Below are 57,671 nucleotides of genomic sequence, written 5' to 3' on the forward strand. Positions count from 1 at the left end.
AGCAACTCGTGCAGCAGCGTCGTGCCCGAACGCCAATGACCCAGAATGAATAACGGCGGGAAATCAATCCGCTTCTTGACCAGCCAGCCCACCACGATCCATTGCCAGCAGCGATAGGCCGAATGGAACAGACTGAAGGCAGTGACCATCGGCAGTGCATACCACTTCTGCCAAGGCAGGTGGCAGCGGTTCTTGGTTATCATCCGCATCCAACCCGGGAAATTCATGCCGTCCCAGAACATGGGCATCCATTCCCGTTCCTTGGACTGTTTCTGCGGCTTGGTAGCGGCAACCGGGTCCACCCGCGAATCCTTTTTCATGAGTTGGGCAAGAGTCGTGGTATTTAGAATGCTGCCAGGCCGCCGTCAGGGAACGCTGGGAGAGTATCCAGATGCCTGCCGACAAGCGCACAGCCGATTGTGGTCAACTAGGCGCCTATCGTACCTCTGCGGGGCGGCCGGCGACAAGCGACATTGGCACGTGGCTTGGTAGTTTAAGCAATTAGCTCATGGACACTTGCGAAAAATATTGGCTGAGCACCATGGAGAGTAGCTGGACGCTTTCGAATTGTTAAACCGCCCTAGACATTGGGGGGGCATTTGATTAATGTCGCCCCCCTTCACTTCACCGTTTTCTGATTCATTTCCAAGCTCTGCGAACGCGGGAGCAATCCGTGTCATCTGGACCTGGTCCAGGCGCCGGCACCGCCAGTGTGCTGATGCGCCTGTCCTCACTGATTTTGCCGGTTGGGCTCGTGGCGAGCCTGCTGGTCGTCTTGGTGCCAATGCCCCCGGCATTGATGGACCTGTTGTTGTCGGCCAACATCGCCGTGGCCGTCATCATGCTGCTTACCACGGTCTACGTGCGGACCCCGCTCGAATTCAGCATTTTTCCCTCGTTGCTGCTGGCCACGACTTTGGGCCGGCTGGTGTTGAATATCGCTACGACACGTTTAATTCTTACGCGCGCGGCCACTCATGGTCTGGATGCGGCCGGCGGCGTCGTCCGCGCCTTCGGAGAGTTCGTCGCCGGAGATCGCGTCGTCGTGGGACTGGTGATCTTCCTGATCATCATCGTGATTCAGTTCGTCGTGATCACCAAGGGCGCCACCCGTATTAGCGAAGTAGCCGCCCGATTTATCCTCGATGGCATGCCCGGCCGGCAGATGGCCATTGACGCCGATTTATCAGCCGGCGTGATCGACGAAAAGCAGGCCCAACGCCGCCGCAGCGACGTCACGCGCCAGGCGGATTTCTTTGGCGCTATGGACGGAGCCAGCAAGTTTGTCCGCGGTGATGCCATAGCGGGTATTGTCATCATTCTCATCAATATCGTCGGCGGCTTGTTTATTGGGGTTGTCGAATCAGGCATGAGTGTGAGGACTGCCGCCGAAGTATTCAGCAAGCTCACGATCGGAGACGGTCTCGTCACCCAGGTGCCAGCATTTCTGATTTCCATTGCCGCGGCACTGCTTGTTACTCGCAGTACCGAAGAGACCGATTTACCGGCTCAATTTATTCGCCAGTTGTTCACAGGCCCCGAAGCGCTGATTGTTACGGCCGTCTTTCTGGGATTCCTGACATTTACAAGATTACCGCTGTTGCCGCTCTTGCTGATTGGTGGCATTTGTGTTGCTGTGGCGGTCTCTTTGCAGCGTGGCCGCCGTCGCGCCCGAGATGTTGCTGCCCAGCAGTCGTCTACCGAAACGAAGCAAGTCGAGCAGCGCGTCGAGCAATACCTGGCCATCGATCCCATGGAAATCGAAATCGGCATCGGCCTGATCCGGCTCGCCGATCCGAAACGCGGCGGCGATCTGTTGGGTCGCGTGCAGCGCGTGCGCCAGGCGATTGCAGCCGAGATCGGCATCGTGATGCCCAAGGTGCGCATACGAGACAATACCCGGCTTGACCAGAACCAATATCAGATCAAAGTGGCCGACGTGCCCGTGGCCGATGGGCATATTCGGCCCGGAATGCTGTTAGCGATTCCCACTGCCGACGTCACGGAGTCAATCGCCGGCGCGGCAACTCACATTACGGCCTTCGAGAAGACAGGAGTTTGGGTCGAACAGGGACAGCGTCGCGATGTCGAGACACAAGGCTATACCGTGTGGGATCCGGCCACCATTGTTACCCACCATTTGACGGTAGTGGTTCGAAAACACGCGGCAGATTTGCTCACGCGCGATGCCACTCGCCACCTAATTGACGAGCTGAAAACCACGGCGCCGGCAGCGGTCGACGAGTTGATTCCCGGTCTCATGAAGCTGGCGGAAGTGCAGCAGGTCTTGCATCTGTTGCTACGCGAAGGGGTATCGATACGCCACTTAGGGTTGATTCTCGAGACATTAGGCGATTGTGCCCCGCGGACCACGGACTCTCTGGCCCTGGCCGAGCTGGTCCGCCAGCGGCTGGCACGGAGCATTTGTGCGCGTTATCGAGACGGCGAGCATCGATTGCGCGTTCTGACGCTCGACCCCGAGCTAGAGGATCGGATTCGCGCCAGCTGTGAACAGACCGATAGCGGAATTACCGTGAGGATGCCGCCGCCGGCACGCGATGCCATTTGTCGGCTCATCCGCGAGGAGGCCGAAAACCTGGTTCGCGAAGATCATCCGGCGGTGGTCTTGGTGAGCCCGCAAATACGTGTTCCTCTCAAGCAAATTACGGCCGCTGGGTTGCCAAACCTGGTCGTACTGAGCTACGCCGAGATTACACAAGATACACATGTCGATTGCCTGGCGATGATCACCGACGCAGTCGGCGTGGCTGCCTGAAAATGTGGTGCCAGCAGACTTCTTTTTGTTGAATACGGGAGATTTCGTGGAAACCCACGGAGTGAATATGGAGATCAAAACCTATCGCGCCAGCACGATGCAAGAGGCATTGCGCCTGGTGCGCGCCGATCTCGGGCCAGGAGCAGCCGTACTCCACACGCGCGAGGCTCCGCTGAGCCGATTCTTGGGATGGGTCCCCGGCATGCGGCGGATCGAGGTGACCGCATCCAACGACGTCGTCGTGCCGGCTCGCTTTCCGCTGAGTGGTCATTCACGCGCGGCCCGAGGACGGTCGCTCGCCGACGACGAGACGGCGACGGCCTCCCCGACGGTGGACGTGGCCAGTCAGCTGGCCGAGCTACAGACCATGGTCGAGGATCTTTGTCGGCGCAGTCGCGGTACAAGCCAGCCGGAGCTGCCAGAATCGCTTTTCGGCCTATATGCCGAGTTCATCGACGGAGAAATGCCCGAAGATCTGGCCCGCGACCTTGTCGAACGGGTCCGGCTTCAAACACCGCCACACGAGTTGGACGATGCCGCGGCCTTGCGCTTGCGTGCGGCAAAGATTGTCGAATCAGATATCACGGTAGCCCCGCCGATCAGCGTAACAAATGGACGTTGCCGCGTCGTGGCTTTAATCGGACCCACCGGTGTCGGCAAGACCACGACGATCGCCAAGTTGGCTGCCAATTTTCGTTTGCGCGACAAATGGAATGTGGGCCTGATCACGGTCGACACTTACCGGATCGCGGCCGTCGAACAGTTGCGCACCTACGCCGATATCATCGATTTGCCGATGCAGGTCGTAAACACGCCGCGCGAAATGCGCGAAGCGGTCGACCGCTTCGCGCAGATGGATCTAGTTCTGGTTGATACGGCCGGCCGTAGCCCACGCGACGAAATCAAGATTCGCGAACTGCGTGCGCTGTTATCCGAGGCGCGCGCCGACGAGGTACACCTGGTGTTATCAAGCGCTGCCAGTGCCGCCAGCTCGACGGTCACCGTCGAACGATTCGCCCCGGCCGGCGCCACGGCACTGATCCTTACCAAATTGGATGAGGCGAGTGGCCTCGGGCACCTGCTGCCGATGGCTCGCAACGCGCGATTGCCGTTAAGTTACCTGACTAACGGGCAGAACGTGCCAGACGATATCGAGTCGGTCGACGCGAACCGCTTGGCGCAAACCGTGTTAGGCGGTGCGTTCCAGCATTGAGCGGTCCTACAGAAGCGATTTCCGATGTCGATTTGCCTGTCTACGGACAAGCACAATGAGCCGTGTAGAGAGATGTCCAATGCGACCGTCCTAAGGCACGGTGTAGGCTACGCAAACGAGCCCTGGTTTTTTGTAAACACAAGAATTTAAGAGGAATTGTTCGCAGTGGTGCCGGATCAGGCTTTTCGCCTTAGAACGCTTATGCACGCAGGCGGTCGTAGGGTTGATGCTGCGCCTGCTGGTGCGCCGCGGCTAGTGGCCGTTGCCGGTGGGAAGGGCGGAGTCGGTACGACGACGGTTGCCCTGAACCTGGCCGCCGCCATGGCACGCGACGGACGGCGCACAATGCTGGTCGACGCCGACCCGCAGCGCGCGGATGTCGCCGCGCTCGCCGGTGTGTGCGATGGACATTGCCTGGCTGACGTACTCTCTGGCACTCGTTCGTTGCACGAGGCCATGCAGCTCGGCCCGGCCGGAATCCAGATCTTGCTGGGCCGCTGGGGAGCGCATGCTGCACTGGATTGGTCGGCACACGCCCAGGAACGATTCATTTACGATTTGCGCACCCTGGGCCCGCATGTAGACATGATTCTGCTCGACCTGGGGAGTGTCGTTGACGCCACGACACGGCACTTCTGGAAGGCCGTCGACGAAGTCGTGCTGGTCACGACGGCTGACAATGTCGCGGTGATGAACTCCTATGCGACAGTAAAGACGCATGCCGACGCATCCCAGCCGCTGCGCATTGCTTCACTGGTGAATCAGTCCACTGATCTATCGGCCGCCCAGGACGCGCACATGCGATTGCAGCGTGCCTGTCGGAGGTTCCTCGGTGTCGAGGTGCGCGCGCTCGGCTCGATACCGCAGGACTCTGCCGTGCTGGCGGCTGCTGCCAACGCACGACCATTTGTCGTCCAGGCCCCCGCCTGCGCCGCGGCGCAAGAGCTGGCGCGGTCGGTCGATAGGCTCGCCGTGGCAAAGACCCACAGACAGGAAAGAAAAGGATTTACTCAACCGCAACGCGGCTAGTGGCCGATAACTGTATCGCTTTGAGCAACTTTGACAAACTGTAGCGGTCACCTCGGATTTAGGGGCGCGAAGCACCGACCAGGTGCCAAGCGACCGATGATGAGTGGGCTCCGACCGAGCCTTTTACGACTCGTGCCGGGAACTAGTTCTGCACATCTAAACGGGTCTGCCGCTCAAGCAAACGCGCTCCGTAGATAAATCGACCGTGTGAGTTGCCTTCGACCGGCGATGGATTGCCGCTCGTGGCATCACAATTTCCGAATACGTCGCTCGCCTGATTCATGGAGGATGGCATGGTAACGACAGTGGCTGCTGAAGAAGTCACCCAGATCTGGGAGTCTTTCAAGGCAGACCCCAATAATCAGGACCTACGCAACCGACTCGTCGAAATGTACTTGCCACTGGTCAAGTACAACGGCGAGCGCATCTGGTCTCGCCTGCCCGAAGGGGTCGAGCTGGATGATTTGGTCTCGGCGGGCGTATTTGGCCTGATGGACGCGATCGACGCCTTCGACCTGACGCGTGGCGTGAAATTCGAGACCTATTGCGTGCCGCGCATTCGCGGTGCCATGCTCGACGAGCTGCGCACGATGGATTGGGTGCCTCGACTGGTGCGCTCCAAGGCCAGCAAGCTGAACGAGGCCATCAAGACGCTCGAAACCAAGATCGGTCGGCAGCCAACTGAATTGGAACTTGCGCAGCACATGACCATCAGCGTGGCCGAACTCGAGAAAATGATCCTCGACGCCAACGCTGTGAACCTGATCAGTCTTAACAAGAAGTGGTACGAGACGGACAGCTACAAGGACGTGCGCGAGATCGACATTCTGGAAGACAAGAAGGGCGAAGACCCGACCCGCCGCATCCAGAAGAACGACTTGATGCGGCTCGTGACGAAAGGGCTCAACCGCAACGAGCGGCTCATCATCATCCTCTACTACTACGAGGAGCTGACGATGAAAGAGATCGGCGCCACTCTCGATCTTTCCGAGAGCCGCGTGAGCCAGATGCACAGCTCGATCGTGCAAAGGCTGCAGAGCCAGCTGGAACGCCGCCGGCCGGAGTTCAGCACGTAATAGAACGACCAGTGCAAAATGGCGAATGATTAATGTCCGTGTCAGGTCGTGCCCCAGCGGTCGACGCTCGGCAAGGTTCATTTATCATTTGTCATTTCACTTAACGATCGTGCCAAAGTAGACCAGGATCACCAGCACGGCGATCGTTAGTCCCATCATGGCCACGATCACCCGGTCATTCAGATATTCGACCACCGTCTTCGTCGCCAACTCTTTGCCCGAGCCGAAATCGTGGCCGCACCATTCGCAGCGACGGTAATACGTCGGCTCGAACGGTTCGTCGCAGGTGTGGCACAGTAGCAGGCGTCCGGCCCGTTCGCCGCTGGCGGCCGGAGGCTCGTCGGCCGTGCTGAAATCCGCACTGGCCGTTTCGCAGTAGGGGCAGACGGTCATCCGCCCGTGGCCACACTGCGGGCACGAGGGCCGTACCTGATCCTCGCAGTCGTGATGGTTGATACTCATGCCCTGCCGTGAGTCGGCCACGATCGTGGGGCACTTGCCGATCTCGGCGTTGCTTGGTTCGCTGCTCGGCTCGTTCTCTTCGATCTTGAACTCAGCCACGATGTGGCGAGCGGCCTCGGCATCGTCCGCTGAGACAAATACCCGTGGCGGAATCACTGCGGGCAATAGCTCATTGGCCCCATAGCGGAGGGCTTCGTTGTCGATGTACGACTTGATGCCGGCCTCGGTCAGCCGATTGCGCACCATATACGCCAAACCCGGCCGGGCGTCAGCAAAAACCGCCACCTGATCGTCGTTGATAGACATGCAAGGATTCTACGACTCCCGCAGTTGGAAGAGTAGTGTCATATCTTTTCGAGTAATACTCGCTTGACCGCGTATCCGCTATTGATCAGTCGCCGCGGCTTGCGATGCGATAAGCTGCCCCCGTTACTCCTTGACCATGCGCATCACCCACGCGGGCGGATGCTGAGGATGCTCAGGGCATTATCTACGCCGCCGGCTTCAGCATCAGCGTATGCACCACCGCGCCCGGCATGAACGGCTCTGGCTTCCCTTCGGCCCAGTCTTCGTGCTCGTCGCGATAGTGGGGCGACAAGGGGTGGCCGCTTTGACCACACGGCATGTGCATGTACCCATCTTGCTCATGGCCGGGTGAGACGGCCATTCGTTGCGAGGCACCCATGGCCGGCGCCTGAATTCGCGGCATGTTTTCCGAATCTCCCGGCAACGCCTGGGCCGGCATGTCGAGCCAGATTGCCAAGGACGGCACCGCCAGGCTCAGCGGGTGTTGGATGCGGGTCGTATTGTGGTTGCCCCATGTGTAATCGGCCAGCGTCGCGCCGGGCTGTGGGGTGGCGCGAGACTTGATCGTGTAACCGTCCAAGGCCGATTTGCCTCCCTGGGCCTCGGCGATCACCGCGTCGGCTGCGGCCAGTAGTAGGTCGTCCCAGCTTTTGAAACGCGGATCGATCAGATGTTCTGGTCGCTCGGAAACTAGTCGCCACACTGGGCCCTCGGTGCGGTCGAGGTGCGCGATCGCGAAGTTCTTGTCCGCCAATTTGCACGGCGTCACCAGCACGTCTGACAGTTGCGCCACCAGCCGGTGCCGGAATGTCCGTACGGCGCGAAACCCGACCGAATCCACTGCCGCATGCCCACCCCAGTTTTCAACCTGCTTGCGCAAGTCGCCGCGCTGAGGGTTATCGGCAATCACTTCCGGCGATAATAGGTCTAACAGCAACGTGCGCCAGCGCTCGAGAAACACAGCCCGATCGTCCAATTGGATCCTCAACATGTCTGCCTCGGTTGCCGTATCGACAGCACGCAAGTCATCGCGAATCTGTTGGGCGCGGGCACCCAAGTCGTAACCGCCGTCCCCCACAGTGGCCAGCATGTCGCCGCTGACGACCCGTGCATTGGCAGTCCACAGGCGTCCGTCCTCGGGATCGATCACGCGTGGATATTCTTCCGGTGCCAGCCAACCGTCCCAGCGATGCTGGCCGTCGGCCCAGGACGACGGAAGCCGGCCGTCGAAACCAACACGGCGCGGAATACGCCCCAGAATTGTCCAGGCAATCCGTCCCTGATCATCGGCCACGACAAGATTCTGCGCCGGCGAGCCGCTGAGGTTGGCCAGCCGCAGAGCTTCCTCCAGCGTTTTCGCCGATTCGATCTTCAGCAGTCCCATGTTCACCCCTGCTGGATCGTGCGCCACCCACCGTTGAGCCCGTGGGCGGCCTTCCTGGTCTTCGTCCATGAGCGGTCCCCAAATGGTCGTTACCACTTCGAGCGTTTCATCGGGGGAACCAGCCACGTGAATCACTTCCGTGTGATGCTCAAACTTGCGCGGGCCGTCGGGCGTGAGGTAAGAGTCCTTGTCGTTCGGATCGGGTTCGACGATTACCACGTCGACCCAATCACCTTCGCTATTGGTGAATCCCCAGGCTACGTGGCCGTTGCTTCCCACAACGATGGCCGGAGTACCAGGCAGCGAAACGCCCGTCATATGTTGCTCGTCGCCCGTGCCGTCGTTGCCACGCCAAACCAACGAGGTGCGATACCACACGTGGGGAACGCGAATTCCCAGGTGCATGTCATCTGCCACCATTGCGCGTCCATCTGCAGTTCGTTTACCTGACACTGCCCAGTTGTTGCTCCCAAGATGCACGGGCGTCTCGGGCAAGGGGGCACCGAGCGGAAGCAATTGCGCGCGCGCCACGGCATCAAGCTTGCGGGTGTCGAATACTTCTGGACCCGGAATGCCCGGCGTGGCAAACGCCTCACCATCTATCGGCGCATCCCATTCGGTGCCGCGCGGCGCGAGAAAATCGAACACCTCTTCGGGCAGTATGTCGTGCATCAGGCCCAGCGTGGCCTCATCGCGGTAATCCTCCCCCTGCAGGTCGAGGTACATCGAGAACATGACCAGCGCCGAGTCCTCGGGCTTCCACGGCGCCGGCTCGATGCCCAAAAGGAGATACTCAAATGGCTTCGCCTTCAACTTGGCCAGCCCGGCATTGACTCCGGCGGCGTAGGCATTGAGCAGCGCCAACTCGTCCGTTTCCGACGCAGAGAGCAGCCGCTGTGCCACATCGCGGAAGCGGTGAACCCGGACGCGCCGATCGGCCTCGAGCACTGCTGGCCCAACCAATTCTGCCAATTCACCCGCCGAGTTGCGCCGCAATAAATCCATCTGAAAAAATCGATCCTGGGCGTGTACAAAGCCCAAAGCAAATGCCACGTCCGTGCGCTTGTCGGCACGAATCGTGGCGATGCCGCGGCCATCGCGCTCGATCGTGGCGGGACCGGAGACGCCCGTTACCTGGACTTCGCCGTCGAGCAGCGGCAGGCTGGCTGCGACCTTTTGCTGGGCCCACCATCCGACTCCGACCATGACTACGATGAGCAGCACCACGATCGCGGCCACGACTTGCAATATGCGCTTGCGCATCGGCAATAACACCCTCTGACTCGAGTGATCCAAGATAGAGAAAGAGCTGGAAACGCGCGAGGAGCCCCCGGCGTCATTCTCAGTCAGTCTCTGGGCTGCTGCAAGGGTCGACCTCGACTTCTGAAACGCCAAGAGGCCCGGCCCGCTGGATTGAGCGCGCCGCTTGATTTACAGTGGGGCATGAGACGAGGCCCACCTGCGACTCTCCACCCCTGCCTGCCCCGGGAGTTGATCATGCTCGCGACGATCCCTTCGTGCCGCGCTGTTATTCTGTCTGCGGCGTGTTGCTACGCCCTAATAGTCTCACCAGTGCAAGTGTGGGCTGATCCGACTCCTGGCGCCCCGAGTGTGTTGCCCGTGGACAAGGTCCCCAACGACGCCCGGTTAGCCCCGCTCAAGGATCTTAATGGCGAGTTTCCCTTTCACGTTCCCGACAGCGAGGCCCATTGGCAGGAACGTGCCAAGGATGTCAGACGGCAAATTCTGGTTTCGCAGGGGCTCTGGCCCATGCCGGAACATACGCCTGCGAACGCCGTCATACACGGCAAGGTCGATCGCCCCGAGTACACGGTCGAGCGCGTTTATCTGGAAAGCTATCCTGGCCATTTTGTCACCGGCAGCTTGTACCGACCGAAGGGGCTGAGCGGCAAATTGCCCGGTGTCCTCTTTCCGCACGGTCATTGGCAAGACGGTCGTTTTCACGACGCCGGCGAGAAAGTCGTCCGCAAGCAACTCGTCGAAGGAGCGGAACGTTTTGAATTAGGCGCGCGCAGCCCTCTGCAGTCGCTATGCGTTCAGCTCGCCCGCATGGGCTGCGTGGTGTTTAGTTACGACATGGTGGGCTACGCGGACAGCAAGCAGATTTCGTTCGACGTCGCCCACCGCTACATGAAGCGACGTCCGCAAATGGAAACCGCCGAGAACTGGGGCTTCTTCAGCCCGCAAGCAGAGCTTCACTTGCAATCGATCATGGGACTGCAAACCTACAACTCGCAGCGGGCGCTGGACTGGTTTTGCACGTTGCCTGACGTTGATCTTGAACGGATCGGCGTCACCGGCGCGAGCGGTGGCGGCACCCAAACTTTCGTCCTGTGCGGTATCGACCCGCGCCCTGCCGTGGCATTTCCTGCTGTGATGGTTTCCACCGGCATGCAAGGGGGCTGCACGTGTGAAAACGCTCCGTTGTTGCGTGTGGATACCGGTAACGTTGAGTTTGCGGGATTGTTCGCTCCGAAACCTTTGGGCATGACCGGCGCCGACGACTGGACCAAAGAGATCAGCACCAAGGGGCTGCCCGAATTACAAAAGCTGTACGGCCTGTTCAAGAAGCAGAATCTCGTGATGGCCAAGTCGCTCAACCATTTTGGCCACAACTACAACTATGTCAGCCGGGCGGTGATGTATAGCTGGTTCAACGGGCACTTCAAGCTCGACCTTGACGAGCCTGTTGTCGAAGAAGATTACCAACCTCTCACGATCGCCGAAATGACGGTGTGGGATGATGCTCATCCGCAACCTCCCTCGGGCGATGACTATGAACGTACATTGCTACGTTACATGACCGACGAGGCCGACAAGCAATTGCTGGCTCTCACGCCCAAGGATGCAACGAGCCTTGCCGAATACCGCCGCGTCGTCGGTGGGGCCGTCGACGTGCTGATTGGGCATCGTTTGCCCGCGGCGGCCGAGATCGAGTACGAAAACGTTGCCGAGAACAGTCGCGGAACTTACGTCGAGTATTTGGGGCTATTGCGCAACAAGGAACACGGCTCGGAGCTGCCCGTTCTGTTCTTCCTTCCCAATCAATGGAACAAGCAGGTCGTGATCTGGGCAGACGAAGCGGGCAAGGCCGGCCTGTTTGGCAGCGACGGCAGCCCCCAGCCTGCCGTGCGGGCCCTACTCGATGCCGGATGCGCGGTAGCCGGCGTCGATCTGCTGTATCAGGGGGAATTCAATGCCGATGGCGTCCCTCCGGCGAAAGCCCGCCGCGTAAAAAATGACCGCGCATGCTCGGCCTTTACCACGGGCTATAACCACACGGTGTTTGCCGAGCGCGTGCAGGATCTTCTTACACTCGTGGCCTTTGTGAAAAACCACGACCAGAAGCCCGAGCGCGTACACCTGGTGGGCCTCGACGGTGCAGGGGCTTGGGCCGCGGCTGCGCTGGCGCAGGCGGGCGATGCCGTCGACCGTGCCGCGATCGACACCGCCGGATTTCGATTTGCTAAGTTGACCGAGATCGACGACATCAATTTCTTGCCCGGCGCTGTCAAGTACGGCGATGTGCTAGCCTTCCTGGCACTTGGCGCACCTCATCCGCTGTGGTTGGCCGGCGAAAAAAACGAACTGCCGGAAATCGTCCGCGCCACCTACCAAGCGGCAGGGCAGGGGAGTGCTGTTACCGCGTATTCCGACGGTGAAGACAAAGAGGCGCCGGCCGCGGTCCAGTTCCTCTTAAAGAAATGAGCCGGGCCGTGGCTCCGCGGATTAGATTACGCGGCTGATTCTGACCGGCAAACTCAATTCAGTTCCGACGCTTCTTCCCAGTGCGGATAGAGCGCTTCTAGTGCCGCGCGCTCCGCGACAATGTCTGTCTGTAGTTGCCGCACGCGTTGTCCGTCGCGCAAGGCTTCGGGCGTGGCCAGTTCCGCGTGCAGCTGCTCCAGACGCTGCTCGCGTTGGAATATCTCGGTCTCGATGTCCGCTACTTTTCGATACGGAAACTTGCGCTTCGGCTTTGCCGCCTTATCGGCGCGTGCCGCTCGCTTGGGCGTCGATGTCTTCTTGTCCGACGTTTCGCTAGTGATCGTCGCGTCACCGGCGAGACCTTGCTCGACCAGGTGAAGATACGCGTCGTAGTTCCCGTCGATCACGCGGAAACGGCCCGGCTCGACCACCAGCAGATGATCGACAACGCGATTGAGAAAATAACGGTCATGACTGACCAGCAGCGCCGTGCCCTCGAACGCCGCCAATGACCGCTCCAGCGCATCGCAGGCCCACAGGTCGAGATGGTTCGTCGGTTCATCAAGAACCAGCACGTTGGCATTATCGGCAGCGAGCTGCGCGAGCGCCGCGCGGCTGCGCTCGCCCCCGCTGAGGCTGTCGACCCGTTGAAACACCGCGTCTCCTGTTAGTCCAAAGCGCGCGAGCAGCCCGCGACGCTGCGGCTCGTTGAATTGCTTGCCTGCCGGCCGAATGGCATCCACGACCGGCTGGTCGGCGTCCAGGCTGCGCAGCATTTGGTCGTGATAACCGACGCGCACGCGCGCTCCGGTGATGACTTGCCCCTTGTCCGGCTTTTCCTCACCAACCAGGCAGCGCAGCAGTGTCGTCTTGCCAGAGCCGTTGGGGCCGAGAATGCCCCACCGCTCGCCGCGCAAAATATCAAAGGACAGATCGTCAAATAGCAGCCGGTCGTAGGACTTGGTCACATGCTCGGCGCGCAGCACAATGTCGCCCGTACGGTCGGCCTGTGTAAAGCCCATCGGTGGGGCAGCAATCGTGCGTGGCGGGGCGACACGTTCAAGCCGTGCCAGCTTTTTACGCCGATCCTCTGCTTGCGCATGATTTTGCCCGTAGTGATTGCGCCGGATAAAGTCTTCGGTCTTGGCGATAAACTCCTGCTGCTTTTCGTAGGTACGTGCCTGCACTTCCAGGCGCTGCGCCTTTTGCCGCCAATAGGCCGAGAAGTTGCCCGTGTAGTCATCAACCGTCCCGCTAAACAGCTCGAGCGTACGGTTCGTCACTTTGTCGAGAAAGTAACGGTCGTGGCTTACCACGATCATGGCCTGTTCGCTAGCGGCCAGTAAACGTTCGAGCCACTGCGTCGCTTCCACATCTAGATGGTTTGAGGGTTCGTCGAGCAGCATGATGTCCGGCTCGCTCAATAACAGCCGGGCCAGCAGCAGTCGGTTATGTTGGCCGCCGCTGAGTTGCTCGACGGGCTGCCGAAAGTTTTCACGTGAAAAGCCCAAGCCTTCCAGCACCCGCTCGATTCGATGATCGATGTTATAGGCGTCCTGATGGTTTAACTCATGCTGCAGGCGGTCGTAGCGGGCGGCCAGCCGTCTGTGTTCCGTTGGATCGACGGCAACGCTCAATTGCTGCGCCGTCTGTTCGGCATCGCGCGCGAGCGCCGTAAGGCTCTCTAGCGCCGAGGCTGCCTCGTCCCATAGCGTCCTGCCCGGCACAATCGTGGGCTGCTGTTCCAGGTACTCCAATCGCGCCGAGGAGTGCAGCTCGACGCTGCCCGCATCGGCACTCTGACGGCCGGCGAGAATCGATAACAGCGTGGTCTTACCGGCGCCGTTCGGTCCGACCAGCCCGATTTTGTCGTTAGGCCGCACCTCGAACGCGACACCATCCAGAACTGGGTCTGGACCAAAGTGCTTGATGATGTTGACGACGTTGAGCAGGATCATGGGCGCGGAATCGAACGGCTGGCAAGACGTGACGAATTCGCAAGTCGGAACTATACGTCGTCACACCGCGTTCCGGGAAGGGCGGTGGTTGATCGGCAGTCGACCGATCGCATGGCGGTAACTATAGCAAATCTGGCACGTTGAATGTGTCAGGAAGTACCTTGTTTACCCCTCGCATCGCGCCCTGACCATTATGAGACCGTTATGGGCCGCCCTTTGTGCCAAGCGGCACCCAGGACTAAACTGCAAGTGTGGGCAATAGTGTAGGTCGTTGTGCGAGCCGGATATGAAGAAACGAACCTCGGGCGGTGGCTGGCAGGCCATTCGCTATACCTTCTACAAAGCCCGCCAGGCCGGCGGCCTCTGGAAGCTGTGGAAGGCCATGCGCTCGCGCAATGCTTGCAAGACCTGCGCTTTGGGAATGGGGGGGCAGGCTGGCGGCATGGTCAATGAAGCGGGACGCTTTCCCGAGGTCTGCAAAAAGTCGTTGCAGGCCATGGTCTCGGACATGCAGGGAGGTATCGGCCCCGATTTCTTTTCAACTTACTCGATGGCGCAGCTGCAAAGATTCTCGCCACGCGAACTCGAGAATTGTGGTCGGCTCACCCAGCCGGTGCGCCACGCTCGCGGCGAGAACTATTATCAAACGATCTCCTGGGACGAATCGCTGGCGAGGATCGCCGAAAAATTACGGGCAATCCGTCCGGACGAATCCTTCTGGTACACGAGCGGCCGCAGTTCGAATGAAGCCGGTTTCCTGGTGCAGCTCTTTGCCCGACTTTACGGCACCAATAACGTCAACAATTGCAGTTTCTATTGTCACCAGGCAAGCGGCGTCGGGCTGAACAATACCCTTGGCACCGGTACGGCGACGTTGGCGCTCGAGGACCTTGACCATGCCGACCTGGTATTCGTCATTGGGGGTAATCCGCCCAGTAACCATCCGCGATTGATGACCTCGCTGATGCACTTGCGCCGTCGCGGGGGTGAGGTGATCGTGATCAATCCGGTGCGCGAGATCGGGCTGGTGAACTTTCGCGTGCCCAGCAGCCCGCGCAGCATGCTGTTCGGCACCCCCATCGCCACCTTGTATGTGCAGCCCGACATTGGCGGCGACCTGGCGTTATTGACGGGCATTGCTAAACGAATTGTCGAGTTGGGAGCGGCCGACGAGACTTTCCTGCGCGATCATTGTCAGGGAGCGCCCGAATTACTTGCCCACTTGCGTCAACTCGACTGGTCCGAGATCGTAAATCGTAGCGGCGTCGCCAAGTCAGACATCGATGCGATCGCCGATCGCTATGCGCAGGCCAAGAATGCAGTCTTTGCCTGGACGATGGGCATCACGCACCATTTGCACGGCGTGCAAAATGTCGAGGCCATTACAAATCTGGCCCTGCTTCGCGGCATGGTCGGTCGGCCCCACGCCGGCTTATTACCCATTCGCGGCCATTCGAACGTACAGGGGATCGGTTCGGTTGGCGTCTCGCCAAAGCTAAAGGACGCGGTCTTCGAGCGGCTGCAATCCCATTTTGGCGTCACTCTGCCGACCACCGCAGGGCTCGACACTTTGGCCTGCATGGAAGCGGCCGAGGCCCGACGCCTGCGATTCGGCTTCTGTCTGGGTGGTAACTTGTTCGGCTCGAATCCCGATGCCACGTTCGCCGCCGGCGCGATCGACAAGCTGGGAATGATCGTGTACCTGAATACGACGCTCAATACCGGTCACGCGCATGGGTTGGCCGAGGAAACCATCATCCTGCCGGTACTCGCACGGGATGAAGAGCCGCAGCCGACGACGCAAGAATCGATGTTCAACTTTGTGCGTCTCAGTGATGGTGGGCCGGCGCGGCACGAAGGACCGCGCAGCGAAGTCGAAACGATCGCCGACCTGGCCGGTCGCGTGCTGGGGCCTGACCATCCTATCGATTGGCGCGGTATGCAAAACACTCACAGGGTTCGCGAGGCCATCGCGCAAATCGTGCCAGGATTCGAACAGATAGCCACGATCGATCAAACAAAGAAAGAGTTTCAGATCCCGGGGCGTACGTTTCACGTGCCGCGTTTTGCCACGCCCGACGGCAAGGCCCGGCTCAAGCTGCACGATCTGCCCGACCTTGCCGGCGGCAATGGCCACTTACGGTTGATGACAGTCCGCAGCGAAGGACAATTCAATACCGTGGTGTACGAAGATTTCGATCTTTATCGTGGGCAGGATCGACGCGACGTGATCTTGATGAATCCGGCCGACATCGAGCGGCTTGGCCTACGCGCCGAACAGCGCGTTACGATCTCCAGCGAAGTCGGGCGATTGCCGAACATCCTGGTCCGTTCCTTCGAGGAGATCAAGTCGGGCAATGTGCTGATGTACTATCCGGAAGCCAACGTGCTGGTGCCACGTCATGCGGACCCGGCTTCCAGGACCCCCGCGTTCAAATCGATTCTGGTGCGCGTCGAAGTTCCGGCGCGCGTGCTGACTGCGGTCTCGGTGTAAGACATTTCGGAATCGCCGCGGAGCCCGGAGCTGTGGTCGGACGGGCCAAGTACTTCTAGTTGAAGTGAATTGCGGCGCGGGGACGATTGGTTTCTCGACACGTTTAGAGGATTCATGGACAGAGAGTCGCAGTTCTTGTTTGTTACCTGCCAGGTGGGCGCCGAAGCGGCAGTGAAGGGCGAATTCGCCCGCCGCTGGCCCGACTTTCGCTTTGCCTACTCGCGTCCCGGCTTTCTGACGTTCAAACTGCCCGGGCAGCCTGCGTTGGCGGATGATTTTGATCCGCAATCGGTGTTCGCCCGCGCAACGGGATTCACGCTTGGCAAAGTCAAGGGCACGAATCAGGAGGAACTGGCCCGCGCGGCATGGCAGCTTGCCGAGGGGCGATCCTTCGCGCGTTTGCACGTCTGGCAGCGCGATCTGCGCGCCGCCGGAGATCATGGCTACGAGCCCGCCGCGAGCGATGCCGCTGCCTCAGCTCGTGCAGCCTTACTAAGCACCGTCCCCGCCCGGGCAGTGGTAATGAGTCGCGCCGACGCGATCGCAAAGCCGGGCGATTTGGTTTTGAATTGCGTACTGGCCAGTTCCGACGAGTGGTGGCTAGGCTTTCATCGGGCACGCCTTGGACCCTCTTGCCGTGCCGGCGGCCTCGATGATCTGGTGTTGCCCGAGAATGCCATTTCGCGTGCCTACTTGAAAATGGCCGAGGCCCTTGATTGGTCGCGGCTGCCGATTGCCGCTGGCCAGCAATTCGTCGAATTGGGCTGTGCCCCGGGAGGCAGTTGCCAGTTGTTGTTGGAGCGCGGCCTTCTTGTCACCGGGATCGATCCGGCCGCCATGCACGCGGACGTGCTCGCTCAGAAAAACTTCACCCATCTGCGCAAGCGGGCTTCGGACGTGCGGCGGCGCGAATTTCGCAAAACCCGCTGGCTCGCCGCCGACATGAACGTGGCGCCGGACTACACGCTCGATGCGGTCGAGGCAATCGTCACACATCCCGAGGTCCACGTCGAGGGCCTGCTGCTCACGCTCAAGCTGCTCGATTGGGAGCTGGCTGCCGGGGTGCCGGATTACCTGGCGCGTATCGAGTCGTGGGGATATCCGCGCGTCGCAGCGCGCCAGTTGCAGCACGGACGACAGGAAATCTGCGTGGCTGCGGTGCGACCGGCGCGACGCCATGGCCGTGGCGGATGGCAAGTCGCCCAGGCCAAACGCCGCGATTCGAACGATTGGTAACGCCAAAGCCTCAGGCGTGAATCAACACACCCGAGTAGAACTTCTCGGCGCCGCGATCGGTGCGCAACAGCAAGGCCCCGTCGTCCGCGATCCCGACGCAGACGCCTTCGATGCGACGGTCCCCTGTTTGCAGTGTCAGCGTGCGATCGTGCTGCAAGCAGGCGCGATCGGCCCACCGTGCGATCTGCGTGGGATCAACGGCTAGCGTAGCCAAGTTGGGCCACAGTCGCGCCAGAATGCCCAGCAGCACGTCGGTGCGAGCGTGCGTGCTCCCCGTTAACGCTCCCAGCGAGACGGCTCTGTCGCGGAGTTCTTCCGGCGCATCCGCCGGCCGGTTATTGACATTCAGGCCAATACCTACGATGTGCTTTCCGTCGGGCAGCACTTCGACCAGGATTCCGGCCAGCTTGCGGTCGGCGGCAAACACGTCGTTGGGCCAGTGCAATCCTATCGGCCCGGGTGGCACGATGGCACCCACAGCGTCGACGATCGCCACGGCTGTTGCCAACGAAATCAGCGGAAAGTGTTGCCTTAGGATTCCGCGGGCAGCGGGATCGAAGAGCAGGGTGCAAGCTATACTCCCCGATCCGGTCCACCAGCGATTCGAACCGCGGCCGCGCCCGGCGGTCTGTACGTCGGCGATCACAAGTGCGGTTTCACCGACGGCCAGGTCCTGCGCGATCGCGCGGGCACGATCATTCGTCGAACCGAGACTGGCGTGGTGTTCGACATGCGCCAGACCGCCGTCGCGCAATAAACGTTCGACGTCAAAGTCCGTGGCCATGGGAGTAGTGAGCGATAGACAGCCGGTGGTTGGTAATTGCGTCCAATGCAACGACGGATGCAATGAAGCTCGATCGACAGAACAGCGAATCCGGGCGAACTGCCATCGCCTCACCCCGGCTGCTTATCCGGATGCAAATAGACGAAGCTTTTTCCAAGACGGCCGCCGTAATTACCGGCAGAGATTTTGACCAGTCCCGGAGTATCGACCGACGCCTCGATAGCGGCATGCGTCGCGCGAACGATCGCGGACAGGTCGCTGCCGTTAATGATAATTTCCATGATCGATTGAACGCCGGCCGGTACCTGCGACTTGTCCGACAACCGATCACGAAGCGTTGGGCAGAATTCGGCGTAGGTGCTGGCGATCGAGAACGAGTATTTGCTGCCGGCCTTGGATCCGCTGGCCGCCACGCCACCGGGAAAGGGCATGATCACGCCAGGCATAGCTGCTACGGCGCGGCTTGCACGCTCGGCTGCGGCGAGAGCTGAGTCGACGCTATTTCCCATAAACCACAGGTTGCCTCCCATCAGACCGTCGCGGTAGCCGAATCGACGATCCAGCGCAAATTCGCCTCCCAAGATGGGGATGACCCATATGCGACGTCCCCACCGAGTGTCGCGAAACTGATGCCCGTCGCCGAAGAAGGCGATCTTTCGTCCTAGTTTGAAATACGGGTCGCTATCGATCAGGTTGAAGCAGGCCGTTGTCGCGCACGTCAGCACGTTTTGGCTGATGCGCACCAACAAAGAGCGCTCGAGCGCCTCGACGCGATCCTTGCGAAACCGTGGGACGTGGAACTGGACTACGGCGCCGGGCCGTCCGTCGGGAGTCGGCTGACTGTTGTCGCCGCCAGGGCCGACGTAGCGGTCCAATCCTGCTTCACAATCGCACAAGATGGTACTGGATGCGTTGCCTGTCGCAGCGGCGACAGCATGATCGAGCCAGGTGCGATCGCGGGCTGTGATGAGCACTTCTGCATAGATGCTGCGAAATGCCTCGGCGTAGGTGTCTTCAACTTCGGCTCGGTGACTCACGCCGATCCCCGCCCTCTGCCGGTGTGGATGGTGGTTTCGGTTACGATCTTGTCCATGAACACATCGTGCGCCTGCGTGGGGATCTCGGGAAACAGCTGGCATTCAAAGGCCAGGGCCACTAGCGGCGCGTCCGGGCGCGCGTGCTCTAGCAGCTTGTCGTAGTAGCCCTTGCCGTGTCCCATCCGGGCGCCGCGACGATCGAAGGCGACGCCTGGCACCATCACCAGGTCTAGCTCGTCGACCGGTACGCGTTTGCCGGGCTGGTCGCGCAATTCGGTCTTGGGCTCCAATATCTTGTACATCCCCAGGGCCAATTCATCCATATTCTCCAGATGAAACAGCTCGAGCTCTCCCTCGACGCAGTAGGGCACGATGATGCGCTTGCCGTGCAGGAGCGCCTCGGGCAGAGATTGCCTTGTCCGGACCTCGGTACGCACATCGACATAGAACATTACGGTACGGGCGGCCGTGTACTCGGGCAGTTCGATGAACGTGCGGCAAATCCGCTCGCTAAGGATCTCTTTGTCCACCTGCGCGCGGCGATTGGCATGTGCCTGCTCGCGAATTTGCGTCTTCTGGTTGCGCAGCTGCTCGGCTTGATCGACGTCCACGGCAGTTCTCGGATTTCTGGGAAGGGTGTGGATGCTGGCCCGCTCCTCGCTGGCGAAGCAACGCTATCGTACCGAGGTTCGCCGGGAAGGCAAACGCCTGAGATGCGGCTCAGGATGGTCCGCAAAGCGACCTACTGCCCGGTCGCCCTTGACCGCCGGTGCGGTCCCTGGTATTGAACGCGGCACTCATCTGCTCATCATGTCAGTGCGTCGCAAATCGCACGCGAGGATTTCCCTCTGAGATACGTGTTTACCTTGCGCGGCCTGTCGGCCGCCCTGATAATGTTTGCTGCCACCGTGGCCTCGGGCCAGCGGGTGCAGTTTCCCTCCACAGTCCCTGAGGGAAGCCCGTACACCCCTCCGCCTGCGACGCCACCTCCGGCGTATGCGCCCCCCGCGCCCGCACCTGGGGCGGCGGCGCCCGCTTGGGATCCCTACGCCTCGGGTCCGCCCCCCGCGGCCGTGGATCCGGCCGCCGGGGCAGCCGCGCCGGGGCAGCCGACCACATTTATCGGCAATGCCACACGATTTTTTCAGCAAGTCGACTTCGACAATACCTACATCGCCGGTAACAACACGGGGAACAACCTGGGTATTACCGATACGGAAGTCAGCGCCACCTTTGCCATTCCGATTTTTCGCAATCCATTCCTGGTGACGCCAGGCTTTGCTGCGCACTTCTGGAATGGCCCTAATTCGAACGGTTTCAACACGGCTCCCGCCCTCGGGCCTGAGATGCCGCCCGAGACTTACGACGCTTATCTCGACACAGCATGGAAGCCTCAGATCACACCGCGGTTCAGCGCCGATCTGGCGGTACGCGTCGGTATGTACACGGACTTCGTTTACGTAACTTCGCGCAGCCTGCGCACTCCGGGACGTGCCCTGGGGCTGTACGCGCTCAATCCTCAATGGACGCTGGTGGCAGGAGCGGTGTATCTCGATCGTCTTTCGGTCAGACTATTGCCGGCAGGCGGTGCCATCTGGACTCCTGACCCCGACAGTCGCTTTGAACTATTTTTTCCTCGCCCCAAGTTGATGCACCGCATAGCCACTGTGCGCAACTCCAACCTGTGGGGATTCATTGAAGGTGAATATGGCGGCAATACCTGGACCATTCACCGTTCGCAATTGGGCGGATTCGGCGACGTCGTCGACTACAACGATTTGCGGTTGAGCATCGGCACCGAATGGATCGGCTTCAACCAGCGGCGGGCTAATATCGAAGTCGGCTATGTATTCAATCGTCGTTTGGAGTATCGCAGCGGCTTCACTCCCACCACGTATCCCCATGGCACGGTGATGGTACGCGGAGGTTTAACGTTCTAGGCGCGCCGCCCCGCAGCCGCCGGCAGCATCCGTCGACGCGACACGCGACGGGTGCCGATGGCGCGGCGACGACGGGGCTAGGCTTGGCAGGCGGTTGAGAAAATGCCGGACAACTTACGTAAGCCTTGGGATGCTGACGATACTCTGGGCGGCCACGCGGTGGCTCGCTGCTCGACTTACGGATTGCAATCGCGGAACCACCTACCATGTCCGGCCTATCGCGATCTGCAGACCGGTCTTGGTGCAGGGGGAGGCGTTGCGCGGCCCTGCTGCTCTGTCTGATGCTGCCGGAATTGGCTGGCGGGCAAAGTGTTCTGCCGCCAATCGGTTCGAGCGATGACGTGCTGGAGCGCATTTCACGTCTTCCTCCGGTCGAGGCAGACTTGCCTGTGCGCCGGTTGCCACAGGTCATACCACCCGAGACTCCGCCTAGCGAGCAGCAGCCCGTGAGCGTGGCGTTGCTGCCCCCCGCGTCCGATGGGACCACCTTTTTTGGCAACCCTCGCGATCCTGGCGTGCCCTACAGTGCGCCTGATGAAGAACTAGCCAAACCGCCGGATCCGGTGCTGCCGCCGGGTTTCAAAAACGGCTTCTGGCAGTTCACGACATTTCGCAAGACATTCTTGTTCGAAGGGGACCGCAATACGGGCCTCGGCATGCAAGATTTTCTGCTGCAGACGACCTTCGCGCTGCCTTTCTTCACACGCGATAAGCCGATCTTCATTACTCCGTATTTTCAGGCGCACATCTTGCAAGGACCGGTGGCTGTAGACCTGCCGCCGCAGTTGTACGATGTATCGCTCGAGTTTCGCATTCTGCGGCAGCTCAATCCTGACTGGGGCATGGACCTGGCCTTCGCACCTTCGATCCTCAGCGACTTTCAGAATATGTCGCGGCAGGCATACCGTTGGACAGGGCGACTGGCATTTTTGTACACGTGGACGCCCACGTTTCAGGTTGCCGGCGGAGTCTCTGTGACAGGCCGGCACGATGTGCCGTTTTTGCCCGTCGGTGGTATGATCTGGACACCCACACCCGACTGGCGCCACGAAATCATTTTCCCCAAGCCGAAGTTGGCCCGACGTTTCGTCGATGGCGACGTGGCCGATTGGTGGGGTTACACGGCGGGCGAATTTGGCGGCAACAGCTACGCAATCGAGCGCGCCTCGGGTGTCAACGATTTGGCCACCTACTTCGATCTGCGCTTGATTCTCGGCCTTGAGCGTAAGGCAAACTCCGGAATGTATCACCGCTTCGAGATCGGGTACGTGTTCGATCGCCTGGTCTCGTACGAAAGTGGCACCCCCTCGTATGCCCCGACTCCGACGTTCATGCTCCGTGGCGAAGCAGTATTTTAGCGATTGCAGCACGTCGACCTCGCGCCGCGCGCATGCTTTCCTCAGGCCGCGAGAGCGAGTAGGCTTTCCTTTAGTTAGTCCATGGCGGCGGCTGCTTCGGGCCGCCGCCTGCTTTCTTTAGAGGCAGGTCGATCTATTTCGTTTCCTGGGCCGATCGAGGTTCTCAAACCGACGATGTTCATTGGCCCCGTCGTTTCATTGGAAATGATCACCAGCGCTCGCCGCGCCCGTTATTTTATCGTACGCGTTCTGTATGCGCTGTTGCTGTTTGTCGTGTTGTGGATCAATTATAGAACTTTGATGTCGCAAAGGATAACTGCGTCCGATGGGACGATGAGTACCCAGGTGCTGGCTGAATTCTCGCACGCGTTTTTCCTGGCGTTCACCGTCGTGCAATTGGGCGCCGTACTGATGCTGACGCCGGCGATGATCGCAGGCGCGATTGCCCAGGAGCGCGAACGTCGCACGATCGAGTACTTGTTCGCGAGCATGCTCAGCGGCAGCGAGATCGTTCTTTCGAAATACCTGGCCAGGACGCTCCACGTTGCTTCGCTGCTCGTGGTGGGCTTGCCTATCCTGGCGATTGCCATGATGCTCGGCGGAATCGATCCCGACCGGCTGATCATTGTTTTCACAATGACTCTGGCGACCCTAGTAGCCACCGCTTCGCTGTCGATTGCCACTAGCGTGTGGGCCAAGCGTAGCCGCGACGCGGTGTTGCGTACTTACGTGCTGCTGTTGGCCTTTTTGATACTGCCGCCGCTGACGTGGATGCTCGCAGCTAGCGTAGGCCCATCAAGCTGGCTGGACTGGCTGACGGAACTCGCGCGCCTGGGCACACTGGCAAATCCCTTTTCCATTTTTTGGTCATTGTTTGGCGCACGGTTGCCAGGAAGGACCTCTCCTTGGCAGACTGTGTGGCCGATACTGGCGGCGTACGCTGCATTCTCTCTGGTGGCGCTGGCGTGGTCGATTGTTTCCGTGCGGCGGGTGTATCGCAAGTCTATGGGCGCCGCGGACAGCGGTCCAAGGAGGCGCAAGGCGCGTTTCCGGTGGCGCCCGGCGCTCCGCAATCGTCCCATGCTGTGGAAGGAGCTCTTTGCGACCTCGGCCGCTTTTCAATTGGGCTGGTTAGGACGAATCGCCACCATACTGTTGATGGCCGGCGCGATCGTACCTGCGTTGCTGCTGTTCTACAGAGTTGTACTTAGCCCTCACACCGTTAATGATCCGTCCCGCGAGGTTGTCGGAGCAGCTACGGGCATGGTCGCGACGATCGGCTGCGGGGCTCTTTTGGTCGTGACGATTCGCGCTGCCAGTTCAATCACGGCGGAAAGGGAAGGGGACAGTTGGCTGACGCTGGTCAGCACGCCGCTCACGCCCGGTGACATTGTGTGGGGGAAGATTGCGGGCAGCATTTTCGCAGCCCGCTGGTTTGCCGTGCCTGTCGGCATATGGTGGGCTGTCGCGACGATCATCGTACCCAACTTTGTACTGGTGTTGCCGATCTTTGTGGCGACGTTTGGCTGCGTGGCCTTGGCAATGGGTGCAATAGGCGTGTGGTTTTCCTCGTGGTGCCGTACTTCAATTCGTGCCATGGCTAGCGCCGTGGCCGTTGGCATTTTCATGGGGGGAGGGTATTTGCTGTGTTGTATCCCACTCTTTTTTCAGGGGGGCGAAAAAAATCTTATTCTGGGATTAACGCCGTGTATTCCCTTTCTACTCGGTGCTCCTGGATGGCTGTGGGGATTATTCGTACACCCGTCAAACGGGGGACTTGATGCTGCCAACGTCATGATGGCATACATCTTTGGTACAGGCTTCTACCTGGTCTTGGGCATGGTGGTCACGGTGTTGACCATCGGCAGCTTCGACCGGACCGTGGGCCGACCGAGCAGGTCTGTCATTCCCGGGGTCGGCGGAGCATTAGCGACATTGCCGCCAGCCTGGGAAGCGTCACCGGGTGCGTGCTCGTCCGACCCCGCAGCGGACACAAAGGCGGCAGACTTGGCGCGTGGGATCGGGCGTGCGAACGATCCCCATGGCGACCGCAGCGGCAAAGGTTAGCTATTCTACCGATCGCGCATGGTCCCTTAGAGCGAGGGACGGCGGAGCATCAAGCAACCGACTGCGGCCGGGCATACGGCTGCCGGCGGCTGCGAGATCGGCACGATCAGCCTTGATCAGCGGGCCTGGCGATTCGCAATCGCCGCGCGACGATTCCCCGCAGATCTTGTTCAAGCTGGTCAAAGTCCGCATCGTCGAGTGAATGCCCGTTCGCGACGGGTGCCAACGCGCAAAGCTCGACGACCGCCGTGCGTCCAGCCCAGCGGGCCGGCGGAAAGAGCGTTAATACGGCGGGATCGACCAGTAGCATAGTTCGCAACGATTTGGACGGCGCGGGAACTGTTTCTCTAGATTTTCCTTCGGCAGTTTTAGTGAGTCACAGTGAATCCCAGTGGCCAAGAAATCATGTGATCGACGTATTTGCTCGCCAATATGCCGTTGAAACCGCAGTCTATGGCCAGTCCGCCGCTGTGCGTTCGACCTGATCAATTGCAACCTATACTTGGCGCGCGAACGTAGATGGCCGTGATTCGTCAGTAACTGATGTCGTATTATGTCCGCCGGTCAATCCTGAACGCATAAGGAGTCCGCCATGCGAACATCTCGAATCTCGGCGGTTCTCCTAGCCGTCCTTGTAATCCATCCCGTGAGCGTCACCGCGTGTACGGGCATCCGAATGCATGCCGAAGATGGCGCGGTGGTTTGCGCGAGGACGCTCGAGTTCGGGATGGATCTCTGTTCCAACGTGATAATTGTGCCGCGCGGCAAGAGCTACGTTGGGACGACCAACGTCGATCGGCCTGGAATGCCCTGGACGGCCAATTACGGTTCCACGGGCGCGAACGCCTTCGATTTGCCGGTGATCGTGGACGGCGTCAACGAGAAGGGATTGGCCGTCGGTATTTTTTACTTCCCAGGTTACGCAAAATACCAGAAAACCACACCGGCCGATGCGGCAACGACGTTAGCCCCGTGGGAGCTGCCTACTTACCTGCTGGGTTCCTGTACGGACGTTGCCGAGGCTTTGGCGGCAGTGAAGAGCGTGCGTGTCGGCGAAGTCGTACAACGCGACTTCGGCTTCGTACCGCCGTGTCATTATGTGGTCCACGACGCCGCCGGAGAATCGGCGGTGCTCGAATATATCGAGGGCGAATTGCGCACGTATGCTAATCCGTTGGGCGTGTTCAGCAACGCCCCCACCTTCGACTGGCACATGACGAACCTTCGCAACTACGTCAATCTCAGCGTGACCAATGTGCCGCCGGTCGAAATGCAAGGGATCAAGATCAGCGGTTTCGGCCAAGGTAACGGTCTGCTCGGATTGCCCGGGGACTTTACGCCTCCTTCCCGATTGGTGCGGGCGGTAGCATTCTCGCAGTCGGCCATTCCGGTGAAAACGGCGCGCGAGGCCGTGCTGCAGGCGTTCCACATTCTTAACCAATTCGACATTCCCCGAGGCGCAGTCCGCGACGTCGAGCATGGTCAGGTCCATGACGAGTACACGTTATGGACCAGCGCCGCGGATATGGCGAATCACCGCTACTATTTTCACACGTTTGCTAATCGACGCATCCGCATGATTGATCTGGCCGAAGTCGACCTCGACGCCGCCGAAATCAAGACGGTCTCGATGGCCGGCGACGAAGTGTTCGAAGATCTGTCAAAAGCCGGGCGTTAGAAGCAGAGCGGCCGAAATTGGACAGTCTCTACCGGTAGTACGCAGATGGAATTAAACGATGCGAATATGACGCGGGGTGCCTAGACGCGTACCAAAACCTCGCCGCGCCCAACCGTGACCAGGTCGCCGTGAAATAGCTCGTAACTTGCATCGACAAAATCCTTGGCAACGTCTAGCCCCAACTCTGCGAGCTTTCGCAGGTAGACCCGCGAAAACGTCGGTTGGCAAGGCCCCGCCGAGCGGAACGTCGGTAATAGCGTGGGACGAGGGCCTAACATCACCAGAGTTCCTCGCTGCATGCCGGCGGCCGGACGAATGCCGCAGGCACCGAACACAAAAAGGCTGCCGGCGATCATGTTGACGGCAGGGAAATCGCCGACGGCTCCACCGATGGCCACTAGCCCGCGCCGCATCGTGTGCGCGACTTCGTCGCCTGCGTCTCCGTGAATAATAATCGCCCCGCCGGTCATACCGCGTGGGCTGCCGCGATACGCCGCCGCGACCTGATGGCCCGATCGACCGCTGACGCGAATCAGGCCGCCGTGCATTTCTGCGCCAAGCCAATCTCCCGCGTCGCCATCGATGGCCAGCTCGCCGTCAGTCATTTCACTGCCCGCATGCCGCCCTGCATTCCCAGCCACACGGATCACCCCGCCTTGGAGGCCGGAGCCGATCGAGTGTACGCCCGCCATGTCGCCCAAAAAAACGATCTGGTTATCGGTCGCGATGCCGGCGACATGAAACAACTCGGCCAGCGGGATCTGCTGATTGCCGTGGAATATCTTCCAACGTTCGATCTCGCCGCGAGACTTTTCGCGCAGGAGATGCGGGAGAATACCCTCTACCTCGATGGGCACGGTCGAGGCCGCTCTTAGTGATAGCTCAAGTGCCATAGTTGTTCATGACCACAGCACGTTCGGCGGAGCGTCGTGAGGGCGAATCGGCCAGGAGCCACTCAAAAGTTAAACCGTATGCCGCGCTGGCGCATGTCGCGCACCAGCGTCGGCGTATCGGTATAAACGACGGCATCGAAGCCAAAATCCCGGGCGGCTGCCACGTGCCCCGGCGTATCGTCCATGAAGAAAATCTCTTCCGGCTGTACGCCGGCCGCTGCGGCGGCCGCGGCATAAATCTTGGCGTCAGGCTTCATGGCGCCAACGCGGAAGCTGAGCGTGTAGAGCTCGAACATCTCCTGAATCATCGAGTACCGGCCGCTGGCGAAATAGTCCCAGTGCATCTCGCAGGTATTCGACAACAATCCCATCCGGTTGCCGGCTCCGCACAATTGCGCCACCACGGGAGTGATCGAATGATTGACTCTGAAAATCGCTCCGGCCGCATAGGCCAATGCGTCGTAATCCGGTCGAGAATTAGTGCGCTGACAAAATTCTTCGTAAAACTGGCGGCTGCTAAGTTGGCCCGCTTCGTACTGCCACTGCACGCCGCTATCAAAGATCGCGGAACGAACCTGTGCTTCTGCCAAACCCGCGACGTCTGCCATCTGACGGCAGGATTGCGCATGGTCAAAGAACAGCAGCACGTTGCCCAGGTCGAAGTAAATGAACTTGGGAGGCATCTAGCGCACGTCCGGCTTCCGCGGCTCGTCTCCCGGCTTTATACCAAACAGGAAATGCATGAGATCGCGCGTACCGAGCGTTCGCGGACTGGCCAGCAACTCGCCGGCGTTGTACCCCGCGGCTTGCCCCTGTTGCAATGCGAAGGCGCGCACCCGATCCATGACGTGGGCCTTGGCCGGCGGAAATTGCGTCTCGTAGCAACGGATGGCTTCGATCTTGATGTCGAGTGTGTCGGTGATGTCGACGACTAAGTGCCCTCCCGCCGGCGGCAGGCCCAAGGCCCCGAAGGCAAGCGTGTAATACAAGTGCGACGAAATCGTGTGGACGGGCAGGCCTTCGAAGTATTGGTCCCATTTTGTCAGACGGGAGTAGAATACGGCGGCATCCGTGATCTGCATCGCCTGCCAATGGTCGGGCGATGCCAGGGGAGTCTTTTCGCCGAAGCCAAGGATCAGTTTCGGCCGGTAACGGCGGAATTCCAATCCCAGCGCCACCCGCGCCTCGAACGAATCGAACAGCCGCCGGTTGGGCATATTCAATTGAATCCGCTTGGCGACTCCCAGAACCTTGGCCGCTCGTTCGGCCTCGGCCAGACGCACCTCGGGGCCAGGAGACAGCGGAGTAGGCTCGCCGTCGGTGAGATCGACGATGCCCACTCGATAGCCCTGCTTCGCCAACAAAGCCAGCGTGCCGCCGCAAGCAATTTCAACGTCGTCCGGATGTGCGCCGACGGCAATGACGTCAAGTTGTGTAACAGCTTCGGCCATCGTTTTTTGTGAAATCAAGAATGATGCGGCGGTTTGACTACAGATAGCAAGAATGTCGGGTGCAGCGCGTCAAAACGCACGCGCTCTAACTGGTACGTTCCGCGCGCGATGTTGACCATCCACACGCGTACTTCGCCGGCGCGGCGGTGAAGCGTGGCGTGCACGTCGGCCAGGTTTTCAATACTGCCGGTATTGGCCACCAGCCGGCCGCCTGGGCGCAATCGATCGTAGGCTAGGTCCACTATTCTACTGATCTCTCGCCCGCTGCCGCCGACAAAAATTGCGTCGGGGTCTGGCAGATTAGCCCAGGCCTCGGGCGCGCGGCCCAGTATCGGCACGAGGTTTCGCACGCCGAAGCGCGCTGCATTGTCCAAAATGAGCGTATGGTCTTCCTGGTCCATCTCGATGGCAAATGTCTTGCCGCCCGCGGCGATTTGCGCTGCTTCAATTGCCACGGAACCGCTGCCGGCGCCAATATCCCAGACCGTGCTCATGGCACGCAGATCGAGCTGTGCGAGCGCGATTGTCCGGACTTCGCTGGTCGTGAGCAATCCCTGCTTCGGTTTGGACTGTAGAAATGCCTCGTCGGGGTTGCCGAACAATCGTCGGCCGATTTCCTCGGAAGGCCGATCCGGCGCGTCTGGTTTGCGCACTAGAATCATCACGTTCAGCGGCGCGAACTCTTGCGACGCCAATTCTTTCAAACTGCCGCGCGTGACGCGTTCGTCGGGCGAGCCTAGATTCTCGCAAACATATCCCCAGAAGTAGTCGATCTTCCGTTCCAGCAGACCGTGGGCAACTCGAGATGGCGGACATTCTTCGGTGGTGAAAAGCCCGACTTTCTCGGCAATGCGAATTTGCTCGAGCACTTGATCGAGCGATCTGTTGGCAAGATTTGTCAGGTACGCCTCTTCCCAGCTTTCCTTGACGCGGGCAAATGCCAATTGCATGCTGCTGACATGTGGCACGACCTCGAAACGATCCTTGCCAAGCTTTTCGCACAGATATCGTGCCAGGCCGTAGAAGAGCGGATCTCCCGACACCAGCACTACCACCCGCCGGCCGGCCGAAGCAATGATGCGCTCGACAATCACGTCTAGGTTGCCCCCCGCGATTAGCCGCTCGGCATGATCGCCCGGCACCAAACGCAACGTGTAGTCGGCACCCACCAGCAAATCGGCCTGCTCGATCAACGCGCGGGCCGTGCTCGTAACACCGTCGAGACCGTCGTCGCCAATGCCGACGATGTGAACTTTGTCCTGAATGGGCATGTAAGGCGGCGTCTGCAAAGCCAATGTTCACCGACGGGGCTCAGCCCGGCGGACGTTCTGTAACGAGTTCGGTATCGTTCGAGATTCTATGCGGCGTGCCGGATTTTGTACAACCGGCCCGACGTTCGCAGCCGTCCCAAGTCGCCTGGTCCAGCGAGGCCGTCGCGTCGCTGCCTGCTAAAAATTGCCTCGTTGGACGGGCGGGCTGCCAACGATTACAAGTAAATAGTGCGGACTTCGTCGAAGTGCTTCGGGAAGGCATTTAACTCGAATCGAACCCGGTGCGATGGCTACAAAGCAAAAACGACGCCCCGAGCGTACCGACCGCCGCGCCGCTGCCAATGCGGCAACTGCGGCCGCGCGCCCTCGCGGGATCGCCAAGGTATTCGCAGGAGTGTTGCTGGTTGCCGTGGCTGGCGCAATCGTTTACGCACTTGTGACGCACGGTAAGCCTTCTCTCGAACGCGCAACGGTCGCGATTGATGAACCTCCGGCGAAGAGTTCCGTTGCAGTGCCGCACATCAACGATACACCGCCTCCCGCAGACGCTCCGCCGGGCATGGTGTGGATTCCAGGCGGCGTGTTTTGGATGGGCACGACCGACCCTACCACCATCGTCTGCGGCGGGCCCGATCCTATGAACGACGCGCGGCCCGTGCACTTGGTCGCGGTCGACGGCTATTGGATGGACGCCACCGAAGTAACGAACGAACAATTCGCAGACTTCGTCAAAGCCACCGGGTACATTACGATCGCCGAGAAAACGCCGCGTGCCGAAGACTATCCGACTGCGCCGATGGATCGACTTGTTGCTGGTTCGATTGTCTTTACACCTCCGGCACACGAGATCCCACTGGACCAACATCTGCGCTGGTGGAGTTACATTCCCGGTGCCAACTGGCGGCATCCGGAAGGTTCGTCGAGCAATTTACAAGGCCGTGAGAAACATCCGGTGGTCCATGTCGCTTGGGACGATGCCGTGGCTTACGCACGCTGGGCCGGCAAACGCTTGCCAACCGAGGCCGAATGGGAATTCGCCGCCCGGGGAGGATTGGATCGCAAGCCGTACACTTGGGGCGATGAGCTCAAACCCGATGGCCGCTTCGTTGCCAACATTTGGGAGGGGCACTTTCCGAATGAGAACACGGCCGAAGACGGCTTCACAGCTGCGGCTCCTGTCGGCTCGTTTCCGGCAAATCACTTTGGACTTTTCGACATGGCTGGCAATGTTTGGGAATGGTGCGCCGACTGGTACAAACCTAACTACTATGCCGCTGTCGCACCGGCCAGCGACGGTGCCGTGCATAATCCACTCGGCCCGGTCGACAGCTACGATCCTCTGGAGCCGGGCATTCCTAAACGCGTGCAGCGCGGCGGCTCGTTTTTATGTAGTGATCAGTACTGCACGCGCTATCTGATGGGATCGCGTGGCAAAGGCGCCGTTGATAGTGGAGAGAACCACTTGGGCTTCCGTTGCGTCAGGTCAGGCAACTAAAAGCTCGACCGTGTGCGTTCCCTCGTGCGCGGTGCGCCGACAGGCAATCGAGATTGCTTCATGGCGCAATCCGAGAAACGGCGCCCCGCGGCCGTAGCCGGTGGATTTTCTGTAGCACGCGATGTGCTTACTCAATAGTGGCTTACGGCGCCGGCAAGCTCGGGTTTGCGGGCTTGCCGATTGCTATTACAATCCGGCCCCCCCAGTGAAGGCGGCGATAGCATCGACGCTGATGAGCGGTCGATCGACGTGAGAGCATTAGACAACGTCAGGCCTGAACGGATTTGTCGATCGCTGGACGAGCCATGCGTCATTAAAAGCCAGCAGCACGGCCGTGCCCCACGTTCTGGGATAGGATGGCTCCTGTAGTTGATCGCTAGCGACTAATGTCGACGAGGTTCCTCTTGTTCTACGCAAGCGCGCCACAACAGGGCAGTCGGCGAACACGATTTTTGTTTTTGTACTGCACTATCCGGCAGTGGTTTTGCGCGCTCGCGGTAATGGCGATCGTCGTATCTCACCAGCTGCCCGTTGCCGCGCAGGATATTGGCGTTGATGATCCTGCCGCAAGCCTGGCAACGGAAACCGATTCAGTCGAAGCGCGGCTGAAGCGCATCGACGATTCTGCCGAGCTCGACAAGGATCTTAAGCCGAAGCTGGTAGACCTTTACAAAGGAGCCCTTGAGCAGCTGCAGGCCGCCGCGGATTGGAAAAAGACTGTTAAGGATTGGAAGGGGCGACGTGACGAGGCCCCCAACGAACTGCAGAAGCTGAAGGAAGATCTGCAAAAGCCGCGTGTCGAGCCGCAGACACCGGAAAATGCCACGCTGGCTCAACTCGACCAGCGGCTTGCGGACGCCGAGACCGCTCTGAAAACCGCGCAGCAGAAAGTAACCGACCGCGAGGCAGAGCCCAAACGCCGCCGCAGTGAGTTGCCAGGCCTCGTCGCCCAGGCTCAAAAGCGGCTCAAGGATGTCGAACAAGAGCTGTCGACCATCTCGCAACCGGGCGATGCCTTGGATCCGTCCGAAGCGCGCCGCGTGATGCTCTCTGCGATGAAACGGGCCGTACAGGCCGAACTCGCCGCCTATGACAGCGAGCGCGTCTGGTATGAGACAAATACCGAGCTATTGGCGACGCGCCAAGACGCAGCTGCCCACGAGGCTGCGCAGGCTGAGGAGAATGCCAAGTTTTATCGCGAATTGGTCAATAATCGGCGTAAAGAAGAAGCCATGAAGCAGGCCGAGGAGGCGCGTCGCGCCGCCGTCGCCGCCATGCCCGAGCTTAAAACCTTGGCCGATCGGAATGCCGAGCTTACCCAGGAGCAGAACGGCCCCGATGGGTTTCCCGCCAAGATCGCCGTTATGTCGCAAGATGTCGACGATCTTAAGCAATTGCTTGCCGCGCTACGGATGAAGTTCGATCGTGTCCGCGAACGGATCGACGCGGCCGGGGTGACCGATGCCGTGGGATTGTTATTGCAAAAGCAGCAGGCAGACCTGCCCGACCTGCGCGCCCATCGACAGCGATTGTGGGATTGCCAGTCCGAGGCGTCGCACGTTCGCGCGAAGCTGCTCGAGCTGGAAGATCAGCGCGCCGAACTTTCTGACGTCGAAGTGCAGGTGCGCAGGGTGATGGGCACGATCGACCCCAATCTGCTCCCCTATCGGAGAGACGAAATCGAGACGGCCCTGCGTGAATTGCTAAAAGCGCGGCAGGGGTACCTGCAGTCGCAAATTGACGACGGCTACAGGTATCTCGATGGCCTCGGAATCAACCTGATTATCACCGAAAAGAACCTGGTCGAGGAGATCGAGAAGTACAAGGAATTCATCAGCGAACGTATTTTGTGGGTCCGCAGTACACCGGCCCTGGGAGAGATCGATTTCCGCCGGGGATGGGATGGGTTACTGAAAATTTCCGACCGGGGCCAGTTTTGGACGGTATTACGCGACCTGGCCGGCGATGCGCGTCAGAATCCCATGGTCTACACCGGCGCCCTGGCACTCTTGATTCCGCTCGTTGGAGCGCAACGGCACTTGCGGCGGCGAATCCATGTTGTCGATCAGCAGACAACGCAAAGCTACGCGGCCGATATTCGTCCCACTTTGCACGTCGTCGCATTGACGCTTTTGATCGCCGCTCTCTGGCCCGTGCTGATTGCCTTTGTCGGTTGGCGGATGACGGCGCCGGCCGCGACGTCCCTGCACGCGCAGAATATCGCGTATGGACTGCGGGTCACCGCGATCCTTTTTCTATCGCTCGAAGTGTTGCGGCAGATTTGTCGCAAGAAAGGCCTTGCCGAAGCGCATTTCGGTTGGCCGGCCGTAGCAGTCGCCCGGGTGGCGCACCATTTGCGATGGTCGATGGTGCTGGGCTTGCCGTTGGCTTTCACCGTGTCGGTCGTCGAATCACCGGAGTTCGATGTTCATCGCTCGCCACTGGGCAGATTGGCGTTCATCCTGGGCTCGCTCGTAATGGCCGCCTTTTCGCATTGTGTGCTGCATCCCAAGCGGGGATTGCTGCCAACCGTGGCCGAACGTCCCGACGTGAGCTGGTTCTGGAAAAAACCGCTTCTCTGGTATTCTTTGGCCGTGACGGGGCCTTTGGCTCTGGCCGTTATCGCCGCGGTGGGCTATTTCTACACGGCGCTCGAGCTCGCCTGGCGGCTACACGCCATGATGTGGCTACTCTTGGGGCTGCTGATCGTTCAGGCATTTGCCCAGCGCTGCCTGTTGGTGGCGCGGCGTAAACTGGCGATCAAGCAAGCGCGCGATCGCCGCGTAGCCGCCCTGGCACATGCGCAGAGCATAGCCCATCCGGGCACAATCGAGCCAGCAAACGCCGCGGCAGAGCAACCTGTGGACCTGATGTCGATCGATCTTCAGACACGTCGACTGTTGCGTAGCTTCGTCAACATCGCCCTGTTTGTGGGGTGTTGGCTCATCTGGATCGATGTGCTGCCCGCGCTGGGAATTCTCGACCGCTTTCAGTTGTGGCCCTACACCACGACAAAGCATCAGGAGATCGGCGGCGGATATAGAATTGAGACCGTTGGTAGCTGGATTACCCTCGGCGATGTTTTGTTTAGTGGCGTGATCGTGCTACTGACGATCGTCGCCAGTCGAAACCTGCCTGGGTTGCTGCAGATCGCCTTTCTGCAGCGTCTGCCGATGGACCCCGGCGGGCGGTACGCCATCACCACCGTCTCGCGGTACGTGATCACACTGGTGGGGCTGGCGGTGGCGTTCTGGATGATCGGAATCGGCTGGTCGAACATTCAATGGCTGGTGGCAGCCATGACCGTCGGTCTCGGCTTCGGCTTGCAGGAGATCTTCGCCAACTTTGTCTCTGGTTTGATCATTCTCTTCGAGCGCCCCATGCGCGTTGGCGATGTCGTTACCATCGGTGGTATCAGCGGCAGCGTAGCCCGAATCCGCATCCGTGCCACCACGATTACGGATGCGGACCGGAAGGAACTGATCGTCCCCAACAAGGAATTCATCACCGGCCAATTGATCAACTGGACCTTGTCCGACACCGTACTGCGGATGGTGATCAAAGTGGGGATCGCCTATGGATCAGACATTGCGGTGGCGCGGCAACTCTTGCTGAAGGCCGCTCAAGAGGACCATCGGGTGCTGCGCGACCCACCGGTGGCGGCGGTTCTCGATCAGTTCGGCGACAGCACGTTGAATTTCGAGCTGCGGCTTTTCGTCGGCGGCCTGGACGTCTTCCCAGACCTGCGCCATGATCTATGTGCCCGCATCGACCAATTGTTCCGCGATGCGGGTATCGAGATGGCGTTCCCGCAACGCGATATACACGTGCGATCGATCGATGCGGCCCTGGGCATGTTGCCGCGAGTCGCCGAACCGCTCAAGCGTGCAGGCTGAGACCGATGGCCAAGTCCCGACAAAGTCGACGCCGCAAAACGCGCTTCTCGCGCCGCTCGAAGCCTGGCGATTTGCCCGGACTAGTCCAGCCTGATCCGGAAGCACCTCCACCGATAGTGCACGTGATCGCTTACGGCCCGGATCAGTTTGTCGAACAGCGTGTCACCGATTGCACGCAGGTTCAAAAGCTGATCAACAAAGCACCCGTCACTTGGGTCAATGTCGAAGGACTGGGAAACGCCCATACGATTCGTTCGATCGGCGAGCTGTTTCATTTGCACCCGCTAGCGCTGGAAGATGTGGCGAACACGCACCAGCGGCCCAAAGCTGAGCCGTATCAAAACTGCTTGTTCATCGTCGCCCGCATGACCCAGCTCAATGAGCGGCTGGAAACGGAACAGATCAGTTTGTTTCTTGGTCCCAACTTCGTGATCACGTTTTTGGAAGATCCGGGCGACGCTTTCGATCCAGTGCGTCTACATTTGCGCAATTCACAGGGCCGTCTGCGTTGCTCCGGCGCCGGCTACCTGGCGTATGCCCTTTTAGACGCCGTGGTGGATGGATACTTTCCCGTGGTCGAGGAATACGGCGAGCGGCTGGACGCCCTGGAGGATGAAGTCGTCTCGGACCCGAGCCGGTCGACGATCGCCTGGGCGCATCAGGTCAAACGCGACCTGCGCACGTTGCGCCGCGCGATCTGGCCGCTGCGCGAAACCCTGAATGCCCTGGCCCGCGACCAGCACGAATTGATCGACAATGAGACTCGTGTCTATCTTCGCGACTGTTACGACCACACGGTGCAGATCATCGACATTGTCGAGACCTATCGCGAGTTAGATGCCGACCTGACGGACCTTTACCTGTCGAGCCTGAGCAACAGGCTGAACGAGGTAATGAAGGTCCTGACGATCATCGCGACAATCTTCATGCCGTTGTCGTTCATCGCCAGCGTCTATGGGATGAACTTCAACACGGCCTCGCCCTACAACATGCCCGAACTGAATTGGCGGTTCGGTTATGTATACGTGTGGCTCCTGATGATCCTTTCGGCGGTGGGCATGTATGTTTTCTTCCGCTGGATGCGATGGGTCGGCCCGGGCAGCCTGGAACGTCAGCAGCGCGAAGCACGACGCTCTTCTCGACTAGAAGACGAGGTGGAAGCCGTGCGAGTGTCGAGCGACAAGGTTGCGCTGCCACCGGCCGCGTCCGAATAAAAAGGGGCTATTAACATGTCGTGGCGACGCAGATCGTGATCCTGTGACAAGCCAACAAATTGACTACACCGGCTGTGACTTGGGGGAGATTGAGTTTTGGCGTAGCCGAACGCCGCGTGGTGGTAAACCAGCGATGGTGATCTGCCTAACCAGTGAATACTGATTCTTTCAGAAGGCTTTGAAAGGCCCCGCAGCGCATCGTTGCGGGGCCTTTTCATTGCTTGGCAATTCAAGGCATCGACAGTCGTCAGCCGGCCGGTGCCTCGTCGAAGGTCGAACCGGCCTTCAGCCCACGCGGACTGAGGTCTCTGAGACCTCGCCGCTACGACTTCCGCCCCCACGTTTCAGGCTGCCGTCACGAGCTTTGCTAGCTGCAAAGTTCCCGAGAAAAAGGCACTAGCACCGAAACGTTTTGGGTTGTTCCCAACGGCGAGGTCAGCGGATGCCGAACAATGAAATGAGGCCTTCGAATTGTTATGCCGACGAGGACGGCGGCAGGATGTCAGAGGCGAGAGGATAAGGGGATGAAGAATACCGAGAACGAACAGAACGATGCCGCGTACACAGAAAGCTCGCCGCTACATGCGGAGCAAAGCGAGCCTAGCCATAGCGGTGAAAAACAGCGGCGCAACGAGTGCGGCATTTGCACGCTTTGTTGCAAGCTGGTCGCAGTTGAGGAGATTGAAAAGCCGGTGGGCAGTTGGTGTCCGCACTGCCTGCTGGGCAAGGGCTGTAAGATCTACGACGCCAGGCCTACTGAATGCCAGACGTGGAACTGCCTTTGGCTCCAAGGGGCATTTGGCGACCAACCAGGCCTCAGGCCGGACAAGTGCAAAGTTGTCGTCGGCTACCAAGCGGGGTTCATCATGGCGATGCAGGATACGGCGCCACGAGAGACGGGACTTCGGCTAATTGAAACACTCAAAGCCTCAGGCAAGCCCATGATGATTAAGAGATTTGGCCAGCCCGGAGTAGAGGTGCTAAATGCCACGATTAAGGAAGCACTTCAGGCTGGTGTAATCGGGCCATCGAGGTAGTCGCATCGACTGTTTTACCGCGGCAGCTCAACCCTGGATGCCCCGCCACCGCTACGACTTCCAGGCCGTGGTTTCAGTGCCGTTTTGAAGAATGACGGACATTACGGGGTCTTGGGTTTAATTCTGTTGGACCGGACCAGCGTCGGTGGTATGGCGGCGCGTTGACCAGAACACGGTCGCTCCAATGCACCCTCGAACAGAAATCGCAGCTTATTTCGCCGACCTTTCAGAAGGGCTTGCGACTACGGGAACCTTGACTTGATTGGTCCTAAGCTCAAATGGAAAATCTCCGCCATCAATGGAAACCGTTACGGTCGCTTCTCCGACAACTACGCCGGTCGGCATTTTGAAGTTCGGCTCGTAAAACTCCCAATAGCAGCACCGATCCTTCAATGGATACGATATCTGTAGGGGAGAATCGCTGCCTGCGACCGGCCATTCGATTCGCAGGTTCGGAATTAAAGCCTTTGGCAGGGCATCGATACTCAGTCGGGCAGTTGCACCCTCTCCGCCATCCCGATTGATGAATGCGACGCTCAAACGGTCAAGGCCCGCGCCAATGACGAACTCCTTGCGGCGGAGCATCCGCGGCTCGAGCGCGCCGCCGAAATGAATTATTGGTACGACTGCTGGGGACTCTGCCCAGAACGTCCCAAACCAGCCGGCGTACATCGGCATTAAGCCGTCTACATTCATTGAGAGGCCGTAGCTGTCCTCTTTGCCGCCATAGTTCCAACGACGCAGACAAAAGTCCGTGTGTCTCGAACCGTTAGACGGCGTGATCTCTTCGAGTAGATAGTCGAAGTCCCACCTGCTGGCTGCCGACTCGAATGCTCCCAAATCCCTGACATGCGTTGGCTCAACGGGCGGCCCGTCGTCCGTTAGGTCGCCGTTGGCGTTCTTGTCGATGTACAAAGACTTGCCGTCCTCAACTATCCACACTTTCGAATTGGCATTCGCACCGAGCGCGATGAGCGCGTATTTCGGCAATGCGGACTTGTACTTAGGTTCCTTGGCAATGCGTCGCTCGATGCGATCCACCAAAGCATCGGCCGCGGACTTGGTTTGGTCAGGCTCGACTGCCACGGAGGGTGTCACCGGCGTTGCCGCAAGTAGCAGCCCCAAGATACCGACCATTGCCGTGAACTTACTGCGTTCGCAATCGGAACGGGCTACAGTAGTCATCGATTCGGCCCCCGGATGTTGGCAGGATCAATTGAGCCGACGCTGATTCTACGGCTACGCTTGGCGAACCGTCAATTACCAGAGAATCCAAGAGGCTTAAACGCCAGAGGTTTGAATGAAATGGCACGGAACAGCGGCGGCGTGTGGCGATCCGCAGCAGATGACCGCTCATCTCAAGGCGACGCGAAAGGGGACGACTTCGGTCTGTGGGTTGGCAGTCGTTTTAATCCCGACAAGGGCACCGCAGGCTGTTGTTGAACTGGTTCAACGCCCATGGGAAGATTTCCACCGGGATCGCTGAACGATTTAACAACAAGGCAAAACTCACCATGAGAAAGTCGTACGGCTTTCGCGAATACGAAACCATCGAACTCGCGCTGTACCACCAACTTGGCAACCTACCTCAGCCAGAACTCACCCACGAATTCTGCTGACGAGGCGAAAAGTAGGGCCAATCCTGCCGGCCCTATTTAAGGTCCACCGACCAGTAGGCATTGTCGAGAAAGCTCTTCCAGCTTTGGTATTTCGGGTTGCCGAGCTTGAGGCTCAGCATAGGGCTACGTTTTGGTTTGCTGGGTTGCCGTATGAGGTGCATGTGCGCTTCCTGTGGCGTGCGACCTCCTTTTCTCACGTTGCACTTCACGCAGCTGCACACGATGTTCTCCCAACTGGCTTCGCCGCCGCGGCTGCGCGGTGTAACGTGATCCAGGCTCAATTCGCTAGTCGGGAACTTACGGCCGCAATACTGACAGCGGTTTCCATCCCGTGCGAAAATGTTGCGGCGATTGAAGCGAATTGCTTGTTTGGGCAGCCTGTCGTAGGACAGCAGTCGAATCACGCGCGGGACTTGGATTTCAAAATTTACGGAGCGGATCCAGTCATCGTGCGGTGCCTTGTAACTGGCCCGCAACTCGCTGATTTCCCGCCAGCTCTCGAAATCGTAGTTGGCGTACTGGCCCTCCTCGACGTGTATCACCTCGGCCAGATCGCGAAACAACAAGCCGAATGCCCGTCGCACGCTAACTACATGCACAGCCATGTACAGCCGATTCAAGACAAGAACGCTAGCGCTCAACGGATTCACCGCGGCATTCGACATTACCAGCCTCGCAGATGTGGGGTCAGCGGATCGTTCGATACCGGGCCACATTTCCCCGGCCGCAAACTGCTCTCCCCTTCGACGGCTGAATTTGAGTTCTGGAAAACTGGAACAGCCCGATGGGGGGTGCAGCTAGTATTTTATTCGCCCCCCGGCCGACCGGCTAGTCAAGTTGCCCGTCAGAAGCCTGCCGTTCGGCACCCTTTTAGATGCAAAGGACGCATGATTCGGGCCCCGAACGCTCTTCTAGCGCCGATGTTTTGGCACTCGCTCGGCACGCTGCGCATGCGATCAGGTGCCAATTGCGTAACGTGCGCGGACAGGCGATGCGATGGCCGAGGATGAGGCGCCATCAAGGTCGGGACATAGTCTGCCCCTGACCTCCTGCGCGATTCACGTAGCGCGTTCCACTCCAGTGGTGCGCCAGAACGGCACATTTCCCCATTCATGTCAAGCCGACCTGAGCCTGAACTCGCGATTAAAAACATCCTCAAAAAAGGCTCCAAAACGACTTGCCTCGCAGAGCGAATTGTCATTAGGATGAACTTAGTTCTTACGCAAACAGTTCAGTGTTTCTCTACGGGCGTCATCGCCCAGGCACGGGGAAATAGCGATGATTCATCACTCGTGCGACCTCTGCAAACGACCATTGGATCCGTCGGACGATCTGCGTTACGTGGTCAAGATGGAGGTCTACGCCGCGTTCGACCCAATCGAACTGGACGAGCCTGAGGCCGACTGCGACCATCTGCAAGATCTTGACGACATCATCGAGCAGTTGGACGATTTGTCGAGCGACGCGATCGGCGACGAGATCTGTCAGCACCTGCGGTTCGACCTTTGTCCGGAATGCCGCAAGAGATTTCTCGCCAATCCACTCGGTCGCAAGGCGACCAAGAAATTCAACTTCAGCCAGAACTGAAGTCCGTTGCGGGGCCTCGTGCTGCAAATGGCGCGATGTAACGTCGAGCAGCAAAATTTAGACTGGTCGCGGACAGTGGCCCCGTTTGCGGCGCTTGGCGCGGGTGTAACGTCTTGGTGCGTCGTGGCCACGCGATGCTGCCAAGTTTGGCGAGATTCGCTTCTGGCATCCCCATTCGCACGACGCGCCCTGGGCGCGGCAGGCCTGCGATGACCCGCCGCTCGCTTCATCGTGCGATTCTCCTGGCCGTGTGTACGCTCGTCGCAGCATTGCAATCCTGGCGGGGTTGCAGCTACGAGCGGTTTCCAGAATCATTCGACGAAGGCAACTATCAAGTCCGTCGCGTCGTCGACGGCGACACCCTGCTAATGCGCGACCGCCGGCGGATTCGCCTCATGGGGGTCGACACGCCCGAGACCGTCAAGGAAAACACGCCGGTCCAACCCTGGGGGCCAGAGGCGACCGCCTTTACCCGCGAGTTCGTCGCCAACAGGGACGTTCGTTTGCAATTCGACCGCGAACGAATCGACCGCTTTGGCCGCTACCTGGCCTTCGTCTGGGTCGGCGATCTGATGCTGAACGAAGAGTTGCTGCGCGCCGGCCTCGCGCGCTGGGAGCCGGGCTACCATTACTCGCAGTCTATGAAGACCCGTTTCCGGAAAGCGCAGCGCGAGGCCCAGCAGGCGCATCGCGGGATTTGGAGCGGGGGCCAGCCGCATCACCAAAACGAGTCCTATCGATGATCGATCGGCAATGGGCCAGAGCGCGCGCCCGACTATGCACGGGAGGGCGCCCAAAGGGACGGCGCGTGGGGCCGTTGTTTGCCGGGTCTGCCGCTGCATTGCCCAAACTTGTTCACCCCCCGCGTGGCTGTTAGAATCGGCGATTCTTTACTATTCGCCCATTCACGACAGAGAAACTGGGGATCGTTGCCTTGGTCAACAATAAGAATCTGAAGATCGCCGTCATTGGCGGCGATGGTACTGGTCCCGAGGTTGCCGCCGAGGGTTTGAAGGTCCTGGCTGCGGTCTCGAAGCTTGAGAACTTCAGGTACGAGCTCGAACACTACGACTTCGGCGGTGACCGCTACCTGCGCACCGGCGAAATCCTGCCCAAGGGAGCCGTCGACGAGTTGCGCAAGTTCGACGCCATCTACCTGGGCGCAGTAGGCCATCCGGATGTCGCACCCGGCATCCTGGAGAAGGGCTTGCTGCTCGAACTCCGGTTTCAATTGGATCAGTACATCAACCTGCGGCCGGTGCAATTGTTCCCGGGCGTGGATACGCCGCTCAAGGATAAGGGGCCGGCGGACGTCGATTTCGTCGTCGTGCGCGAGAACACCGAAGATATGTACTGTGGCGTTGGCGGCTTCTTGAAAAAGAATACGCCCGACGAGGTCGCCACGCAGACCGCGATTTATACCCGCAAAGGGTGCGAGCGCTGCATCCGCTGGGCCTTCGATTTCACGCGCCGACGTAACAATCCCAAGAAGATGCTGACGCTGGTGGCCAAGACGAACGTGTTGACCTACGGGCATGACCTGTGGTGGCGCACATTTCGGGATGTCGCTAAGGAATACCCGGACATCAAAGCCGACTACAACCATGTCGACGCCTGTTGTATGTGGATGGTGAAGAATCCCGAGTACTACGACGTGATCGTCACCACCAACATGTTTGGCGATATCATCACCGACCTGGGCGGAATCCTGCAGGGAGGTATGGGCGTGGCCGCCGGTGGCAACATCAATCCTGATCCGGGTGGCACTAGCATGTACGAGCCGATGGGAGGCAGCGCGCCCAAGTACACTGGCCTGCACGTCATCAATCCAATCGCGGCGATCAACGCCCTGGGCATGTTATTGGAACACACCGGTCAACCGGCCGCTGCCGCCCGCGTGCAAAAGGCCATCCGCGCCGTGACCGGCAGCAAGATGAAGAGTCAGGCCGCCGGCAAGATGGGGCACAGCACACAACAGGTGGGCGATCTAGTGGTCGCGGCTCTGTAAGCGTCTAGCAGTCAAATCTCACCGCGAAATTTCATTCACAATTTCGAGCATCATGACCAACAACGGTGCGTTGGTCGGTTGTTGTCAAGGCACGCGTAACGGCGGCGCCGGCGCTATTGCTGCCGATTACTTGTTGCCGTTGTAGGGGCACGCTACGCTCGATTTTGACGCTAATTGAGCCCGCCTTCGCCGCTTGCGGGCTATCCGGTTCGGGCAGAATGCATGGGGACCGGACATTCTTGGAGTCGTCCACTCAATCACGGGATTAACATTAATGCGTTTGAACATGTTGCGCGCGCTATTAACAGCTTGGGTCTTCGGTTTATTGTCGCAAGCTGTTGTCGCGGTGCCTCTCGAAGTCGATTGGATTACCCAATATGGCAACGAGACACTTCAAACGGCCACACTTTCGCCCGCTCCGCGGATGTTGCGCAATATTTCGAACTCGCTGATGACCGCCGCGCCTAACTATTTGGACGGCTCGATCTATTTGCAACGCCGGACTGACTATGTTGACAACTACCGAGAATTAGCCGGTATAGGCGAGACAGCCCAAGATTGGCTCCGCCCCAATCGGGTGACAATTTCCGAGTCGGCGGTGGTCCTAGTGGCGGTTCGCGATGCGGACTATCCGGGCGCGGGAAGTCTGCTGACCAGCTTGGGCTGGACCTCATTAGGGGACACGATCACGATGGGCTATTATTCCGGCGCTGTACAACTATCGCTTTATGCCGGATTAGTAGATGCAGGGCCCGTGCAAATCTCGGGTGCGGGCGTGAATGACTTGCGTTTCGCCGGCCTCGATACGGAATCGCCGGCAAACTATTTTTTCTTCCAATCCTACAATGCCTTTTCGGCGGAGACGTTGGCCGATCTGCGCAATGTTAGCGTGCCCGAACCTGCGACGCTTAGCCTAGCGAGCCTCGCATTCTTGCTGTTGGTTTGTGAAGCTCGGCGACAACGGCGATCCGTCTAGCTGTTGCCAAGCGTGGTAGGCGCTTGAACCTTACCGTTTGGTTCCTGCCTGCTCTTCACCTGCTATGCTATTAGCGACGGTTCAACCGCTTTTGGCACGAACGAAATCGCAGGCAAGCGCAGATTCCGAGGATTGCATGAAGAACACACTTTTTGACCTCACGGGCCGGGCAGCGCTGGTCACCGGCGGCAGCAAGGGGCTAGGCAAGTCGATGGCCCGCGGCTTTGCCGAAGCTGGCGCCGACGTGGTGATCAGCAGCCGGCACGAGAATGAGCTGCGTGCTGCGCTCGATGAGATCGGCCAGGGGACCTCAGGCCGGCACGAATACATCGTGGCCGACATGACTGACCGTGCCGACGTCAAGCGGCTGGCTGCGGAGGCCACCAAGCGGTTGGGCCGCGTCGACATCGTGGTGAACAATGCCGGCAGCAACAACCCGCAACCGATCGACAAGATCACCGATGCCGACTGGGATCGCATCATCGAGCTGAACTTATCGAGTTGCATGGCCCTAACCAGGGCGCTCGCGTCGCAGATGATCCAGCGCCGCTGGGGTCGGGTCATTCACATCTCGTCGATCATGGCCCTGGCTTCCAAGGAGGGGCGCAATGTCTACTCGGCGACCAAGGCGGCCCTGATCGGCATGGCCCGCGCGAGCGCACTCGATCTTGGTAGCCATAACATCACGGTCAATTGCATCGCCCCGGGACCATTTCTGACCGACTTGCCTGGCACGCTACTGTCGGATGCCGAGAAAAAGGGCTTTGCCGAGCGCACGGCCCTGGGTCGTTGGGGAGATCCACGTGAGCTAGCTGGCCCGGCGTTGTTGTTGGCCAGTGAAGCGGGCAGTTATATCACCGGCGCGGTGCTGGTCGTCGACGGCGGCACACTGTGCAAGACTTTTTAGTGCTCGGTCCTGGCACTTCAAAAAGCGCGCGCCGACCGACCGACGTGAATAGTAGACGCGAGGGGCATTTCTTCGGCTGCGCAGCGACTATTAAACGGAAGCCATGCTGGCGTGGTATGCGTCGGCTACGCTGATGATCGCAAAAACGGCTCTTCCATGATTCTTGAACGGCGCGCGAACATGGCCACGCTCGTAATAATCACTATCCTGCCCCTTGGGGTAATCACGTGCCAGCTGGCCTTTGGTGCAGCGGGGCCCGTCGGTTATTCGATCTACAAGGTGGCCTTCCTCGTTCTACCGCTTTTGTATTGCCGTTGGCACGGAATCAGCGTTTTTCGAGATATTTTGCAATTTGGCAATTGGCGCAGCGGGTTGAAGCTCTCAATCGGCCTGAGCATTGCGGCGGCCGCGATTTTTGCCGGAGCCTACGCCGCCTGGAGCGATTTTCTAATCGACGAGGCCACGATCGTCGACAACATCGATCAACAGTTTGGCGTGGATCGAACAACAGTGCTATTGGTCGCGCCATTTACGATTTTGTTGAACTCGCTGCTTGAAGAGTCATTCTATCGCGGTTTTTCCTTTGGCCTGCTGGTGCGTAAAAACTTGGCAGTCGGCTACCTTTTACCGGCCGTGGCATTCACGGTGCAGCACGTGCTCTTTATCTATCATTGGGTCAGCGTATTGCCACTGGTACTAGCGATTGTTGGTCTGTTCGTACTGGCACTATTGCTCGAAGCAATGTATGGGCGGTTCGACACGATCGTCGCACCCTGGATCGTGCATGCCGGCGGCGATGTCGCCATGATGGGTATCGCCCTGACGATGTTCTATTGAACAGTCGACCGAGCGGTAAGTCAGCCATGCCCGACGGGGCCACTACGGGGACGTCGCATGCAGTGGGTTGCGCAATGCATTTACCTAAGCAAACATCACTCAACTATGCATCCGTGCCAGCGGATCGCCGCGATCAATGATCTCGGCCTCTGCGGTTGCCAACTCATCGAGCCGGGCTTGAATCGCGTCGGGTGTTGCGAAAAGCGTAGCCAGGCGGACGTAAGTCGCGTGGTGCCGTGCTTCGGACTCGAACAGGCCGGCATAGAATTCGGCTAGTTGCTCGTCGCGCAGGCGATCCTTCAACAGCGCGAATCGTTCACAAGAGCGGGCTTCGATCAATCCCGCTACCAAAAACCGGTCCACCGCTCGGCCCGGCTCGAGCTTGCGCACGAGGTCGTTTAGCTGTCGTCCATAGCTCGACGGCGTGAGGCGGCGAAACCGCATTCCACGCGCTTCAAGTAGATCGAGCACTTGGCGAAAATGGTCAAGCTCCTCGTCGACAATGGTCGTTAGCTCGCGCACCAGATCGATTTTGTCGACATAGGCGAAAATCAGGTTCATTGCCGTTCCGGCAGCCTTCTTTTCGCAATGCGCATGGTCGAGCAGTACTTCTTCCAGATTGTCCTCGACTGTGTCGAGCCACCAGGGGGCAGTGCTGCTCTTAAGGTTCAGCATGGCAGAATCGCCTACCTTCCCACACGGCCGGCGGCCAGCTGTTTGGCCCAGTCCTTCGCCAGCAAGTTGCACACGTAGTTGGGAAAGAATCGCTTCAGGCGCCAGAACGTGCGCCCTTTGCTCGGCAGAATGACATAAAGACGCTTATCCTGCATGGCCCGTACCGCCTCGTTGGCGACATCTTCCGCTGTGAAGCCTGCGGTCTTCATCATTTTCGAGGCCATGTCGCGGTCGATTTTCTCCAGGCGGCCGCCGCTCAAAAGATTCGTCTGGAAAAACGAGGGACAGACGACCGTGACTCCTACATTGTGTGATTTCAGCTCGCCATACAGAGTTTCGGAGAGCGACAGCATACCCGCTTTGGTTACGTTGTAGCCGGCCATGCCAGGACGGTTGACCACGGCGGCCAACGAGGAGGTATTGATGATGTGCGCACCGCGCGGGTTCTTCTTCAGCCACGGAATAAAAAAGTGGCAGCCGTAGATTCCGGCATTGAGATTAATCCCCATGATCCATTGCCAGTCTTCGAGCCGGTACTTGCTTACCTCGCCGGAGCCGGCAACACCCGCGTTGTTGACCAGCAAGTCGAGCTGTGGCCACTGCGAGGTTAGCGTTTCGCTTAGCTGCTGCCAGGCTTGCGGATCAGCGACGTCCATATGATGAGTAAAACCTTCGCCGCCGGCGGCTCGCACTTGCCGTAGTGTCTCGTCATTCTCTGCGTCGTTGACGTCGACGAGCGCCATTCGCCAGCCATTGCGGGCCAGCCGCAGGGCAATCGCCCGGCCTAAGCCACTTGCCGCGCCAGTTACTAGCGCATTGCGCTTATCATCTGCCATCGCGGAAATGGTCCCCTGCAAAAAGACTTCAGAATCCTCACGACTTCCGACGAGCCAGCCCGATTACGGAATCGGCCAAAGAAGTGCCGTGCGGGCAAGATAGACGCGCCCCTTGCCAGGGTCAAGCGGCGGAGATGCCGAGCGAAACGTTGGCCGAGCACAGACGTGCCGCTAGATCAATCGACGATTTGCAACTCGGCCCAAAAGAGCGGATGGTCCGAGGCTCCGCTGGCGTCGCAGCCAGCGGTTACGCTCTGCAGACCACGAGCCAGGATCCAATCGATGCGATGCGCTGGCACTTCAGGGGCACTTGCCGCAATGGCGTCAATCACGCCCGGCGCAGCCAGCAATGTTGCCAATTGCAGATCGTCCGGCGGAGTGTTCAGGTCACCCATCAAAATGGCTGGCTCGCGCAACGCCAAAAACAGATCGCCCACCGTGCGCAGCTGCTCCTGGCGGCGAACACTGTCGCGGCTGTCCAAATGGGTCAGGAGGATTTGGACGGTTTGGCCGCTGACTTCGACAGTAGAGAGAACAATGTTTCGATAGGTATGGGCGCCTCCGCGCGGCAGAGGTATGCGCTGCCAAGATCGTACGGGCAACGTGCTCAGCAGGCCGTTGCCGAATGAGCCGTCCCACCAGCGAGACTCTGTGGGCGCATAGAGCCAGGATAGTTTCAGGAGTTCTCCGAGTTGCTGTGCCTGGTCGGTCTGCCACCACAGCTTTGGACCCAAGACTTCATTCAAACCGATGATATCCAACTTGCGCAAGCAATGCGCCGTACGCGCCAGATCGCGATTGTTATCACGACCGCGACCGCCATGAATATTGAAGATCCCCACGCGGAAGATTGGCCATGCGACCTGCCCCTCACGAGCCGCTGTGCTAGCGCTTGCGGTGTTCGCCTCCTCGACCGATCGGTTGAACACTGTACCAGCCGCGGCCCCGGCTGGAATGCGTAGCGAACTGAGCGCTACCGTCGCAACCAGGATCAGCAACAGACCAAGCAGCCACCCGTGTCGTGCGGTGAAAGCAGTCCGTTTTTGCCGATGCAGATGGATCTTAGCCTGTTGGTCGCTGCGGTCAGCCGTTACGACCGGCGCAACGATCGTTGGACCTCGGACCATGTACGACACTCCGTAGGGAAGCAACTCAACACGCCAGGGCATATCCGCTGGCAGCAGACGACGTCAAGATCAGCAGGTTGCTTTTATATCATTGCCGTTAGTTGCGAAGCTCCAGATCGCACGTACTGGCTAATGCTAGCTTGCTTCATGGCTCAGACGTGGTTTCGCCGTTCGATGATCGCCGTCTTGCACGTTATGCGGGGCAAGCCAATCGTGCGCAAATGTCGCAACGTCCGGAGGGCACCGTTCGATAGCAAGCCACATTGACACTGTCGCGCCGTTTCGAGTACAAGCCCTGGACTTTTCACGTCTCGTTTTGCCTGATGCGACGGCGGCAGTCGCTCACCTGCGGCGGCGCGCCGCCTTGCTCGAAACTCGCTTCTTTTTTCCTTGCGCGCCTGGCTGCGTCGCGTGTTGGCTTGTTAGGTCCGCCACGAGATCCGACTATGAACAGCAAATCCCCGAAGTTGCGACTGGCTGATCCGGCGGAAGTAGCAGTCGACTCCGATCTGCAGACCGTACTGAATGCCTGGCACGATGCCACGATTCGTTGGGAACAGACGCACGAGACGCTGCAGGCCGAAGTAAGACGGCTCTCGACACAATTGGCGGCCAAGCAACCCATGCTGATCCGCGGCGATGATCCGACTCATGCCGGACGAATCGCCGCGCAGCTGGCGATCGGCATCCGTGACAAGTTGGTTCCTGCCAGCTTGCACCTTAACCTGCTGCGCCGACGCGTCCTGGACGATGCTGTGGCACTGGATCTTTTGCAAAAGGCCGATCAAAGCTTTGTCGATGCCGATAGCCTGGTTGAAAACCTGATGCAATTCGTCGTCGAGCGTCATCCTCACTTGCAGCCGATTAACTTGCGCGCACTGGTATGCGAAGTCCATGCCGAATTGCTGCCCACGCTCTGTGTTCAAGGCGTGGCGACGACAATTGACGTGCCCGAGCATGTATCGGTCGAGGCCGATTCCGCCATGCTACGTCGCGCCCTAACGAACCTGACACGCAATGCCCTAGATGCCATGCCTGGCGGTGGCGAGCTGGTGGTCACGTCGTATGTCGGGCACCATTGCGTCGAGCTAGAGATTGCTGATAGCGGTGTCGGGCTGGCCGACGAAGCGAAGGAACGGGCCTTTGAGCCCCTGTATACAACCAAAAGTAATCGGGCCGGCCTGGGACTAGCGATCGTGCAGAGTATTGCCGAGGCGCATGGAGGCGATGTCTTCGCCGCCAACTGCCCCGACGGCGGCGCCGCATTTACCATCAGGCTGCCGCGTCGAGCGCTGGCCGCCGCCGCATGATTCAACGAGAACCGACAGCGGCCTAATCTCCGCGCCAGAATATCAGAGTCAATTAAGCGCACAACCAGGAAGGTTGTGACAGAGCATTTCAGGAGCGCGCGGGATGGACCTCGTCAATCGCCTGTATAGCCAACTGACGGACCTCGTCCGTACGATGACGCCTCGGGCTCGCCTCACGGCGGCCTTGCTGATGGCAGTCGTCTTGGCCAGCCTGGGCTTCCTCGGCAGATATGAGTTGGCTGGCGAGACAACCTACCTGCTTGGCGGCCAAGTCTTCTCCGGCGACGAAATCACGGCTATGCAGGGAGCGCTCGGCAAAGCGCAACTGAATGATTTCACGGTCGAGGGGAATCGTCTCCGCATTCCCCGAGAGAAACAGGCTGTCTATCTCGCAGCGCTCGCCGATGGCAATGCCCTGCCGCAAACCCTCACCAACATTTTCTCTGAGGCAACCGACAAGGCGACCTGGTTCGCGTCGCAGAAGCAGTTAGCAGAAAATACGCGGATCGCCAAGAAAAAAGGAGTGGCCCTAATTCTGCGTAGCATGAGTGGGGTGGAAAGTGCCGAGGTCGATTTCGACAAAGAAGAGCCGCGAGGACTTCGGCAAGAATGCATCTCGACGGCTCTCGTGGCTCTCAAGCTACATGCCGGCCAATCGCTCAGCGAAGACCGAGCCGCTTTTTTCCAGCGCACCGTAGCGGCCGCGTTGATGATGTCACCACAAGATGTGACCGTCGTCGACAAGATCAACCATCTGGTCTATGGCGGCCGCGGGTCAGGTGTTGCCGGCGGGGGTGTCGAAGATTATCGCAGCCTAAAACTCAAGTATCAGGCAGACTACGAAGAGTCCGTCCATAAGGCGCTGACTTACGTCTCCGGAATCACGGTCAGTGCGCATGTGGAACTAGAGCGAGAACTGCGACACGAGGAAACGCGCATCGAGTCCGATGCCAATCGCGCCGCCTCGGTCGATCGCTTCGAGCCGCAGCGATCGACCGTCAACGAACCGGGTGGTCTGGCCGGCAGCCCATTGGTCTCGTCGAAAGAGAGCTCGAACTTGCCGGTACTGATCGATTCCGTCTTGCCCTTGGGGCCAAAAGCCTCTCCGGCGCATGGCGGCCCCGCGAATGATCGTCCGGCGCAGAATCAAACGACCACCGAGTTGGCCGGTCTGACTCCCAGACGCGTGACGATCTCGGTAGGCGTGCCGACAAGTTATTTTGTTCGTGTCTGGCGCGAACGACATGCCGCGCAGGCTTACGACGGGCTGACGCCGCCGGTGGCCGAACTCGCGCAGATTCAAACGGAAGAAATTGCCCGCATTCGCGAACACGTAACACCGCTGTTACCTGGCGCCGGCCTGTCGTCCTCGCTGGGCGATTTCGTTACGGTCACTCCCTTTTCGCACGTGATTGAGCCCGACCAGCCCGAGCCCTCGTCGAGCACGATTGCGGTCGATTGGGTGCTGAGCAATTGGAGCACCTGGATTGTAATCGCCGCCATGACTATTGGTCTGATGACACTACGATCGACATTACGTGCGGCGAGGCGTTCGCCACGAGGTAAAGCCACGGACGTCCCTGCCGATGGGCAACCGCGACGAGGCGTTGTTCCGCCATCAAAGCGCCCTTCCGAAACCGCCCGGCCAGTTACCGCGGGCAGGTCGCTGCGCGACGAACTCGCTGACGCAGTGCGCAAAGATCCCTCCGCCGCGGCGAATATTCTGCGATCTTGGATCGGAAACTCGAATTAACAATGACGCTCGCACACGACTCGCTGCGCCGCGTGGCCATCCTGGTTGCCGCCTTGGACACCCACAGTGCTGACGGCATCCTCGAGGGACTTTCCGCAGAGCACTCTGCCCAGGTGCGGCAGATGATCATTTCTCTCGGCGACATTGCCGATGTAGACGAGCAGGCGGTCATCGACGATTTTCTCAGCCGAGGATTCGCAAGCATCGACAGCACGATAGCTCGGCAACCAGAAGACGGAGTCGAGCTCTACATCTCGGCGGAATCCTCGGCCATTGACGCGAATCTGGTACCGGCGCTTTCAACGGCATTCGAACGACCGCTTGCAAACGCGGCACCAGTCTTTGAATTATTGGAACATGCCGAGCCTGCCGCTCTGGTCAAAGTGCTCGTGGGAGAGCGCCCTCTAACCATTGCCGTAGTGCTCTCGCGGTTATCGGAATCGCACGCGTCGATCATATTGGGTGAACTTCCCGATTCTCTGCAGGGTGAGGTACTCCGTTGTTGGATGGCACTAGGCGATGCCGATGCCGCGGTGTTGCATGAAATCGAGCAAGGCCTGCTGACACGGCTCGCGCCGCCGGCCCGCACGCGCGGACGACATGCCACGGATAGGAACCAGCTGACAAGGGTCGTACAGGCCGCGGCGCCTCGCGTGCAGCAACAGATTCTCGACAGGCTGGCCCTATACGATGCGTCCTATGATCAAGAGATGGTCACCGCGCCCCGGCTCGCTTTCGACGACTTGGAATACCTCAATGACGCGGGCTTGGCATCCATGCTGCGCAATGCTGATCCGCAAATGATAGTGCTGGCGTTGGCTGGCGCCGCTGAAAGTTTCGTCGAGCGGGTCGCACGACAACTACCAGGAGAAGAGGCCAAGCATTTACGTCGCGCGATAGAGTCTCTGGGACCAATACGCTTGGCCGACGTCGAGTCGGCGCAACAAGAGCTGGCCAGGCTGACCGAGACTCTTGTGCATCAGAGTAGCGTAACACTGGCCTCGTTGCCGCAAAGTGTTGCCGACTAATCGGCAGCGGCGGATTCGGTGAATCCAAATGACCCAGACACTCCTCCCCGATTTTGATTGACCAAAATCGGCAGCGACACGAGAGCGCCCTATGCCTAAAGTGATTCGAGCCGATCAGCGTGGCCCGGCAGCGCATTTCAATTTCGACGACATAGCGGCGCAGGCTGCAGAGGGGGTAGCCCGTGCGCGACGCGAGGCCGAAGCGATCATCGCCGAGGCCGTGAATGCTGCCACTGCCATTCGCGAGCGGGCAGAAATCGAGGGCCGCCAGGCGGCCGAAAAAGTCGTCGATCGCGTTCTCGAAGAGAAAGTGGCTGCGCAGTTCGCAACCCTGCGACCCGCACTCGACAAAGGATGCCGGGAATTCGCGCTTGTCCGGCAGCAGTGGCTGACCGAGTGGGAAGCACGGGTTATCCGCTTGGCGACCTCGATTGCGCGTCGGCTGATACGTCGCGAACTTGCTGCCGTGCCGGATATCCCCATCGCACTGGTGCGCGAGGCCCTGCAACTGGCCGCGGGCTCGACGCGGTTGCGGCTGCACATGAATCCCAGCGACCTCGACACGCTGGCACCTCAGGTTCAGCGCCTCTTAGACCAGCATGCCTCGGCGGCGACCATCGAGTTGTTTGTCGACACCTCGATCAGCCCTGGCGGCTGCCGCGTAGATACGGAACACGGATCGGTAGATCAGCAGTTCGAGTCGCAACTGGCGCGGGTCGCGGAAGAGTTGACCTAATCTTTGACGAGTAGTGGCGACGATGTTCGACATGATCGATCAACTGGATGGAATCATGCCGTCGGCAATGACGGGCCGTTTGGTGCGCACCGTCGGCACGACGGCCGCGGTGGCTGGGTTTCGCGCGCCGTTAGGCGCCACTGTAGGAATCGAACGCCAGATCGGTTCGGAAGTGTTGGCGGAGGTGATCGGCTTTCACGACGACCTCACTCTACTAGCGCCGTGGGGTGATATGCACGGCGTACGTCACGGCAGTCGCGTACGGCTGGTACGAAGCCGAAATTGGTTACGCGTGGGCCAGGGATTACTCGGCCGCGTCGTCAACGCGCATGGCGCTCCGCTCGACGGTCGTCCCCAGCCCGCGCTATTAGAGCGGGTGCCAATCGACGGTTGTGCCTCGAATCCCGTTTCACGTCCTCGGATTTCAATCCCGCTATCGACCGGCGTCAGGGCGGTTGATGGCATGCTGACTTGTGGCAAGGGACAACGGATGGGAATCTTCGCCGGCGCCGGGGTCGGCAAGAGCGTGCTATTGGGCATGATGGCGCGCAACTCGCGCGCAGACGTCAATGTCATAGCGCTAATCGGCGAGCGCGGCCGTGAAGTCAATGAGTTCCTCGAGCGTGATCTGCAACAATTCGGTCTAGGACGCAGCGTGGTAGTTGTCGCCACCAGTGACGAACCGGCCTTGATGCGCACACGCGCTGCATTAACCGCCACCGCGATTGCCGAATACTTTCGCGAGCAAGGCCAGGATGTGCTGTTGCTAGTTGACTCGCTGACTCGCTATGCGCTGGCGCAGCGCGAGATCGGCCTGGCTGCCGGCGAGCCGCCAACGACACGCGGCTATCCGCCGTCGGTCTTTGCCACGTTGCCGAAACTAGTCGAGCGCGCCGGCTTGACTTCGCGCGGCAGCATTACGGCGTTTTACTCCGTGCTCGTTGAAGCCGACGATCCTAACGAGCCGATCAGCGACACATTGCGATCGCTATTGGACGGGCACACTTGGCTCTCTCGAAAACTTGCCAGCCGAGGTCATTTTCCGGCGATAGATGTGCTGGATAGCCTCAGCCGGTTAATGACCGAGGTGACCACGCCCGCACATCGCGAGGCGGCGACTCTGGTGCGCGAGTTGCTGGCCGCCTATCGCGATCATGAGGACCTGATCTCGATCGGTGCCTATCGCACCGGCGGCAACCGCATGGTCGACGTGGCCCTGCAGATGCTGGAACCGATGCAGCATTTTCTTAGGCAGAGCATCGACGAGGCTGTCACTATTGACGAGGCCCGCGAGGCGCTCTTAAATCTTGCGCGCTTGGCGCAACAGCGAGTGCAATCATCCGCTACCACTGCTGTTAGGTAATCCGAGTCTTGTCGTGCAGCGGAACCCATGTACCACGGCGCAGGACGATGGGCAAATTCAAATTCCGACTCGAGACACTGATCAACCTCCATCAGACAGAGCGGGATCGATTGCGACGGGATCTCGCCGAGGCCTTGAGCCTGTTGGAGAATACGCGAGCCCGCCAGAACCGAGTCACCGCCGAGTTGCAGGTGGCAACACGCGCTCACGCAGCGCGAGCGGGTATCGTCGATATCGCCCGGTTGCAAGCAGCGGGGGTCTACATTGCCGGGTTACGGCAAGACGAGGCACGCTGCACCCAGGAAATGGCCGTGCTAAACGACGAGATTGTGCGGCGGCGCGAGGCGCTGTTGGCCGGCGATCGCGAAGTGCGCACGCTGGAGAAGCTACGCGAGAACCAACACGTGCGATTCCGTGCCGACCAGCAACGGCGCGATCAACGGCAGTTTGACGAACTGGCCAGCCGTGCCAGCGGCCATCAGGCGGACTTCTAATCGCTACGATGCTAGCACGTCGTCCGCGCGTCTCGACAGCTGGAACCCAGCCGCCGGATCGCCGGCAAGGGCAGGGGGTTGATCTTGATCCGGCATCGAAATTCAGCGACAAATACCGCCCCGAATCGCGCCTTCACGATGCTTGCGGCACCCGACGCGCCAGTCGTCGTGGGCCACGCAAGAGTTTTTGCAAAACTGCGATGGCAGGCAGCCGGTCAAAAGGCTGCTATGCCTGACCTGAGGATTGGCTCCCACATGGCAGCGGGCGATCCCAACGCCGACGATCATCCTTCGCACGGGCGCACAGGCGACGCCGCGCGGCTTTCCGAGGGAGTTGAACGGATGTTTGATGCGACCGAGGCCGCGTTAGCCGCGCTGGCCCCCCCGACGCATGCGGCAACGCCACGCTCATTCGAGTTCCGCGATTTTGTGGGGTCGCTGGCGGGGATGCCCAGCGCGTTGTCCGTTGACGAGGGTCCTGTAGAGGCCAGTCTGAGGATCGAGATGGGGCGCGCGGAGGTGAGCCGGGACGAAATGCTTGGTTTGCGCTCTGGGGCGGTCGTTCCGCTCGACAAGCTGGCGAATGATCCTGCGGATGTTTATGTCAACGGTCGATTGGTCGCGCGCGGTAACGTAATGGTGCTCGACGAGAAATTCTGCATTCGCATCACCGACCTGGTGGCGACCGCGGCGAACGTGGCGTGCGATTAGGCGCTCCGCTCGTGGCTGCACGCATGTCTGGCACGATGGCAGTTTTCAGCAAACAATGTTCGATCAGAACAAATCGCAAGCACGCATGATCGATCATCGCCCACATCACCGATCGCTTGTGTACGCCACTGCTTGCGTGGCGGCATTCGTTGGCCAACAACTCTTGGCGCCGCGGCCATTGCAGGCTGCGCCTCCTACCGACAACGGCATCGCGGCGGGGCGCGCCGCCTCCGGTTCCATTCGCCAAACGACTCATACTGCGTCCTCAAATGCGCCGCCGTACATCGACCGCGGAGCGACAGCTTCCCCTCGCAATGGCATGGCGCCGGGCGCGGCGCCGCGCGATGTTGAGCCCGGCGAAGAGAAAATCCGGCTCGGGGCCGCCGAATCACCAGTAAGTAATCAAAGCACGCCGTCGGCGCGCGGCGCCTCACATGGCCTGAAGGCACTGACGAGTCTCGCCGTGGTACTGGGACTGTTTTTGGCCGTCGTCTGGGTTATGCGGCGTAGCACGCCGCAAGCGTCACGACGACTGCCGGCCGAGGTAGTCGAGGTGCTCGGGCATACCACGCTCGGCCATCGCCAGCAGGCCCAACTCGTGCGCTTGGGCAAAAGCCTGTTGTTGATCGGCGTGTCACCGGCTGGCGCCGAAACACTGGCCGAGGTGACAGATGTCGCCGAGGCCGACCGCCTGGCCACACTTTGCCGTGGCTCGAATGTCGGCGGTGCGAATCCTTCGTTTCGCGACGTCCTCCAACATTTCAAAGAGCGATCGTCGACAGCTCGTGCGACGAAGGCTCAGATGGGGCTAGGGCTGCACGCCAGTGTTCGGCCGGAGGAGCACGATGTCTAGCCCTCGTTACAGGTGGTGTTTGCCAGTCCTTGTCGTCGGGGTCGCGCTGGTGCTTGCCTGGGGGCAATCGGTCGCCGCCCAGGAGGGGCTCAACGCGCCCGCAAGTCTCGAATTGCCGGAAGGTCTGCTTGCCGGCCCTGCGGGTTGGACAAGCCCTGAGGGATTAAGCTCGTCGATCCAAGTGATGCTGTTGCTGGCGGTCATGAGCCTGGCACCCGCCGTGCTTTTGATGACAACCTGCTTCGTGCGAATCGTCGTAGTGCTGAGCTTGTTGCGGCAAGCTATAGGTGCGCAGCAGTTGCCGCCGAATCAGGTGATGACATCGATCGCGCTGTTCTTGACCCTATTGGTTATGGCGCCGGTTTGGAAAGACGTCTACGACAACGCCGTCGTTCCCTACAGCAATCGTCAGATCGACTTGGATCAAGCATGGACCGCCGGCTGCAAGCCCGTCAGACGCTTCATGAGTATGCAGATTGAGAAGACGGGGAATAGCGAGGACGTGCGACTGTTTCTCGATTACTTGCCCAACGCCGCCACACAGGAATATCAATACTACGAGGACGTGCCGCTTGCGGCGTTGATTCCCGCATTCATGCTCAGCGAACTTAAGACATCATTTCTCATCGGTTTTCAAATCTATTTGCCGTTTCTGATTCTCGACATGGTGATCGCCAGTGTGCTGGTTTCGATGGGCATGCTGATGCTTCCCCCGGTGCTGATCTCGTTGCCGTTCAAACTGATGTTATTTGTTTTGGTCGATGGCTGGCATTTGATCGTGGGTATGCTCTTGGCAAGTTTCCAAGCCTACTCATGATCGTGGTCGCAGGTTGCGGCGTAGTTCCGAGGTGCTTTACGCACGTCAACCCACATCGATAGCCAGAAGGGTTTATGGAACCGCACGTCGCAATCGACCTGGCACGCGAGGCCGTGATGACGATGTTGATCGTCAGCGCGCCGGTTCTGATTGTCGGTATGGTTGTGGGCTTGATCGTGGGTTTGGTCCAGGCCGTGACGCAGATACAGGAACAGACGATCGCCTTCGTTCCCAAGTTGGTTGCCACGTT

Annotated in this window: 48 protein-coding genes (1 of these 48 running past the window's edge); 32 read left to right on the top strand and 16 right to left on the bottom strand. The window is 59.6% G+C overall.

The annotated features are described in order from the left end of the window. Positions 1-320: hypothetical protein (locus VGG64_10695; GenBank protein HEY1600062.1), on the bottom strand; the 320-nt coding region annotated here is incomplete at its 3' end. A 353-nt stretch (positions 321-673) separates the two neighbouring features. Here VGG64_10695 and VGG64_10700 point away from each other — a divergent pair. The 4 genes from VGG64_10700 to VGG64_10715 all read left to right on the top strand — a co-directional run bounded on the left by VGG64_10700 (position 674) and on the right by VGG64_10715 (position 6,094). Next, on the top strand, positions 674-2,776 hold the full coding sequence (locus VGG64_10700) for a flagellar biosynthesis protein FlhA (protein HEY1600063.1): 2,103 nt from the start codon (positions 674-676) through the stop codon (positions 2,774-2,776). Positions 2,777-2,783: 7 nt separating this feature from the next. After that, the gene (gene flhF, locus VGG64_10705) at positions 2,784-3,989 is read left to right on the top strand and encodes a flagellar biosynthesis protein FlhF (protein HEY1600064.1); all 1,206 of its coding nucleotides are present in this window, start codon (positions 2,784-2,786) and stop codon (positions 3,987-3,989) included. Between the two features lie 201 nt (positions 3,990-4,190). Then, positions 4,191-5,018, top strand: coding sequence for a P-loop NTPase (locus tag VGG64_10710; GenBank protein ID HEY1600065.1), 828 nt, complete (start codon positions 4,191-4,193; stop codon positions 5,016-5,018). Between the two features lie 293 nt (positions 5,019-5,311). Further along, positions 5,312-6,094: a FliA/WhiG family RNA polymerase sigma factor gene (locus tag VGG64_10715; protein ID HEY1600066.1), complete on the top strand. Its 783-nt coding sequence runs from the start codon at positions 5,312-5,314 to the stop codon at positions 6,092-6,094. A 96-nt stretch (positions 6,095-6,190) separates the two neighbouring features. On the opposite strand, the gene VGG64_10720 is transcribed toward VGG64_10715, so the two are convergent. Both VGG64_10720 and VGG64_10725 read right to left on the bottom strand, forming a co-directional pair. After that, a complete protein-coding gene (locus VGG64_10720; GenBank protein HEY1600067.1) occupies positions 6,191-6,862 on the bottom strand; it encodes a DUF2007 domain-containing protein in 672 nt (223 codons plus the stop codon). A 184-nt stretch (positions 6,863-7,046) separates the two neighbouring features. Next, positions 7,047-9,509, bottom strand: coding sequence for a penicillin acylase family protein (locus VGG64_10725; GenBank protein ID HEY1600068.1), 2,463 nt, complete (start codon positions 9,507-9,509; stop codon positions 7,047-7,049). A gap of 357 nt (positions 9,510-9,866) precedes the next feature. On the opposite strand from VGG64_10725, the gene VGG64_10730 reads away from it, so the two are divergent. Continuing rightward, the gene (locus VGG64_10730; protein HEY1600069.1) at positions 9,867-11,975 is read left to right on the top strand and encodes an acetylxylan esterase; all 2,109 of its coding nucleotides are present in this window, start codon (positions 9,867-9,869) and stop codon (positions 11,973-11,975) included. A 53-nt stretch (positions 11,976-12,028) separates the two neighbouring features. Here VGG64_10730 and VGG64_10735 read toward each other — a convergent pair whose 3' ends face one another. Next, positions 12,029-13,933, bottom strand: a complete 1,905-nt coding sequence (locus VGG64_10735) for an ABC-F family ATP-binding cassette domain-containing protein (protein HEY1600070.1) — start codon at positions 13,931-13,933, stop codon at positions 12,029-12,031. Positions 13,934-14,219: 286 nt separating this feature from the next. Between VGG64_10735 and VGG64_10740 the strand changes: the two genes are divergently transcribed. Together VGG64_10740 and VGG64_10745 are read left to right on the top strand one after the other, a co-directional pair. Further along, complete coding sequence (locus VGG64_10740; GenBank protein HEY1600071.1) at positions 14,220-16,427, top strand: FdhF/YdeP family oxidoreductase; 2,208 nt, start codon at positions 14,220-14,222, stop codon at positions 16,425-16,427. A gap of 114 nt (positions 16,428-16,541) precedes the next feature. Continuing rightward, positions 16,542-17,663, top strand: a complete 1,122-nt coding sequence (locus VGG64_10745) for an SAM-dependent methyltransferase (protein HEY1600072.1) — start codon at positions 16,542-16,544, stop codon at positions 17,661-17,663. Positions 17,664-17,673: 10 nt separating this feature from the next. Here VGG64_10745 and VGG64_10750 read toward each other — a convergent pair whose 3' ends face one another. From VGG64_10750 to VGG64_10760, 3 genes are all read right to left on the bottom strand, one after another. After that, entirely contained in the window at positions 17,674-18,447 is a 774-nt protein-coding gene (locus VGG64_10750; protein HEY1600073.1) for a biotin--[acetyl-CoA-carboxylase] ligase, read from the bottom strand. A gap of 110 nt (positions 18,448-18,557) precedes the next feature. Next, positions 18,558-19,484 (bottom strand): formylmethanofuran--tetrahydromethanopterin N-formyltransferase, encoded by a 927-nt coding sequence (gene fhcD / locus VGG64_10755; GenBank protein ID HEY1600074.1) that lies wholly within the window; start codon positions 19,482-19,484, stop codon positions 18,558-18,560. Continuing rightward, positions 19,481-20,095: a 5-formyltetrahydrofolate cyclo-ligase gene (locus VGG64_10760; GenBank protein ID HEY1600075.1), complete on the bottom strand. Its 615-nt coding sequence runs from the start codon at positions 20,093-20,095 to the stop codon at positions 19,481-19,483. Before VGG64_10760 ends, fhcD begins: the two co-directional genes overlap by 4 nt. A 282-nt stretch (positions 20,096-20,377) precedes the next feature. Between VGG64_10760 and VGG64_10765 the strand changes: the two genes are divergently transcribed. The 4 genes from VGG64_10765 to VGG64_10780 all read left to right on the top strand — a co-directional run bounded on the left by VGG64_10765 (position 20,378) and on the right by VGG64_10780 (position 26,527). Continuing rightward, positions 20,378-21,424 carry a hypothetical protein gene (locus VGG64_10765; protein HEY1600076.1) on the top strand — a complete coding sequence of 349 codons (1,047 nt, stop codon included), beginning with the start codon at positions 20,378-20,380 and terminating at the stop codon, positions 21,422-21,424. Between the two features lie 281 nt (positions 21,425-21,705). Further along, entirely contained in the window at positions 21,706-22,782 is a 1,077-nt protein-coding gene (locus tag VGG64_10770; GenBank protein HEY1600077.1) for a DUF6268 family outer membrane beta-barrel protein, read from the top strand. An 81-nt stretch (positions 22,783-22,863) separates the two neighbouring features. Continuing rightward, entirely contained in the window at positions 22,864-24,849 is a 1,986-nt protein-coding gene (locus VGG64_10775; GenBank protein HEY1600078.1) for an ABC transporter permease subunit, read from the top strand. Between the two features lie 592 nt (positions 24,850-25,441). Continuing rightward, positions 25,442-26,527 carry a choloylglycine hydrolase family protein gene (locus tag VGG64_10780; protein HEY1600079.1) on the top strand — a complete coding sequence of 362 codons (1,086 nt, stop codon included), beginning with the start codon at positions 25,442-25,444 and terminating at the stop codon, positions 26,525-26,527. An 80-nt stretch (positions 26,528-26,607) separates the two neighbouring features. On the opposite strand, the gene VGG64_10785 is transcribed toward VGG64_10780, so the two are convergent. From VGG64_10785 to cbiE, 4 genes are all read right to left on the bottom strand, one after another. Continuing rightward, positions 26,608-27,420: a formylmethanofuran dehydrogenase subunit C gene (locus tag VGG64_10785; protein ID HEY1600080.1), complete on the bottom strand. Its 813-nt coding sequence runs from the start codon at positions 27,418-27,420 to the stop codon at positions 26,608-26,610. A 62-nt stretch (positions 27,421-27,482) separates the two neighbouring features. Beyond that, positions 27,483-28,103, bottom strand: a complete 621-nt coding sequence (locus tag VGG64_10790; GenBank protein HEY1600081.1) for an HAD family phosphatase — start codon at positions 28,101-28,103, stop codon at positions 27,483-27,485. Continuing rightward, on the bottom strand, positions 28,104-28,871 hold the full coding sequence (locus VGG64_10795) for a PIG-L family deacetylase (GenBank protein ID HEY1600082.1): 768 nt from the start codon (positions 28,869-28,871) through the stop codon (positions 28,104-28,106). It abuts the gene before it with no gap. A 14-nt stretch (positions 28,872-28,885) separates the two neighbouring features. Next, positions 28,886-30,142 carry a precorrin-6y C5,15-methyltransferase (decarboxylating) subunit CbiE gene (cbiE, locus tag VGG64_10800; GenBank protein ID HEY1600083.1) on the bottom strand — a complete coding sequence of 419 codons (1,257 nt, stop codon included), beginning with the start codon at positions 30,140-30,142 and terminating at the stop codon, positions 28,886-28,888. 286 nt (positions 30,143-30,428) lie between these two features. On the opposite strand from cbiE, the gene VGG64_10805 reads away from it, so the two are divergent. The 4 genes from VGG64_10805 (at position 30,429) to VGG64_10820 (ending at position 37,784) form a co-directional block, all read left to right on the top strand. Then, positions 30,429-31,637, top strand: a complete 1,209-nt coding sequence (locus VGG64_10805; GenBank protein ID HEY1600084.1) for a formylglycine-generating enzyme family protein — start codon at positions 30,429-30,431, stop codon at positions 31,635-31,637. A 500-nt stretch (positions 31,638-32,137) separates the two neighbouring features. Beyond that, the gene (locus VGG64_10810; protein HEY1600085.1) at positions 32,138-35,533 is read left to right on the top strand and encodes a mechanosensitive ion channel domain-containing protein; all 3,396 of its coding nucleotides are present in this window, start codon (positions 32,138-32,140) and stop codon (positions 35,531-35,533) included. Positions 35,534-35,655: 122 nt separating this feature from the next. Then, complete coding sequence (gene corA / locus VGG64_10815; protein ID HEY1600086.1) at positions 35,656-36,747, top strand: magnesium/cobalt transporter CorA; 1,092 nt, start codon at positions 35,656-35,658, stop codon at positions 36,745-36,747. A 524-nt stretch (positions 36,748-37,271) separates the two neighbouring features. Then, positions 37,272-37,784, top strand: coding sequence for a hypothetical protein (locus tag VGG64_10820; protein HEY1600087.1), 513 nt, complete (start codon positions 37,272-37,274; stop codon positions 37,782-37,784). 210 nt (positions 37,785-37,994) lie between these two features. Here VGG64_10820 and VGG64_10825 read toward each other — a convergent pair whose 3' ends face one another. Then, positions 37,995-38,969 carry a hypothetical protein gene (locus tag VGG64_10825; protein HEY1600088.1) on the bottom strand — a complete coding sequence of 325 codons (975 nt, stop codon included), beginning with the start codon at positions 38,967-38,969 and terminating at the stop codon, positions 37,995-37,997. A 251-nt stretch (positions 38,970-39,220) separates the two neighbouring features. On the opposite strand from VGG64_10825, the gene VGG64_10830 reads away from it, so the two are divergent. Beyond that, positions 39,221-39,403 carry a transposase gene (locus tag VGG64_10830; GenBank protein HEY1600089.1) on the top strand — a complete coding sequence of 61 codons (183 nt, stop codon included), beginning with the start codon at positions 39,221-39,223 and terminating at the stop codon, positions 39,401-39,403. Between the two features lie 32 nt (positions 39,404-39,435). Here VGG64_10830 and VGG64_10835 read toward each other — a convergent pair whose 3' ends face one another. After that, on the bottom strand, positions 39,436-40,068 hold the full coding sequence (locus VGG64_10835; GenBank protein ID HEY1600090.1) for an HNH endonuclease: 633 nt from the start codon (positions 40,066-40,068) through the stop codon (positions 39,436-39,438). Positions 40,069-40,681: 613 nt separating this feature from the next. On the opposite strand from VGG64_10835, the gene VGG64_10840 reads away from it, so the two are divergent. The 6 genes from VGG64_10840 (at position 40,682) to VGG64_10865 (ending at position 45,718) form a co-directional block, all read left to right on the top strand. Then, positions 40,682-40,990 carry a hypothetical protein gene (locus VGG64_10840; GenBank protein HEY1600091.1) on the top strand — a complete coding sequence of 103 codons (309 nt, stop codon included), beginning with the start codon at positions 40,682-40,684 and terminating at the stop codon, positions 40,988-40,990. A 209-nt stretch (positions 40,991-41,199) separates the two neighbouring features. After that, positions 41,200-41,733, top strand: a complete 534-nt coding sequence (locus tag VGG64_10845) for a thermonuclease family protein (protein HEY1600092.1) — start codon at positions 41,200-41,202, stop codon at positions 41,731-41,733. A 191-nt stretch (positions 41,734-41,924) separates the two neighbouring features. Next, on the top strand, positions 41,925-42,998 hold the full coding sequence (locus VGG64_10850; protein ID HEY1600093.1) for a 3-isopropylmalate dehydrogenase: 1,074 nt from the start codon (positions 41,925-41,927) through the stop codon (positions 42,996-42,998). Between the two features lie 274 nt (positions 42,999-43,272). Further along, positions 43,273-43,974: a hypothetical protein gene (locus VGG64_10855; protein HEY1600094.1), complete on the top strand. Its 702-nt coding sequence runs from the start codon at positions 43,273-43,275 to the stop codon at positions 43,972-43,974. Positions 43,975-44,110: 136 nt separating this feature from the next. Beyond that, a complete protein-coding gene (locus VGG64_10860; GenBank protein ID HEY1600095.1) occupies positions 44,111-44,881 on the top strand; it encodes an SDR family oxidoreductase in 771 nt (256 codons plus the stop codon). A gap of 180 nt (positions 44,882-45,061) precedes the next feature. After that, entirely contained in the window at positions 45,062-45,718 is a 657-nt protein-coding gene (locus tag VGG64_10865) for a CPBP family intramembrane glutamic endopeptidase (GenBank protein HEY1600096.1), read from the top strand. A gap of 99 nt (positions 45,719-45,817) precedes the next feature. Here VGG64_10865 and VGG64_10870 read toward each other — a convergent pair whose 3' ends face one another. The 3 genes from VGG64_10870 to VGG64_10880 all read right to left on the bottom strand — a co-directional run bounded on the left by VGG64_10870 (position 45,818) and on the right by VGG64_10880 (position 48,356). Next, positions 45,818-46,393: a tRNA-(ms[2]io[6]A)-hydroxylase gene (locus VGG64_10870; GenBank protein ID HEY1600097.1), complete on the bottom strand. Its 576-nt coding sequence runs from the start codon at positions 46,391-46,393 to the stop codon at positions 45,818-45,820. Between the two features lie 11 nt (positions 46,394-46,404). Further along, the gene (locus VGG64_10875; protein HEY1600098.1) at positions 46,405-47,229 is read right to left on the bottom strand and encodes an SDR family NAD(P)-dependent oxidoreductase; all 825 of its coding nucleotides are present in this window, start codon (positions 47,227-47,229) and stop codon (positions 46,405-46,407) included. Positions 47,230-47,405: 176 nt separating this feature from the next. Next, positions 47,406-48,356 (bottom strand): endonuclease/exonuclease/phosphatase family protein, encoded by a 951-nt coding sequence (locus tag VGG64_10880; GenBank protein ID HEY1600099.1) that lies wholly within the window; start codon positions 48,354-48,356, stop codon positions 47,406-47,408. A 446-nt stretch (positions 48,357-48,802) separates the two neighbouring features. Between VGG64_10880 and VGG64_10885 the strand changes: the two genes are divergently transcribed. The 10 genes from VGG64_10885 to fliQ all read left to right on the top strand — a co-directional run. Then, complete coding sequence (locus tag VGG64_10885) at positions 48,803-49,666, top strand: HAMP domain-containing sensor histidine kinase (GenBank protein HEY1600100.1); 864 nt, start codon at positions 48,803-48,805, stop codon at positions 49,664-49,666. 103 nt (positions 49,667-49,769) lie between these two features. Beyond that, positions 49,770-51,419: a hypothetical protein gene (locus tag VGG64_10890; GenBank protein ID HEY1600101.1), complete on the top strand. Its 1,650-nt coding sequence runs from the start codon at positions 49,770-49,772 to the stop codon at positions 51,417-51,419. 2 nt (positions 51,420-51,421) lie between these two features. After that, complete coding sequence (locus VGG64_10895) at positions 51,422-52,447, top strand: FliG C-terminal domain-containing protein (GenBank protein HEY1600102.1); 1,026 nt, start codon at positions 51,422-51,424, stop codon at positions 52,445-52,447. A 91-nt stretch (positions 52,448-52,538) separates the two neighbouring features. Beyond that, on the top strand, positions 52,539-53,183 hold the full coding sequence (locus VGG64_10900) for a FliH/SctL family protein (protein HEY1600103.1): 645 nt from the start codon (positions 52,539-52,541) through the stop codon (positions 53,181-53,183). Between the two features lie 31 nt (positions 53,184-53,214). Beyond that, a complete protein-coding gene (locus tag VGG64_10905) occupies positions 53,215-54,546 on the top strand; it encodes a FliI/YscN family ATPase (protein ID HEY1600104.1) in 1,332 nt (443 codons plus the stop codon). Positions 54,547-54,593: 47 nt separating this feature from the next. Continuing rightward, positions 54,594-55,040, top strand: coding sequence for a flagellar export protein FliJ (gene fliJ, locus VGG64_10910; GenBank protein HEY1600105.1), 447 nt, complete (start codon positions 54,594-54,596; stop codon positions 55,038-55,040). Between the two features lie 255 nt (positions 55,041-55,295). After that, positions 55,296-55,751, top strand: a complete 456-nt coding sequence (locus VGG64_10915) for a FliM/FliN family flagellar motor switch protein (protein ID HEY1600106.1) — start codon at positions 55,296-55,298, stop codon at positions 55,749-55,751. Between the two features lie 85 nt (positions 55,752-55,836). Next, positions 55,837-56,604 carry a flagellar biosynthetic protein FliO gene (locus VGG64_10920; GenBank protein ID HEY1600107.1) on the top strand — a complete coding sequence of 256 codons (768 nt, stop codon included), beginning with the start codon at positions 55,837-55,839 and terminating at the stop codon, positions 56,602-56,604. Then, the gene (gene fliP / locus VGG64_10925) at positions 56,597-57,421 is read left to right on the top strand and encodes a flagellar type III secretion system pore protein FliP (GenBank protein ID HEY1600108.1); all 825 of its coding nucleotides are present in this window, start codon (positions 56,597-56,599) and stop codon (positions 57,419-57,421) included. Before VGG64_10920 ends, fliP begins: the two co-directional genes overlap by 8 nt. Positions 57,422-57,495: 74 nt before the next feature. Beyond that, positions 57,496-57,671: the 5' portion of a flagellar biosynthesis protein FliQ gene (gene fliQ, locus VGG64_10930; protein HEY1600109.1), read on the top strand. It continues 91 nt past the right edge of the window; 176 of the gene's 267 nt are visible here — the first part of the coding sequence; it begins with the start codon at positions 57,496-57,498; its stop codon lies off the right edge, out of view.

The organism is Pirellulales bacterium (assembly GCA_036490175.1).
Lineage (GTDB): Bacteria > Planctomycetota > Planctomycetia > Pirellulales > JACPPG01 > JACPPG01.

Excerpts from the sequence above, each read along its gene's own strand:
- VGG64_10710 (HEY1600065.1), top strand. The coding sequence starts at position 4,191 with ATGCACGCAGGCGGTCGTAGGGTTGATGCTGCGCCTGCTGGTGCGCCG.
- VGG64_10715 (HEY1600066.1), top strand. The coding sequence starts at position 5,312 with ATGGTAACGACAGTGGCTGCTGAAGAAGTCACCCAGATCTGGGAGTCT.
- VGG64_10720 (HEY1600067.1), bottom strand. The coding sequence starts at position 6,862 with ATGTCTATCAACGACGATCAGGTGGCGGTTTTTGCTGACGCCCGGCCG.
- VGG64_10725 (HEY1600068.1), bottom strand. The coding sequence starts at position 9,509 with ATGCGCAAGCGCATATTGCAAGTCGTGGCCGCGATCGTGGTGCTGCTC.
- VGG64_10735 (HEY1600070.1), bottom strand. The coding sequence starts at position 13,933 with ATGATCCTGCTCAACGTCGTCAACATCATCAAGCACTTTGGTCCAGAC.
- VGG64_10740 (HEY1600071.1), top strand. The coding sequence starts at position 14,220 with ATGAAGAAACGAACCTCGGGCGGTGGCTGGCAGGCCATTCGCTATACC.
- VGG64_10745 (HEY1600072.1), top strand. The coding sequence starts at position 16,542 with ATGGACAGAGAGTCGCAGTTCTTGTTTGTTACCTGCCAGGTGGGCGCC.
- VGG64_10750 (HEY1600073.1), bottom strand. The coding sequence starts at position 18,447 with ATGGCCACGGACTTTGACGTCGAACGTTTATTGCGCGACGGCGGTCTG.
- VGG64_10765 (HEY1600076.1), top strand. The coding sequence starts at position 20,378 with ATGTTTGCTGCCACCGTGGCCTCGGGCCAGCGGGTGCAGTTTCCCTCC.
- VGG64_10770 (HEY1600077.1), top strand. The coding sequence starts at position 21,706 with ATGCTGCCGGAATTGGCTGGCGGGCAAAGTGTTCTGCCGCCAATCGGT.
- VGG64_10775 (HEY1600078.1), top strand. The coding sequence starts at position 22,864 with ATGGCGGCGGCTGCTTCGGGCCGCCGCCTGCTTTCTTTAGAGGCAGGT.
- VGG64_10780 (HEY1600079.1), top strand. The coding sequence starts at position 25,442 with ATGCGAACATCTCGAATCTCGGCGGTTCTCCTAGCCGTCCTTGTAATC.
- VGG64_10785 (HEY1600080.1), bottom strand. The coding sequence starts at position 27,420 with ATGGCACTTGAGCTATCACTAAGAGCGGCCTCGACCGTGCCCATCGAG.
- VGG64_10790 (HEY1600081.1), bottom strand. The coding sequence starts at position 28,103 with ATGCCTCCCAAGTTCATTTACTTCGACCTGGGCAACGTGCTGCTGTTC.
- VGG64_10795 (HEY1600082.1), bottom strand. The coding sequence starts at position 28,871 with ATGGCCGAAGCTGTTACACAACTTGACGTCATTGCCGTCGGCGCACAT.
- cbiE (HEY1600083.1), bottom strand. The coding sequence starts at position 30,142 with ATGCCCATTCAGGACAAAGTTCACATCGTCGGCATTGGCGACGACGGT.
- VGG64_10805 (HEY1600084.1), top strand. The coding sequence starts at position 30,429 with ATGGCTACAAAGCAAAAACGACGCCCCGAGCGTACCGACCGCCGCGCC.
- VGG64_10810 (HEY1600085.1), top strand. The coding sequence starts at position 32,138 with ATGGCGATCGTCGTATCTCACCAGCTGCCCGTTGCCGCGCAGGATATT.
- VGG64_10820 (HEY1600087.1), top strand. The coding sequence starts at position 37,272 with ATGAAGAATACCGAGAACGAACAGAACGATGCCGCGTACACAGAAAGC.
- VGG64_10825 (HEY1600088.1), bottom strand. The coding sequence starts at position 38,969 with ATGACTACTGTAGCCCGTTCCGATTGCGAACGCAGTAAGTTCACGGCA.
- VGG64_10835 (HEY1600090.1), bottom strand. The coding sequence starts at position 40,068 with ATGTCGAATGCCGCGGTGAATCCGTTGAGCGCTAGCGTTCTTGTCTTG.
- VGG64_10840 (HEY1600091.1), top strand. The coding sequence starts at position 40,682 with ATGATTCATCACTCGTGCGACCTCTGCAAACGACCATTGGATCCGTCG.
- VGG64_10845 (HEY1600092.1), top strand. The coding sequence starts at position 41,200 with ATGACCCGCCGCTCGCTTCATCGTGCGATTCTCCTGGCCGTGTGTACG.
- VGG64_10855 (HEY1600094.1), top strand. The coding sequence starts at position 43,273 with ATGCGTTTGAACATGTTGCGCGCGCTATTAACAGCTTGGGTCTTCGGT.
- VGG64_10860 (HEY1600095.1), top strand. The coding sequence starts at position 44,111 with ATGAAGAACACACTTTTTGACCTCACGGGCCGGGCAGCGCTGGTCACC.
- VGG64_10865 (HEY1600096.1), top strand. The coding sequence starts at position 45,062 with ATGGCCACGCTCGTAATAATCACTATCCTGCCCCTTGGGGTAATCACG.
- VGG64_10870 (HEY1600097.1), bottom strand. The coding sequence starts at position 46,393 with ATGCTGAACCTTAAGAGCAGCACTGCCCCCTGGTGGCTCGACACAGTC.
- VGG64_10875 (HEY1600098.1), bottom strand. The coding sequence starts at position 47,229 with ATGGCAGATGATAAGCGCAATGCGCTAGTAACTGGCGCGGCAAGTGGC.
- VGG64_10880 (HEY1600099.1), bottom strand. The coding sequence starts at position 48,356 with ATGGTCCGAGGTCCAACGATCGTTGCGCCGGTCGTAACGGCTGACCGC.
- VGG64_10885 (HEY1600100.1), top strand. The coding sequence starts at position 48,803 with ATGAACAGCAAATCCCCGAAGTTGCGACTGGCTGATCCGGCGGAAGTA.
- VGG64_10890 (HEY1600101.1), top strand. The coding sequence starts at position 49,770 with ATGGACCTCGTCAATCGCCTGTATAGCCAACTGACGGACCTCGTCCGT.
- VGG64_10895 (HEY1600102.1), top strand. The coding sequence starts at position 51,422 with ATGACGCTCGCACACGACTCGCTGCGCCGCGTGGCCATCCTGGTTGCC.
- VGG64_10900 (HEY1600103.1), top strand. The coding sequence starts at position 52,539 with ATGCCTAAAGTGATTCGAGCCGATCAGCGTGGCCCGGCAGCGCATTTC.
- VGG64_10905 (HEY1600104.1), top strand. The coding sequence starts at position 53,215 with ATGATCGATCAACTGGATGGAATCATGCCGTCGGCAATGACGGGCCGT.
- fliJ (HEY1600105.1), top strand. The coding sequence starts at position 54,594 with ATGGGCAAATTCAAATTCCGACTCGAGACACTGATCAACCTCCATCAG.
- VGG64_10915 (HEY1600106.1), top strand. The coding sequence starts at position 55,296 with ATGGCAGCGGGCGATCCCAACGCCGACGATCATCCTTCGCACGGGCGC.
- VGG64_10920 (HEY1600107.1), top strand. The coding sequence starts at position 55,837 with ATGATCGATCATCGCCCACATCACCGATCGCTTGTGTACGCCACTGCT.
- fliP (HEY1600108.1), top strand. The coding sequence starts at position 56,597 with ATGTCTAGCCCTCGTTACAGGTGGTGTTTGCCAGTCCTTGTCGTCGGG.